General features: G+C 58.5%; 56 protein-coding genes, 1 tRNA gene and 2 pseudogenes (1 of these 59 only partly in view). 39 read left to right on the top strand and 20 right to left on the bottom strand.

Annotation, left to right across the window (positions count from 1 at the left end; all coding sequences use genetic code 11):
* The 3 genes and pseudogenes from M7439_RS03890 to M7439_RS03880 form a co-directional block, all read left to right on the top strand.
* Positions 1–317: pseudogene (locus M7439_RS03890) on the top strand (branched-chain amino acid ABC transporter permease) (its annotated part extends 583 nt beyond the left edge of the window); the annotation flags it as partial.
* 204 nt (positions 318–521) lie between these two features.
* Positions 522–1,289: an ABC transporter ATP-binding protein gene (locus tag M7439_RS03885; protein WP_298347103.1), complete on the top strand. Its 768-nt coding sequence runs from the start codon at positions 522–524 to the stop codon at positions 1,287–1,289.
* Positions 1,286–1,987, top strand: coding sequence for an ABC transporter ATP-binding protein (locus tag M7439_RS03880; protein WP_298347086.1), 702 nt, complete (start codon positions 1,286–1,288; stop codon positions 1,985–1,987). The genes M7439_RS03885 and M7439_RS03880 overlap by 4 nt, the downstream gene beginning before the upstream one ends.
* Positions 1,988–2,099: 112 nt before the next feature.
* On the opposite strand, the gene M7439_RS03875 is transcribed toward M7439_RS03880, so the two are convergent.
* From M7439_RS03875 to M7439_RS03865, 3 genes are read right to left on the bottom strand one after another with little or no spacing between them, the layout of a single operon-like run.
* On the bottom strand, positions 2,100–2,933 hold the full coding sequence (locus tag M7439_RS03875; protein ID WP_298347085.1) for a class I SAM-dependent methyltransferase: 834 nt from the start codon (positions 2,931–2,933) through the stop codon (positions 2,100–2,102).
* A 41-nt stretch (positions 2,934–2,974) separates the two neighbouring features.
* Positions 2,975–3,844, bottom strand: a complete 870-nt coding sequence (locus M7439_RS03870; protein ID WP_298347083.1) for a 3-hydroxyacyl-CoA dehydrogenase — start codon at positions 3,842–3,844, stop codon at positions 2,975–2,977.
* Positions 3,845–3,856: 12 nt separating this feature from the next.
* Entirely contained in the window at positions 3,857–5,593 is a 1,737-nt protein-coding gene (locus M7439_RS03865) for a G1 family glutamic endopeptidase (protein ID WP_308464384.1), read from the bottom strand.
* A gap of 252 nt (positions 5,594–5,845) precedes the next feature.
* On the opposite strand from M7439_RS03865, the gene M7439_RS03860 reads away from it, so the two are divergent.
* Positions 5,846–6,400 (top strand): uridine kinase, encoded by a 555-nt coding sequence (locus tag M7439_RS03860; protein WP_298347079.1) that lies wholly within the window; start codon positions 5,846–5,848, stop codon positions 6,398–6,400.
* 66 nt (positions 6,401–6,466) lie between these two features.
* On the opposite strand, the gene M7439_RS03855 is transcribed toward M7439_RS03860, so the two are convergent.
* The 4 genes from M7439_RS03855 to M7439_RS13025 all read right to left on the bottom strand — a co-directional run bounded on the left by M7439_RS03855 (position 6,467) and on the right by M7439_RS13025 (position 8,111).
* Positions 6,467–6,877: a hypothetical protein gene (locus tag M7439_RS03855; protein WP_298347078.1), complete on the bottom strand. Its 411-nt coding sequence runs from the start codon at positions 6,875–6,877 to the stop codon at positions 6,467–6,469.
* Between the two features lie 125 nt (positions 6,878–7,002).
* Positions 7,003–7,413: a hypothetical protein gene (locus M7439_RS03850; protein WP_298347076.1), complete on the bottom strand. Its 411-nt coding sequence runs from the start codon at positions 7,411–7,413 to the stop codon at positions 7,003–7,005.
* Entirely contained in the window at positions 7,410–7,766 is a 357-nt protein-coding gene (locus M7439_RS03845) for a hypothetical protein (protein WP_298347074.1), read from the bottom strand. Before M7439_RS03845 ends, M7439_RS03850 begins: the two co-directional genes overlap by 4 nt.
* 105 nt (positions 7,767–7,871) lie before the next feature.
* The gene (locus tag M7439_RS13025; protein WP_366525191.1) at positions 7,872–8,111 is read right to left on the bottom strand and encodes a nucleotidyl transferase AbiEii/AbiGii toxin family protein; all 240 of its coding nucleotides are present in this window, start codon (positions 8,109–8,111) and stop codon (positions 7,872–7,874) included.
* 677 nt (positions 8,112–8,788) lie between these two features.
* Here M7439_RS13025 and M7439_RS03840 point away from each other — a divergent pair.
* Positions 8,789–9,967 (top strand): NAD-dependent epimerase/dehydratase family protein, encoded by a 1,179-nt coding sequence (locus M7439_RS03840; protein WP_298347072.1) that lies wholly within the window; start codon positions 8,789–8,791, stop codon positions 9,965–9,967.
* A gap of 61 nt (positions 9,968–10,028) precedes the next feature.
* Here M7439_RS03840 and M7439_RS03835 read toward each other — a convergent pair whose 3' ends face one another.
* Positions 10,029–10,811: an ArdC-like ssDNA-binding domain-containing protein gene (locus M7439_RS03835; protein WP_298347071.1), complete on the bottom strand. Its 783-nt coding sequence runs from the start codon at positions 10,809–10,811 to the stop codon at positions 10,029–10,031.
* A gap of 214 nt (positions 10,812–11,025) precedes the next feature.
* Between M7439_RS03835 and M7439_RS03830 the strand changes: the two genes are divergently transcribed.
* The 3 genes from M7439_RS03830 (at position 11,026) to M7439_RS03820 (ending at position 13,691) form a co-directional block, all read left to right on the top strand.
* Positions 11,026–12,183, top strand: coding sequence for a hypothetical protein (locus M7439_RS03830; RefSeq protein ID WP_298347069.1), 1,158 nt, complete (start codon positions 11,026–11,028; stop codon positions 12,181–12,183).
* Between the two features lie 16 nt (positions 12,184–12,199).
* Positions 12,200–12,272, top strand: a tRNA-Glu gene (locus tag M7439_RS03825).
* A gap of 297 nt (positions 12,273–12,569) precedes the next feature.
* A complete protein-coding gene (locus M7439_RS03820; RefSeq protein WP_298347068.1) occupies positions 12,570–13,691 on the top strand; it encodes a TIGR04053 family radical SAM/SPASM domain-containing protein in 1,122 nt (373 codons plus the stop codon).
* Positions 13,692–13,722: 31 nt separating this feature from the next.
* Here the strand turns inward: M7439_RS03820 and M7439_RS03815 are convergent, their stop codons facing one another.
* Positions 13,723–15,579, bottom strand: a complete 1,857-nt coding sequence (locus M7439_RS03815) for a hypothetical protein (protein WP_308464383.1) — start codon at positions 15,577–15,579, stop codon at positions 13,723–13,725.
* A 530-nt stretch (positions 15,580–16,109) separates the two neighbouring features.
* Entirely contained in the window at positions 16,110–18,242 is a 2,133-nt protein-coding gene (locus tag M7439_RS03810; RefSeq protein ID WP_298347065.1) for an MMPL family transporter, read from the bottom strand.
* 41 nt (positions 18,243–18,283) lie between these two features.
* Between M7439_RS03810 and M7439_RS03805 the strand changes: the two genes are divergently transcribed.
* The 3 genes from M7439_RS03805 to M7439_RS03795 all read left to right on the top strand — a co-directional run bounded on the left by M7439_RS03805 (position 18,284) and on the right by M7439_RS03795 (position 22,625).
* Positions 18,284–18,739: a MarR family transcriptional regulator gene (locus M7439_RS03805; RefSeq protein WP_308464382.1), complete on the top strand. Its 456-nt coding sequence runs from the start codon at positions 18,284–18,286 to the stop codon at positions 18,737–18,739.
* A 127-nt stretch (positions 18,740–18,866) separates the two neighbouring features.
* Positions 18,867–19,967, top strand: coding sequence for a DNA repair exonuclease (locus M7439_RS03800; protein ID WP_298347063.1), 1,101 nt, complete (start codon positions 18,867–18,869; stop codon positions 19,965–19,967).
* The gene (locus tag M7439_RS03795) at positions 19,968–22,625 is read left to right on the top strand and encodes an AAA family ATPase (protein WP_298347061.1); all 2,658 of its coding nucleotides are present in this window, start codon (positions 19,968–19,970) and stop codon (positions 22,623–22,625) included. It abuts the gene before it with no gap.
* On the opposite strand, the gene M7439_RS03790 is transcribed toward M7439_RS03795, so the two are convergent.
* From M7439_RS03790 to serS, 4 genes are all read right to left on the bottom strand, one after another.
* Positions 22,609–23,097 (bottom strand): GNAT family N-acetyltransferase, encoded by a 489-nt coding sequence (locus M7439_RS03790; protein ID WP_298347059.1) that lies wholly within the window; start codon positions 23,095–23,097, stop codon positions 22,609–22,611. The genes M7439_RS03795 and M7439_RS03790 overlap by 17 nt on opposite strands.
* 19 nt (positions 23,098–23,116) lie before the next feature.
* Positions 23,117–23,503 (bottom strand): succinate dehydrogenase, hydrophobic membrane anchor protein, encoded by a 387-nt coding sequence (gene sdhD, locus M7439_RS03785; protein ID WP_298347058.1) that lies wholly within the window; start codon positions 23,501–23,503, stop codon positions 23,117–23,119.
* On the bottom strand, positions 23,503–23,877 hold the full coding sequence (gene sdhC / locus M7439_RS03780) for a succinate dehydrogenase, cytochrome b556 subunit (RefSeq protein ID WP_298212195.1): 375 nt from the start codon (positions 23,875–23,877) through the stop codon (positions 23,503–23,505). Before sdhC ends, sdhD begins: the two co-directional genes overlap by 1 nt.
* 143 nt (positions 23,878–24,020) lie before the next feature.
* Positions 24,021–25,364, bottom strand: a complete 1,344-nt coding sequence (serS, locus tag M7439_RS03775) for a serine--tRNA ligase (RefSeq protein WP_298347055.1) — start codon at positions 25,362–25,364, stop codon at positions 24,021–24,023.
* A 23-nt stretch (positions 25,365–25,387) separates the two neighbouring features.
* Between serS and M7439_RS03770 the strand changes: the two genes are divergently transcribed.
* The 5 genes from M7439_RS03770 to M7439_RS03750 all read left to right on the top strand — a co-directional run bounded on the left by M7439_RS03770 (position 25,388) and on the right by M7439_RS03750 (position 28,936).
* Positions 25,388–26,416, top strand: a complete 1,029-nt coding sequence (locus M7439_RS03770; RefSeq protein ID WP_298347054.1) for an ABC transporter ATP-binding protein — start codon at positions 25,388–25,390, stop codon at positions 26,414–26,416.
* A complete protein-coding gene (locus M7439_RS03765) occupies positions 26,409–27,140 on the top strand; it encodes an ABC transporter permease (protein ID WP_298347053.1) in 732 nt (243 codons plus the stop codon). The genes M7439_RS03770 and M7439_RS03765 overlap by 8 nt, the downstream gene beginning before the upstream one ends.
* A 61-nt stretch (positions 27,141–27,201) precedes the next feature.
* Positions 27,202–28,173: a heme A synthase gene (locus M7439_RS03760; protein ID WP_298347051.1), complete on the top strand. Its 972-nt coding sequence runs from the start codon at positions 27,202–27,204 to the stop codon at positions 28,171–28,173.
* Positions 28,174–28,211: 38 nt separating this feature from the next.
* Positions 28,212–28,499: an ATP-dependent Clp protease adapter ClpS gene (clpS, locus tag M7439_RS03755; RefSeq protein ID WP_298347049.1), complete on the top strand. Its 288-nt coding sequence runs from the start codon at positions 28,212–28,214 to the stop codon at positions 28,497–28,499.
* Entirely contained in the window at positions 28,496–28,936 is a 441-nt protein-coding gene (locus M7439_RS03750; protein ID WP_298347047.1) for a hypothetical protein, read from the top strand. Before clpS ends, M7439_RS03750 begins: the two co-directional genes overlap by 4 nt.
* A 128-nt stretch (positions 28,937–29,064) precedes the next feature.
* Here the strand turns inward: M7439_RS03750 and M7439_RS03745 are convergent, their stop codons facing one another.
* Entirely contained in the window at positions 29,065–30,021 is a 957-nt protein-coding gene (locus M7439_RS03745) for a quinone oxidoreductase (RefSeq protein WP_298347046.1), read from the bottom strand.
* Between the two features lie 106 nt (positions 30,022–30,127).
* Here M7439_RS03745 and M7439_RS03740 point away from each other — a divergent pair, with 106 nt between their 5' ends.
* Positions 30,128–31,423 (top strand): FAD-binding oxidoreductase, encoded by a 1,296-nt coding sequence (locus M7439_RS03740; protein WP_298347045.1) that lies wholly within the window; start codon positions 30,128–30,130, stop codon positions 31,421–31,423.
* 47 nt (positions 31,424–31,470) lie between these two features.
* On the opposite strand, the pseudogene M7439_RS13020 reads toward M7439_RS03740, so the two are convergent.
* From M7439_RS13020 to M7439_RS03730, 3 genes and pseudogenes are all read right to left on the bottom strand, one after another.
* Positions 31,471–31,689 (bottom strand): annotated as a pseudogene (locus tag M7439_RS13020) (transcriptional repressor); the annotation flags it as partial.
* 88 nt (positions 31,690–31,777) lie between these two features.
* The gene (locus M7439_RS03735; protein ID WP_298347043.1) at positions 31,778–32,488 is read right to left on the bottom strand and encodes a response regulator transcription factor; all 711 of its coding nucleotides are present in this window, start codon (positions 32,486–32,488) and stop codon (positions 31,778–31,780) included.
* Positions 32,485–33,507 (bottom strand): cell wall metabolism sensor histidine kinase WalK, encoded by a 1,023-nt coding sequence (locus tag M7439_RS03730; protein WP_298347042.1) that lies wholly within the window; start codon positions 33,505–33,507, stop codon positions 32,485–32,487. The genes M7439_RS03735 and M7439_RS03730 overlap by 4 nt, the downstream gene beginning before the upstream one ends.
* A 157-nt stretch (positions 33,508–33,664) precedes the next feature.
* Here M7439_RS03730 and M7439_RS03725 point away from each other — a divergent pair, with 157 nt between their 5' ends.
* From M7439_RS03725 to M7439_RS03685, 9 genes are all read left to right on the top strand, one after another.
* The gene (locus M7439_RS03725) at positions 33,665–33,952 is read left to right on the top strand and encodes a DUF6112 family protein (RefSeq protein ID WP_298347040.1); all 288 of its coding nucleotides are present in this window, start codon (positions 33,665–33,667) and stop codon (positions 33,950–33,952) included.
* 2 nt (positions 33,953–33,954) lie between these two features.
* Positions 33,955–35,031 (top strand): hypothetical protein, encoded by a 1,077-nt coding sequence (locus tag M7439_RS03720; RefSeq protein WP_298347039.1) that lies wholly within the window; start codon positions 33,955–33,957, stop codon positions 35,029–35,031.
* Positions 35,028–36,275, top strand: coding sequence for an SCO6880 family protein (locus M7439_RS03715; protein ID WP_298347037.1), 1,248 nt, complete (start codon positions 35,028–35,030; stop codon positions 36,273–36,275). The genes M7439_RS03720 and M7439_RS03715 overlap by 4 nt, the downstream gene beginning before the upstream one ends.
* Positions 36,266–37,420: a helicase HerA domain-containing protein gene (locus M7439_RS03710; RefSeq protein ID WP_298347036.1), complete on the top strand. Its 1,155-nt coding sequence runs from the start codon at positions 36,266–36,268 to the stop codon at positions 37,418–37,420. The genes M7439_RS03715 and M7439_RS03710 overlap by 10 nt, the downstream gene beginning before the upstream one ends.
* 1 nt (position 37,421) lies before the next feature.
* Positions 37,422–38,669, top strand: a complete 1,248-nt coding sequence (locus tag M7439_RS03705; RefSeq protein ID WP_298347034.1) for a type IV secretory system conjugative DNA transfer family protein — start codon at positions 37,422–37,424, stop codon at positions 38,667–38,669.
* Positions 38,670–38,699: 30 nt separating this feature from the next.
* The gene (locus M7439_RS03700) at positions 38,700–39,068 is read left to right on the top strand and encodes a hypothetical protein (protein WP_298347033.1); all 369 of its coding nucleotides are present in this window, start codon (positions 38,700–38,702) and stop codon (positions 39,066–39,068) included.
* Positions 39,065–40,462, top strand: coding sequence for a flagellar hook-associated protein FlgK (flgK, locus tag M7439_RS03695; RefSeq protein ID WP_298347031.1), 1,398 nt, complete (start codon positions 39,065–39,067; stop codon positions 40,460–40,462). Before M7439_RS03700 ends, flgK begins: the two co-directional genes overlap by 4 nt.
* 21 nt (positions 40,463–40,483) lie before the next feature.
* The gene (locus M7439_RS03690; RefSeq protein WP_298347029.1) at positions 40,484–41,386 is read left to right on the top strand and encodes a hypothetical protein; all 903 of its coding nucleotides are present in this window, start codon (positions 40,484–40,486) and stop codon (positions 41,384–41,386) included.
* A 122-nt stretch (positions 41,387–41,508) separates the two neighbouring features.
* Positions 41,509–41,982 (top strand): flagellar assembly protein FliW, encoded by a 474-nt coding sequence (locus M7439_RS03685; RefSeq protein WP_298347028.1) that lies wholly within the window; start codon positions 41,509–41,511, stop codon positions 41,980–41,982.
* Positions 41,983–42,033: 51 nt separating this feature from the next.
* Here M7439_RS03685 and csrA read toward each other — a convergent pair whose 3' ends face one another.
* Complete coding sequence (gene csrA / locus M7439_RS03680) at positions 42,034–42,252, bottom strand: carbon storage regulator CsrA (RefSeq protein ID WP_298347026.1); 219 nt, start codon at positions 42,250–42,252, stop codon at positions 42,034–42,036.
* 274 nt (positions 42,253–42,526) lie between these two features.
* Here csrA and M7439_RS03675 point away from each other — a divergent pair, with 274 nt between their 5' ends.
* From M7439_RS03675 to M7439_RS03635, 10 genes are all read left to right on the top strand, one after another.
* On the top strand, positions 42,527–44,683 hold the full coding sequence (locus tag M7439_RS03675; protein WP_298347025.1) for a chemotaxis protein CheA: 2,157 nt from the start codon (positions 42,527–42,529) through the stop codon (positions 44,681–44,683).
* Positions 44,676–45,113 (top strand): chemotaxis protein CheW, encoded by a 438-nt coding sequence (locus tag M7439_RS03670; RefSeq protein ID WP_298347023.1) that lies wholly within the window; start codon positions 44,676–44,678, stop codon positions 45,111–45,113. The genes M7439_RS03675 and M7439_RS03670 overlap by 8 nt, the downstream gene beginning before the upstream one ends.
* Complete coding sequence (cheB, locus tag M7439_RS03665) at positions 45,113–46,162, top strand: chemotaxis-specific protein-glutamate methyltransferase CheB (protein WP_298347021.1); 1,050 nt, start codon at positions 45,113–45,115, stop codon at positions 46,160–46,162. Before M7439_RS03670 ends, cheB begins: the two co-directional genes overlap by 1 nt.
* Positions 46,162–46,977 carry a protein-glutamate O-methyltransferase CheR gene (locus M7439_RS03660; protein ID WP_298347019.1) on the top strand — a complete coding sequence of 272 codons (816 nt, stop codon included), beginning with the start codon at positions 46,162–46,164 and terminating at the stop codon, positions 46,975–46,977. Before cheB ends, M7439_RS03660 begins: the two co-directional genes overlap by 1 nt.
* A gap of 9 nt (positions 46,978–46,986) precedes the next feature.
* Entirely contained in the window at positions 46,987–47,391 is a 405-nt protein-coding gene (locus M7439_RS13015) for an RNA-guided endonuclease InsQ/TnpB family protein (RefSeq protein ID WP_374045745.1), read from the top strand.
* Positions 47,392–47,483: 92 nt separating this feature from the next.
* On the top strand, positions 47,484–48,239 hold the full coding sequence (locus M7439_RS03655) for a GntR family transcriptional regulator (protein ID WP_298347016.1): 756 nt from the start codon (positions 47,484–47,486) through the stop codon (positions 48,237–48,239).
* Between the two features lie 69 nt (positions 48,240–48,308).
* Complete coding sequence (locus tag M7439_RS03650; protein WP_298347014.1) at positions 48,309–48,662, top strand: response regulator; 354 nt, start codon at positions 48,309–48,311, stop codon at positions 48,660–48,662.
* A gap of 8 nt (positions 48,663–48,670) precedes the next feature.
* The gene (locus M7439_RS03645) at positions 48,671–49,129 is read left to right on the top strand and encodes a chemotaxis protein CheX (protein WP_298347011.1); all 459 of its coding nucleotides are present in this window, start codon (positions 48,671–48,673) and stop codon (positions 49,127–49,129) included.
* Positions 49,126–49,656: a hypothetical protein gene (locus tag M7439_RS03640; protein WP_298347009.1), complete on the top strand. Its 531-nt coding sequence runs from the start codon at positions 49,126–49,128 to the stop codon at positions 49,654–49,656. The genes M7439_RS03645 and M7439_RS03640 overlap by 4 nt, the downstream gene beginning before the upstream one ends.
* A gap of 126 nt (positions 49,657–49,782) precedes the next feature.
* Positions 49,783–51,816, top strand: a complete 2,034-nt coding sequence (locus tag M7439_RS03635) for a glycosyltransferase family 2 protein (protein WP_298347006.1) — start codon at positions 49,783–49,785, stop codon at positions 51,814–51,816.
* Here the strand turns inward: M7439_RS03635 and M7439_RS03630 are convergent.
* A complete protein-coding gene (locus M7439_RS03630; RefSeq protein WP_298347003.1) occupies positions 51,787–52,494 on the bottom strand; it encodes a Type 1 glutamine amidotransferase-like domain-containing protein in 708 nt (235 codons plus the stop codon). The genes M7439_RS03635 and M7439_RS03630 overlap by 30 nt on opposite strands.
* Before the next feature lie 79 nt (positions 52,495–52,573).
* Here M7439_RS03630 and M7439_RS03625 point away from each other — a divergent pair, with 79 nt between their 5' ends.
* The 3 genes from M7439_RS03625 to M7439_RS03615 are packed head-to-tail and all read left to right on the top strand — an operon-like array spanning position 52,574 to position 56,262.
* Positions 52,574–53,434 carry a 3-hydroxyacyl-CoA dehydrogenase family protein gene (locus tag M7439_RS03625; protein ID WP_298347000.1) on the top strand — a complete coding sequence of 287 codons (861 nt, stop codon included), beginning with the start codon at positions 52,574–52,576 and terminating at the stop codon, positions 53,432–53,434.
* Between the two features lie 11 nt (positions 53,435–53,445).
* Positions 53,446–55,431: a protein meaA gene (locus tag M7439_RS03620; RefSeq protein ID WP_298346998.1), complete on the top strand. Its 1,986-nt coding sequence runs from the start codon at positions 53,446–53,448 to the stop codon at positions 55,429–55,431.
* A 42-nt stretch (positions 55,432–55,473) separates the two neighbouring features.
* On the top strand, positions 55,474–56,262 hold the full coding sequence (locus M7439_RS03615) for a diguanylate cyclase (RefSeq protein WP_298346996.1): 789 nt from the start codon (positions 55,474–55,476) through the stop codon (positions 56,260–56,262).
* Positions 56,263–57,024 lie beyond the last annotated feature (762 nt).

Raw genomic sequence — 57,024 nt, 5'->3', positions numbered from 1 at the left:
GGGTGACGTTGAAGTCGATTCGCGAGAACCGGCGAAGAGCGGCTGCGGTGGGGGTCAATGTGTACAAACACCAGCTGATCGGTTTTGTGATCTCCGGTGCTGGCGCGGGGATCGCCGGGGCTCTGTTGGTTGTCCAAAACTCCTCGGCGTATCCACACCTGTTCAACTGGCTCGAGGCGGGCAACCCCTTACTGGCAGCCTTAGTTGGCGGCATTGGGAGTTTTATGGGTCCCGTCATCGGGGCCGTCATCTTCGAGGTCGGCAAGCTTGAGATCAGCCAATACACCTCGCAGTGGGAGTTGGTGCTCGGAATCGTGCTCGTCGGTGTCGTCCTACTTGCCCCAGACGGGCTCATTGGACTAGGGAGCCCGATCAAACGGTTTGTGTTGACCAGGCTTGGACGCAGGACTCCTGTTCCGGAAGATGCCGAGGGGTTAGCCGCGCATGACGTCTTCGATGAGAAGATCTTTGACGATAACGCCGTTGATGACAGACCCGTTGACGAGAATGGGGGGACTGAGATGGTGGAGCCGATCCTCGCTGTGGACTCCCTGGTTAAAGAGTTTGACGGTTTTCGAGCAGTTGATGGCGTTTCGTTCGCAGTCATGCCTGGTGAGATTCGTGCCGTCATCGGCCCAAATGGGGCAGGGAAGTCGACGCTATTTTCCCTGATCATCGGTGAGTTACGTCCAACATCCGGAAAGGTCACCCTCGATGGACGCGACATCACGGGTCTGTCGACCCACAAGCTGATGATGCGTGGGCTCGGTTGTGCCTTTCAAGCCACCAATGTCTTTTGGCGATTGAGTGTGCGTGAGTGCCTTGAGGTGGCGGTCACGTCGCGACGGCGACATTCCGAGAAGCTCTTTGGCAAGTTTGCTCGTGACGTCGACGAGGAAGTGGCCTCCCTCCTTGATCAGGTGGGACTGTCGGGGCTCGCGCAGGCAACTTCACGTGATCTCTCCCATGGTGACCAGCGTGCCTTGGAGGTCGCTCTGGCGTTGGCGATGAAACCCAAGGTGTTGCTGCTCGACGAGCCAACGGCAGGGATGTCTCCGTCGGAGACTTCGCGAGCGGTGAACTTGGTCAGGGAACTTGTGGAGACGAACGGCATTACGGTGCTCATTGTGGAACATGATGTCAGCGTTGTCTTCTCGCTCGCCGATGTCGTGACGGTCATGCACCAGGGACAGACGATTGCTGAGGGGTCGCCGGATGAGATCCGCAAGAACCCAACCGTAGTTGAGGTGTATCTGGGTACGTCTGAGTTTAGTAAGGGGCTTTCGTGATCTTAGAACTGAACTCCATCAACACCTACTATGACCGCAGCCATGTCCTGCAAGGCGTCTCTCTCGCGATCGAGGCGGGTGAAGTGGTTGGACTCTTGGGTCGTAATGGGGCAGGAAAGACGACGACTCTTCGCAGCGTGACGGGTCTGACCCCACCTCGCTCGGGAACGGTGAGTTTTGAAGGTACCCAGATCCAGGGAAAGCCGGCGTATCGGATCGCGAATATGGGAGTGGGACTGGTCCCGAGTGGGAGGCGGGTCTTTGGAGATCTCACGGTGCGACAGAACTTGGTCTTGGCCGCTAAGGCTGCGCGCAAGAGCGAGACCGCCTGGGATATCGACCGTGTCGTCGCGGCCTTTCCAAAGCTTGCAATGCTGATGGATCGTCGGGCTGGCGTACTCTCGGGTGGAGAGGCGCAGATGGTCAAGCTGGGGAGGGCCCTGCTCGGCAATCCTCAGCTCCTGCTCCTCGACGAGCCCTCTGAAGGCCTTGCCCCCACCATTGTGGAAGAGGTCGGGCGACAGCTCCATGAACTCAAGGACCTTGGTATGTCGATGCTGATCAGTGAGCAGAACATGGGTTTTGCCCTCTCCATCATCGACCGAGGCTATGTCCTTGAGAAGGGAAGGATCCGTCTTGAGGCGACGGCTGTTGACCTTCGCTCGAGTGATGAGGCGCGTCATCTGCTCGGTGTCTAGTATTCGGCCACGGCCCGGAGCTGGTCCTTCTCTTGGTGGGTTGTGATCGACAGCGAATGAGTTCGTTGTGAAGATCGGCGTGGAGCGAATCGTAGCGGTCCCATCAATTTTGCTAGTTGGAGGCGATGGACGTGCGCTTTGTGGCCGCGGTCACGAGAATGACCTCGGTGGTGAGCCGATACTCGCCCTCGCGCACGATGTGTTCGCGGATCCGTTCACCGAAGGCTGGTAAGAGGTCGTAGCCAAGTTCATTGGTCGCCATCGCCGCCGTTGTTGAGGCGGCATAACTGACGAGCGCTGCTGGCTCGGATAGGGTGATGGAACCGGCGAGTAGGCGATAGTCGACGTCGATAAAACTCTCCTGCACCTCTGCCAGGAGGCGGTCGGTGGGTAACTCGAGATTCATCAGTGACAGATCCGAATTGGTCGTGTCAAGTCCGCGGTCGTCGAGGAGCTCGCCCCAGAGCAGCCGTGCTTCGATCAGATGTGATTCGGTGTTGGAGGTGACGATGAGTCGCCCCGCCGAGTTGAGCACCCGTGCAAACTCCGCGATCGCGTTTCGAGGGCGGGGAAGATGATAGAGCATATGGGCGGCGAGCACTCGGTCAACGGAGCCAGTCGCGATGGGTAGCGCCTCTGCATCCGACTGGGCTCTGGCCCAGACGCCATCCACGCCTCCTAGCATTCCCTTCGAGAGATCGGTGGCAAGGACATGAGCACCGGCTCGGGTCAGGGCCCGCCCGTGGCGTCCATTGCCACTTCCTACGTCGAGGATGCGAAGGTTCTCTACGGGAGCACATGCGTTGAGCACCTCGTATTCGAGGTCGATTTTTGGGCTCTGGTAGTCATAGATGGCGATCCGGGCCCCAAGTCGACTCGAATCCACATAGGCATGGTCGTTCAAGTAGTGATGATCGACTCGACGGGGACGGCGCGGTTCAGACATAGCGCGGTTCAGACACGGCACTCTTGCGTCGGCGCATTCGGTTAGTCTTCGGCCTTTGGAGGGTAGTGGTAGAAGCCCTCACCAGATTCCTTCCCAAGTTTTCCCTGATCGAGAAGGTGTTCCTTCAGATAGGTAGCAAACTCTTGTTGCGTCTGATCACCGGCGATCGAGACCGCATAGGCGGTTCGGATGCCGATCACATCAAAGATCTGGAAGGGTCCGCTTGGCGCACCGGTCGCGGTTCGCCAGGTCATATCGATCATCTCGGGTTCGGCGATGCCCCGCATAAAGAGACTGCTGGCAGCCTGTAGCCAGGGGACGAGCAACGAATTGAGGAGATAGCCAGCCTGCTCCTTCTTGATCTCGATGGGGACCATCCCGATCTCGGTGGCAAACTGGACGACTCGTTGATAGATGGTCAGATCGGTCGCCGATGTCCCCATGACCTCGGCCGTGTTGTGAATCCAGACCTCGTTGGCAAAATGCAACGCGAGAAACTTATCAGGCCGCCCCGTCGATTCGGCAAGGTCACTTGGCAACAGCGTCGAGGTGTTGGTCGCAATGACGGTCGTAGGCGAGAGGAGCGGGGCAAGTTGCCGGTAGAAGCTGCACTTGAGTTCTAGACTCTCAGGCACCGCCTCGATCACGAGTTCAGCGCCGGTCGCAGCCTCCTTGAGCTCGCTGGTGAGCTTGATCCGATCGAAGGCAACTCCAGCAGCATCTGCACCATGCGTACCAGGGTTGCGAGCATAGCGGTCTCGTAGCTGTTCGAGACGTTGGCGACCAGCAGCCAAGGCCTTGGCATTGATGTCATAGCCGGTGACGCTTGCTCCTGAATAGGCGACCTGGTAGGCGATCTGTGCACCCAATACCCCAAGACCAGCGACCATCACGTGTGTAAAAGACTTCATAGGCCAAGCGTACTACTCATGAAGAACAGCGGTGGAGTTCACGAGTGCTCCGTTGGAACAGGGGCCACTCTGGGGAGTACCAGCGAGTTGGGTGACTTGGAAACTATCACCGGCGAGCGTCCCCGGCTGAACAGGGAGTACTTGGCAGAGATAGGTCTGTACCTCATCCGAGATTGAGCCGGTGGTGCCTATGCCAAGGTTGGTGAAGTTGACTGGAGAGTTCAGCGTAGGGACATTAAGGATTGTGTCGCTAGTGGTTGAGGGGGCCTCAGTGATCCACTCGGCTGATGCACCCGGACCGTTGTAGGGTTGCGTGGTGGTGAAGCTCGCACCGGTGGTGTCATTGATGATCTGAATCTCCCAGTTGTTCGCGTTCATGGTCTTAAAGATATTCACCGTGACTTGGTTGCCAGCGGCGACAGAGAGAGAGTTGACATTGGTCTGGACGTTGGGCAGAATCTCCCACCATGGGTAGATCTGGTAGGTAGTACCATCACCTTGTGGTGTCAGCTCAACGCCAGCTTGAATCAGTGAACTGTTGGTCGCTCCATCGATTCCCACCCACTCCGAGAGTGAGCAACCAGGGGTCGGTTGTCCGCTGTCGCAGTATGCTGGCTGATTCGCCGCGAGCGAAGGCACGGTAAAGGTGCCGGTGATGGCGTCGAAGCTACCAGGCTCGACGTAGTAGCCAGCCCAGTTGGAGGATGCCTGTGGGGTGGCGCTTGACAACTGGCCCTGGAGGGGATTGGTGACGGAGAGTTCAATCGATTGGGTGGTGGTAGTGCCATGGGAATCGGTGGCGGTAATAGTAACAGATGCCAGCCCGGCGACGTCCGGTGTCCCCTCAAGGGTGCCATTCGGGGTGATCGAGAGTCCCGCCGGTAGGCCAGTTGCTGCAACCGTCACGGTGCCATCCCCGCCGCTCACGTCGATCGAACTCGTGTAAGGTTGACCGACGATCGCACCTGGCAATGCTGTGGTGGAGACCGTGGGACTGGATTGCCCGGCGACGGCAACGGCAACAATGGGGGCAGAGATTTTCTGCCCTCCGAGGCTGCCATAGAAGTTTGCATCGCCAAAGTCAAAGACCCCACCATCGGCCGCCACGAGCCAATACCCGCCACCATTCGGGACTGCCGCCATCCCCACGATCGGAGCAGCGAGTGGATGTGCTCCACCAAGACCAGTGATTCCATAGGTGTAGGTGGAGCCATAGAAGTTTGCATCGCCAAAGTCAAAGACCCCACCATCGGCCGCCACGAGCCAATACCCTCGACCATCCTTGGTGGCGACACCGCCCACGATCGGAGCAGCGAGTGGATGTGCTCCACCAAGACCAGTGAGTCCATAGGTGTAGGTGGAGCCATAGAAGTTTGCATCGCCAAAGTCAAAGACCCCACCGTCTTTGGCGATCAGCCAATAGCCCTTGCCGTTTGGAGTCGGGATGATTGCCACGATCGGAGCAGCGAGTGGATGTGCTCCACCAAGACCAGTGAGTCCATAGGTGTAAGTGGAGCCATAGGACGGTGCCCCGAAGGCGTAAGTCGCCCCACCACTACCGGCAAGGTAGTAGCCCGGTCCTGCGGTGGTGGTACTGGCGCTGAGTTTCGTCCCCCTGGGCATCGTCCCCCTGGGCATCGTCGATGTAGAGGAATTCGAGAGACTCAGCAGTGCAAACAGTGCGATAAGAAGAACCATAGCCAGGAAGGTACGACGCATTTTCTCGCTCTGTCTCGGTTGACCCGCCATGGACCTGTTTCCCTTTTGTTGAAATTGGCTACCCGAGCCCCCGCTGCTGTGGGCCATTCTAGTGCTCATGTTCGCATCTGTTCGGCTGACATTCTCTCCTTGTCGCTCGGAGCTCTCAGATTGACCGTCGTGTTGAGAGGTCGTCCCACGCGACTATCGCATGCTTCTTGGACCGACGGGACCTTCTGTGCCGAAGCTAGCGAGTTACACTTGGATGCGCAGGCAAGCTGATGCAAGGATGGAAGAGGTAGGATGTCACAGTTAGAGCGGCTGATCGAATTGATTGAGCATTCCAACTCACCGGCCACGTTCGAGACCCGTATTATTGCCATCGATGGTCTCGGTGGAGCAGGTAAGACGACATTGGCGGCCGTTATCTCGGCGGTCCTTGATGACTGTGCAGTGATTCACACGGATGATTTCGCCTCGTGGGAAAACAGCCTCGATTGGTGGCAGCGTCTACGGGAACAGGTACTAGAACCTCTGATGCTGGACATGCCGGCGTGCTACCAGCGATACGACTGGTTGGCACGGGAGCTCGCTGAGTGGATAACGGTCCCTCCTGCTGAGTACGTGATTCTTGAAGGGGTAGCGTCTTCACGCCATCAGTTTCGCGATGCTCTTGCCGTGACGATTTGGGTGGAGACTCCTCGTGCGGAGCGGCTGAGGCGCGGTCTTGCTCGCGATGGGGAAGATGCGCGTGATTACTGGGTGCAATGGATGCGTGACGAGGACCGCTATTTTGATGCGGAACGCCCCGATGTGCGTGCAGACATCGTGGTCGACGGCTCAGTTGACTGGTCGTAACGACCAACGTTGCTACTGGTCGTAACGACCAACGTTGATACTGGTCGTAACGACCAACGAAGAGCCCTAAGAAAGCGATCGGCTTAAGGTGTAGTGCTTACCTTCGAATGTATAGCTGAGGGTGACATGGTGGAAGATTCTTGCGTCACCGTCGACGGTGATGGGGTCCGAAAGGGTGACGTCGGTGTGCGGATAGAAGTCCATCGAAGCCACTTTGCAGACTGGAGTACAGGGCACGACACCAAGTCTGCCAACTCCTGTGGCGGTGCGAGCGCCCCAACTCGTCCAAGTGGTGTCGGCCATGAGAAGAGACGAGGTTGCGCAGTCAAGGATGAAGAAGGAAGGCTCGCTGAGTCTCTGCTTCGAGCAGGAGAGAACCCAGCCGTGGTTCGCTGGGAGCTCGTGGCTGGCGACGCTGACTGAGCCACAGGCGCTCAGCAAGAGGGACGCGGCTACCACAAGGAGAATTCGTCTCATTGCTTGGCTAGCCTAACGCAGAACACGAGATTTGTCGAAGTATGATACCCAGTTGCATCTGTGGATCGGCGCAACGGTTCTCTAGACAATTGAGTTCGGCTCACCGTATTGGATGCAGCATGAGGTCAGAGGTCATTAACCTTGGCATTCGATGTGGGCATTGAGATGATCGACTCGGCGTTGTTGTCGGCACACGCTGTGAGGGCATTCTCAGCCTCCTCCAACCAGGTAGCTACCTGCGGATTGGGGACGCGCACGCCGTTTCCGCCTGCCCAGCGATCTCGCTTGCGTGGTGTAGCAAGTAGCATGCGAGTCCAGAACGTCTCCATCTCGGGACTGAGAGAGCGGGAGTTTTGGGAGTCGGCAACCCAGTCTCGAATCTGTTGCCAGCCGTAGCAGGCAAACAACCATCGCCAATCATCGAGCGACCCATCGTTGAGGACCGTCATCACGATGAGGTTGAAGTGTCTCTTGGTATCGATATTGTCGGTTCGATAGCGATAAAAAGGGTAACCGAGTGCTTTGGGAAGTCTCATTGCGTATCGTCCGAATTCGATGGGGCGGTTTCGCCAAGTTCGGCGTTTAACCAGTCGCGAATGAGCGATTGCAAGTCGTCCATGATGGCCCTGAAAGGGTACGGTGAGATCAGCAGAGGGATCGCGTCATCAACGTCGATAAGATCACTCTCGTCAGTCAGTTGTCGTAGAAATAGTCGCGAAGAAAAGCTTCCGCCGTAGACAATCTGTGCAGCCTGTAAGAGGTCGCCAAGCGATATAGTCTGCGCCATGCAGAGTAGCGCGTGTAGGTCGACATAGTCCCGAGCTACGGCCCGACGCCCGGTGGTATAGGCTTTTTGAATGGCGATATCACGTGGGTCTGCAACCCACAATCCACGCCAACTACAGAAACCATCGCGATGCTGGAACGGATAAGCCAACAAGGTGGTGGCTATTCCGTCAACTCGGAACTCTTGCTGTTCAGGGGTTCGAAGGATCTATTCGAACGAATAATTTGTCCTTATACTACGTTCGAGATCTGCCAGCTGGGGAAGTCGCTGAAGTGGAGCCCTGGTGAAGAAGTCTAAGTCTCTCGACTGCCGGTGGCCTAGTTGCAGGGCGAGCGCAGTGCCTTCCGAGAGATAAAACGCTTCCGAAGGAGACCACCGAGACAGAGTAGAGGCGACATCAGCAACACCCTCTGGCAAAACCGACTCATCTATGGTGCACGGCCGCATCGCTTCCCTTCACGCCATGGTAGACACTGGCTCGTGTGATGACACTAATACCTGGTTCCCCACTACGTATTCTAGCGCCCAAGATGGATAGGGAAGTGGCTGTCCCAGGAGATGGACCGTAACGGGTGTCGATTGATGCCTGCCGGAACCCATCTGTGCTGACTGGTTCACTATGGTATTGGTTAGGCGAGGCGATTCGTATGCGAGGTGCGAGCTACAACTCTTCCATTGGAACACGTTACTGGCACTGTTTGCCAAATCTGACCTTAGGTGTATGGGGCGAGCCGATTTGCTCACTTAGCGAGTATTGCTCAAAAAGTTTTCGCCTTGATTGACGCTGTTGGTAGCAGCAGAGTCGGATGGGACCCGATCGCTCTTCTGCCCCATTGGTGTCCAGGCTGCAGTTGACGACCCGGTCCTCGGCGTCTGCCGTCTGTGCAACCACAAACTCCTAACATGTTCATCGACTCAACGCTCGATGACAAGTGATAGTATTCGTCCGATGGCGATCTAAGGCGACAAGAAACCTATGTTTGCGGGTTATCGAGTCAAGATGGACACTATCCTTGCTAGGAGACGGTGGCGCATTGCCGAATCGAGCTTTCGTACTTGAAGGCACGAAAGACCGAACTGCTTTGGGGCTGGTAATGCCCATCGAGTAATGGAAGTGAGCAGACATGAAAATAGTGGTATTTGGTGGCGATGGCTTCTGCGGTTGGCCGACTGCACTTCACCTCTCTTCTCGTGATCACGAGGTGATTATCGTCGACAACCTCTCCCGTCGCAAGATCGATGTCGAGATGGAGACCGAGTCACTCACCCCGATCTCTCCGTTGAGCGTGCGAACCAGTGCATGGGAAGAGATCTCCGGCAAGGTTATTCGCACCCATTTTATGGACCTCGCCACGGAGTTTGATCGTCTGCGTGCCTTCCTTCTCGAGGAGCGACCGGATGCGGTCGTCCACTTCGCTGAGCAGCGCTCCGCGCCCTACTCGATGCGCTCGATCGACGCCAAGCGTTACACCGTTGACAACAATATTCGCGCGACCCATAACCTCTTAGCGGCGATCGCCGATACTGAGCTGCCCGTGCATCTCGTCCATCTCGGCACCATGGGGGTCTATGGGTACGGTTGGTCAGATGATTCTCTCATCCCGGAGGGCTACCTTGAGGTGATGCTTGAGACGCCGAGTGGAGTCGTCAAGCGTGATATCCTCCATCCCGCGAGCCCCGGGTCGGTGTATCACATGACCAAGACCCTCGATCAGCTGATGTTTGCCTTCTACGCGAAGAATGATCGTCTTCGTGTCACGGATTTACACCAAGGGATCGTGTGGGGGACGCAGACACCACAGACGACTGTGGATGAGCGCCTGATCAATCGCTTTGACTACGACGGTGACTACGGAACGGTCTTGAATCGCTTCTTGATGCAAGCGGCGATCGGGCATCCGCTGACTGTGCACGGTACCGGTGGTCAGACACGGGCCTTTATTCACATCACCGACACCGTTCGCTGCATCGAGTTGGCGATCGACAATCCGCCGGAGGCGGGCGAGCGACCCCGTATTCTCAACCAAGTCACCGAGACCCACCGGGTTCGCGATCTCGCGGCCTTGGTGGCTGAGCGCACCGGGGTTGAGATCGAGTACCTTGCGAATCCGAGGCTTGAGGCTGACGAGAATACCCTTCGTGTGGATAACCATACCTTCCTTGAACTGGGTCTGAATCCGACGACACTCTCGGATGGGCTGATGGCAGAGGTGCGCGAAGTGGCTGGCAAGTATGCCTTCCGAGTGGATGACTCGAAAATCCTTGCTCGTTCACTCTGGCGTAAGGATATGGGAAGGCGATAGTAACCGTCCATCGGTATCTATGGGAGTAGTGCAAAGGGTGATCATCGCAGAGTCGAGTCGGCTAGGCGACCTGTTGTGAGATCGAGCGATCGAGGTGATGCTGGGCTGCGTCGACGATGACCTCGGCGGCGGTGCGGATGCGCTCACCTGAGGTGAGGATTGCCTCGAGTGCTTGGGTGGGTCCACCAGCCCACTGCATGATGTAGCCAAAGGTATAACTCGCACTCTCGATGCCAAAGGCATGACAGACTAGATAGGCGACGGATTCGGCCTCGAATTCTGCGATTGCCCGGGTTACCCCCACTTCTCCGTGTAAGAGAGCATGCCCGAGTTCATGAGCGAGCGTTTTGGCCTGGTGGCGCGCCGGGAGGGTCGCTGAGATCGTAATCGTTCGGGCGAGATGGGAGCAGAGCCCATTGATGCCATCAGGTAGGTCCCCTCGTGACGCTACGAAACCCTGACTCTTGGCCACAGCCACCAGGGCGTCGAAGATCCCAGCCTGGTCCTCACCGACGAGGAGCTGAGGGGTTGCGGGCAAGGCGGCTCCCGCTGTCTGGCTGAGGTCAAAGACTGAGACGGTGCGAAAACCCACGTTGCCATCCTCGTGTTTGATGGGTGCGACGATCTTGATGGCTCGAGAACCCTTCATCACCTGGCGGCCGAGAGATTGCCAGGTGCGGTAACCGGCGACGTGCGTGGCACCGGGGCACTGTCGTGCAATGAGGAGTGCATTACGAGCACTGTAGGTACGAAAGCGTGCCTGTATCTTGAGGTATCTTTCCCATTCGCCTTCGATGGCCAGTGCGCGTAGCGCATCTTCGAGTAGTGTGACGGTGATCGGCATTCCTCTTCCCTTTTGTATCCTTGGAAGTTGTGTGCTTCGAGAGGCCACCAAGGGCGAAGACGTAACCGACGTCGATCATTACACCTAGTCGTTGGCTCTGACAACATCGGAATCAGAGCGCGGATCCCAGGGCGTGGTGCCCATGACGGAATGAGGCAGGGCTCAAATTCGTTAGGGTAGAGGCAAAGCCACCGTAAAGAAAGAGTAGGAAACATTGTCAGCCCGCATTGCACTGATGGGATCTGGAGAGACCGCTCCTTCGATGGTCAAGGTTCACCGCGCCCTTCTTGACTCGCTCGAGACGCCGGCACGCGCGGTCCTGATTGATACCACCTATGGGTTCCAGGAGAACGCCGATGAGTTAACCGAGAAGGCACAGAGCTTCTTTGCTGAGAGTCTTCTCACGGACCTTGGAGTCGCTTCGTTGCGACGTGCGAAGGATGCAGATGCGTTGGAGGTAACGCGTTTTCGCCGGGAGTTAGAGTCGGCGAACTACATCTTTGCTGGACCTGGTAGCCCTAGCTATGCGCTCGGGAACTTGCACCAGGTCGGTGCGGCAAAGATTTTGCAGGAGCAGTTAGCTCGCGATGTGACCCTCTGTTTTGCTAGTGCGGCGGCGGTGACCACCGGGCGTTACTCCATCCCGGTCTATGAGATCTACAAGGCAGGGAGCGATCCCTTTTGGCAGGATGGACTCGATCTTTTGAGCGTCTTTGGGATCGAGGCAGCCGTTGTGCCCCACTTTGATAACCATGAAGGGGCGACCCACGACACGCGCTTTTGTTATATCGGCGATCGTCGCCTGCGGATGCTTGAAGCAGAGTTGCCCGATGGAGTACCGGTCATCGGTATCGATGAGCATACCTGTGTCACGATCGACGCGACGGGCCGCGTGGAGGTGCTCGGAAAGGGACTCTTAACGCTTCGCCGTGATGGCCAGGTCCAGGAGTATCCATCCGGTTCGGTGCTTGATGTCGACTCCCTCGGACTCGCTCACCGCCAAGATACACCGTTATCCCAGCGGACAGTGGTGCAAGAGACAAACTCGGCACAGCAGCGCTTTCGAGAGGCCCTGGGCGCCTATCGTGTCGACCAAGCCATGACTGAGTTGGCGGCCACGATCGCAGCGGGGCAGACCGAGGAGGCGATGTCGATGGTTGGGGAACTCGATGCCGCACTGGTGGACGGGTTCGTTGATCGCAAAGCGTTGCTCGATCCGCTCCTTCAACTCGTCATCGAGCTTCGGGCCAGCGCACGCGCGGCCAAGGATTTCGCGGCCTCTGACAAGATTCGTGACGGGGTGGCGGCGTGTGGCATTCTCCTTGAGGATAGTGCCGAGGGTACAACCTGGAGATTCGCGACCTCCGACTAGAGTAGTTGGGTCCCGAGCCCCCATCGTCTAGCGGCCTAGGACACCGCCCTTTCACGGCGGCGACACGGGTTCAAATCCCGTTGGGGGTACTTCGCTCGCGTACAGCAATCACCGAACGACCGAGGTGTGGCCGTAGGCTGGTCGGTCCTCCTGGCCCTTTTCGGCCATCGAGGATAGGCGAAGGCATGTCCAAGCGGCTTCGTCATCACCGCCTGGCCTGTGGCAAAGGATGAGAGCTCGTAGGGCCAAAGGTCCATTTTCTGCACTGATCCTCTTGAAGCGCTGGAGACCAGGTTTACCATAACCTATGGGGTTCGATCACCAACTGGGGTGATCCAATCCGCTAGATCACCGCTACGGGATGGAGGTGGATGGTGCTATCCACGATGAAAACTGCACGAGATGCTCGTTACGATCAGACGCCACAACTGGTCTTTTGGGAGACCACGAAGGCGTGCCCGCTGGCTTGTCGACACTGTCGAGCGGATGCGATCTCTTGTGGCCTGCCCGATCAGCTCACCACCGAGGAGGGTATCGACCTTATCGATCAGATCGCTAGTTTTGGCCAGCCGAGTCCTATCTTGATCATGACCGGTGGCGATGTCTTGATGCGGACAGATCTCGATGAACTGATCGTCGCTGCCAAGACTCGTGGCGTGCGTGTTGCCCTCGCCCCTGCGGTGAGCCACCTGCTCTCAGAGGAACGGGCCGAAGAGTTGCGAGGGTTGGGTGTCCGATCGGTCTCCATCTCGCTCGATGGGGTTGGTGCGGTTCATGATTCGATTCGAGGGGTCGATGGCCACTTCGCGCAGACGGCGGAGGCAATCGACCGTCTCACTCGGTGGGGATTTACGGTACAGATCAACTCGACCGTCATGGTGGATACCGTTCATGAGCTGCCGCAGATCGTTGCGTTTCTTGTCTCGAAGGGTATCAAGATCTGGGAAGTCTTTTTTGTGATCGAGGTGGGTCGTGGTGTCTCGATGCTCTCGTTGTCTCCCCAGGAGAATGAGGATGTCGCCAACTTTCTCTATGACATGAGCGGCTATGGACTGGTGGTTCGTACCGTTGAGGCCCCCTTCTTTCGGAGGGTGGTTCGCGAACGTCAAGAGGGGAACGCAACGACCGGTCCTCTCTATAGAGAACTCATCACAGAGGCGCGACGCCTCCTCGGCGCTCCTGTGCACGCCAACCGTGTCGCCTTGGCCAGTACTCGCGACGGTAAAGGTATTATCTTTGTCGCTCACAACGGTGATGTGTATCCGTCCGGCTTCCTCCCGGTTACCCTTGGTTCGGTGCGTGAGCAGTCGCTCGTGTCGATCTATCGCGATAACCCGCTGTTAGGGGACATACGGGGAGCCCGGTTCCATGGGAGCTGTGGTAGTTGTGACTATCGCGACCTCTGCGGTGGCTCACGGTCGCGGGCCTTTGCCACGTTTGGAGATCCTCTTTCCTCCGATCCAGCCTGTTTGATGGTCGACGAAAACGACCAAAGGGCCGTCGTCTAACAAGACAACGGCCCTTGTGGAGTCGCATGGTTTAGGTTTGGGGGTTGGCGCCCGCGGCTACTGCCTGTGCCCAGGTGTAGCTGTAGGAGACGGTGTTGATCTGGGAGTTTGCAACCTCTGTGAGGATGGTTGCATCCGACTCGAAACCAGCCCAGCCGCCGAGTGATGACTCGTTTACGGAGGCAGCTCCCATGACCGGAGTGTAGCCAGTGCTGTTGGGGACGAGAATGTTACTCCGGTGTCCCCAACAACCAGACGATGTCGGACTGGTGCACGCCAAGTTGCTCGTGTTGCCGGCGCCACCCCATCCGTCGTTATACATCCAGTCATACATACTGCCGGCGGTGGAGAAGTCCTCTGCCCAGTTGGCGTAGAGCCCGAGTGCCCATGGACCGGTGGAGAAGGTCGCTTGCGAGATCGGGGGGTCGGTGTTGGCGGTAGAACCCTGTGCCGCTAGCGCGTTCAGTGAGTTGACGAGCCCGTAGACCGGCGTCAGACCTCGTGAGACCCGCTCCTCATTGACCAGCACAAAGAGTTGATCGATGGCGGGAAGTTGGTAGAAGTTGTTGGGCAGAGTCATGGCGGGGAGCCCCTGATCGGCACGACCGTTGTCAAGGGCTGCTACGGCGCTCTGTTCACAGGCGACGCTATTGGCGACCTGTCCCGCGTTGGCAGCGCTGGTGCAGCTGGCGTAGTAGTTCGGGCTTGGCGCGATGTTAGCGGCAGGATTCACCAGTGCGCTGGTAGGAGGTGAATTCTGGTGTGAAGTATTGACATTGGGAGTATTCGCATTTGGAGCCTGCGTCGTTGTTGTGGCCTGGCCACCTCCGCTGCCTGACGAAGTGTTACCCGGTGTTGGCAGGCTTGGCACGTCACCCTCGTTGGGTGCACTACCAAAGTTATAGACCGCACCGTCGCTGCCGGCAAGCCAGTAGCCAGTACCAGCTGGATCGGCCGCGATCGAGACGACCGGGGCGGGGAGTGGGTGATTTCCGCTGAGGCCGGTGTAGCCCTTCGTCATGGTGTCACCCTCGTTGGGTGCACTACCAAAGTTATAGACCGTTCCGGTTGAGGAGACGAGCCAGTAGCCAGTGCCGTTCGGCGCGGCAGCACCACCGACGATTCGACCGCTGATCGGGTGATTGCCGTTTAATCCGGTGTAGCCCTGCGTGTAGGTCGATCCGAAAAACTTAGCGTTACCAAAGTCAAAGACCCCACCATCGGCCGCCACGAGCCAGTAGCCACCGCCATCTGGCGTCGGTATGATCGCGACGATCGGCGCGGAGAGCGGATGCGCTCCAGAGAGGCCGGTGATGCCATAGGTGTAGGTGGAACCCTTAAAGGGCGCGCCTCCAAAGTCAAAGACCCCACCATCGGCCGCCACGAGCCAGTAACCAGCCCCGGTGGGATTCGCGGCCATCCCGACGATCGGCGCAGCAAGTGCATGCGCTCCCGAGAGGCCGGTGATGCCATAGGTGTAGGTGGAACCAGAGAACTTTGCGCCTCCAAAGTTGAAGACGCCCCCATCCTTGGCAACGAGCCAGTAACCGGTGCCGGTGGGATTCGCGGCCATCCCGACGATCGGCGCAGCGAGCGGGTGTGCGCCGGAGAGCCCGGTGAGACCATCCGTGTAGGTGTTGCCGTCGAAGGCTGCGTCGCCGAAGTTGAAGATGCCCCCATCTTGTGCAGCGACGAGGTAGCCCTTTCCGCTTGCGCTGGCGGCGATGGCCGTGATGGGCCAAGCCGCGGTGACGCGAGTCTTCACCGTTTTGACTGCTGCGGGATGTGTGGCCCGTGCAGCTGTTGTGATCATCGTGCTGGTTGCCCCCACTCCGACGAGACTCAAGCCTCCAGATATCGCGAGAGTTCCGAGCAACCGTACTGCCATCTTTGGCGCCATTTCGATCCATCCTCCTTGTAAGCGTCTTAATGCGACTCCGAATTGGGAGAAAACGCCTACAGTGAGAATTATCGGAGAAAAATACCTTATAACTTAATGGGGTAGAGTGATAATTATTGGGAAATGTACCGAAGAGGCGGGGAGCTGCATGCTGGGGTGGGAAGGCAATGAGAAACAACACGCAAAGTGGTTTATGACCAACCGCTCTCGGCTGAAATCATTCGTACCAGGGCACAGTGCTGCTGGCCGAGGGGTTTGCGTGACCACATCGAGTCGAGCTACTCGATGAGGGGGTCAAAAGGGGCGCGAGGCGTTGCATCACTCGCTTGTACCCGTTGTTCGAGGTGCAGGGTTGACCTCCTCGGCCCCAGGACGAGTGTATCGGTGCTCTCTGTCCAGGGGTGATACGTACGTGTATCTCGGTGAAACGGGAGAACTCGCTGCTGGCACGCTAACCGTTGGGACGACTCAGGCGTCGCTCTTTGTACGCGAACGCGAGAAGCGTGGCGTGATTGCGTTTAGTGGGTTGCGGACACGTCAACCAGGGGCGACGAGGTAGTACTGGCTTCGCGGTGTGGCCACCAAGACGGTATCCACCAGTTGAGGCGCCCAAAGAGCTGAATCAATGCGGGGACAGCGATCCCTCTGATGATGGTGGCATCGACGAGGATGCCGATCCCAAGACCAGTGGCCAGCACGCGGATATCGGTGATGGGTGCGGAGGCCAGGGAGGCGAAGGCGAGGAACAGGATGAGTGCAGCGCTCGTCACCAGTTTGCCTGTCCTTGAGAGACCGTTGATGATCGCTGTTCGTGTTGATTTGGTCACATCGTACTCTTCTCGGATGCGCGTGAGAATGAAGACCTCGTAGTCCATCGAAAGGCCGAAGAGGAAGGCAAAGGTCGAGATCGGGATCCAAAAGGTGATGGCACCGGTGGCGGGAATACCAAAGATGAGTTTGGAGAGATGACCGGATTGCCAGAACCAGGTGAGAATGCCGAAGGTGGCCGCAAGCGAGAAGAGGTTGACGATCACTGCCTTGATGGCAAGGATGACACTCTTGAGCGCTGTCGAAAGTAAGACGAACGTCAAAATGGCGATGATGCCGAGCATCAGTGGTGTTTGCCCATAGATGGCGTTGGTGGAGTCGAGGTCGTTGGGCCCGAGCCCGGCCACTCCGATAATGGAGGGGTGGTGCTGGGCGAGTGAGTCCAGTGCATTGACGGGAGCGAAGTTGGCGGAGTTGACGGTTTCGACGTTCGGAATGGCAATGACATCGGCGAGTCCGCTCCGGGTGCCTGATAGGCCAGTTGGATGCGCGGCTCCAACGATCCCGGGGGTCGATCGCACCATGGAGGTCACATGCGCGGCCTGACTCGGTCCTTCGATGACCTCCATCGGCGACAGGATGCCCGGCGTATACCCTGCACGCAGGAGTGCATGATAGGTACGAGCGGCAGGAGTTGAGCTCGATTGGCTCCCCGCCTGATCCTGTCCCAGTCGAATGCTAAAGATTGGCAGTGCAAAGACGATGATGAGCACACCGGCGAAGATTAACGAGGGCCAGGCATGGCCAGTGATGAAGGTGCCGATTCGATGCCACGCAGGAGAGCCTCCTTTGGCGATCTTTCGATGGGGCCAGTCGAGGCGTTCACCGACAAGCGAGAGGAGTACCGGTAACAGGGTAAGCACCACGGCGATCGAGATGATCGGGATCAACACTCCACCGATCCCTGTGGACCGCAACAGTGGCACTGGCAGCACGATCAGCGCAAGGAGGCCCACCGCGACGGTGATGCCAGAGAGTGCGACGGACCGTCCAGCAGTCGCCATCGACATCAAGATCGCGTCTCGATTGGCAAGACCATTGCCTCGTTCTTCGCGCCAGCGCGTGACGATGAGCAGCGAGTAGTCGATGGCGATACCGAGACCGATGAGCGAGACGAGAAACTCGACCACAAACGCCACCGAAGTGAGGTAGCTAAGGCCGAGGAGGATGAGAAAAGTGGCCAAGATGGAGACCGCAGCGATCACCAAGGGAATAATCGCCAGCACCGAGGCAAAGACGAAGGCGAGGATAGCCAGTGCCCCGATCCCCGCGATGATCGTCTCGGCTAAGACGCCAAACCCGGAACTCTTACCCGCGGAGGCGAGTTGGGCCTCTCCGGTGAGTGCGACGTGCAGGGTGGGGAGGTCGTGGCTGAGCCCAGCGGTGATCTGATTCGGCACTGTGGAGGGGGCGAGTGAGGTGGGAGGCCCTCCGAAAAGGTAGACGACCTCATCCCCGTGCTGAAGCAGATCGAGGCGGGGCGCGTTAAAGGAGTCGACAAAACGAATGCTTGGGTACTGTTGGGCGACTGTGGTGAGGGCGTGCAAAACGGTGGCTGTGTTGGCGTTGTCCACGCCGGTGATCACGGCGATCGCTGGTGGATTCTGGCCACCGTTGCCAAAGTGGCGCAGGATCTTCTGCGAGGCCACGTAGCCAGGTTGACCGGGAGTGGCAAAGTTGTAACTCAGTCGGTTGACCACTTTGCCGGCGGCAACACCGCCAGCGAGGAAGAGCAGAACCCAGATGATGACCACCAGGCGGCGATGGGCGAGCACGCCGCGGCCCAGTTTGCTAAAGAAATTATTCGGAACTGAATTATTCATTGCAGTTCAATATAGTTGCTCACTGGGCCACTAGTGTAGCTATGGTGACCAACCGTGATCGTGACGAACTGCGCCCCTTTGGTGAGAGTGTCGCTTTTATGTTGTCGTTTCTCGGAGCCATGGAGACGCAGCGCTTTCACTCCTTGATGACCTCCCTCTCCCTGGAACCTCGCAGCTTTGGTGTCCTTCGCGTCCTCGCCGAGGTCGGGCCGCTCACCCAGCATCGCCTTGCTGAGCACGCCCACGTCCCGGCGAGTACCCTGGTCGCCCTGCTCGATGATCTCGAGGCTGACGGCCTCATCGCGCGTAGTCCTCATCCGGGTGATCGGCGTGCCCATCAGGTGCTCTTGACCACGCACGGGCGTGAGGTGATCGATCGGGCAACCGCGCTCGCCTGGCGTCACGAGGAGGCGGTCACAGCCGGCTTTTCACCCGTGGAGCGCCAAGGGTTGCTGGTGGCACTCTCCAGGATCCTTCACAACCTCAACGGGCCGTAAGGGATGACAGTGGTCGGCTTCGCTCTGGGTGCGATTGAGTACACGGGTTGTGTGGCGGTAGGATCATCAACAGAGCGTGAGGCGCGGTTAGCCTGGACACCGCCCCATGACGCTTGGGAGGACCCTCATGGTGAAGTTCTTACACACGGCTGACTGGCAGATTGGGGAGACTTTTCGCTTTTTTGGAGAGCGATCCGTCTATCTCAAGGATGCACGCCATCAAGCAGTGGAGCGCATTGCCCAGCTAGCGACCGACGAGGCGGTCGATTTTATTCTGGTTGCGGGTGATGTGTTTGAGTTTGCCCGTCCGGATCGGGTCTCCTTGCAGCGGCTTGCGCGGGCGATGCAGGCCTTCGAAGGTCCTTGGCTGCTCCTTCCTGGTAACCACGATGCGGCGGTTCCTCATGGGATCTGGGACCAGCTGGCCGATGGGTTGATCTTTGGTCCCGGTGTTGTCCTCATGACGACTCCCTCACCGATCCTGCTCGATGGGTGCGCGACGGCGGTTCTCCCGGCTCCACTACAGGCACGCTATGCTGGGCGCGACCTTACCGCCGAACTCGATCATATGGAGTCGCCTCCTGGTTACCTGCGGATCGGCGTTGCCCACGGCGCAGTAACGGGTATCCTGCCGGAGATGGCTGAGGCCAACAATCCGATCGCGTTCGATCGAGCGACCCGGGCACGCCTTGATTATCTCGCTCTGGGGGACTGGCATGGTCTGTACCGTGTCGATGAGCGGACCTATTACAGCGGTACTCCGGAGACGGATCGATTCACCCAGAACGATTCTGGTTCAGTGGTGCTCGTCGAGATTGCGAGTCCGGGGGCACCACCAGTCATCTCGGCGCATCGGACGGGTCGCTTTGATTGGCATGAGGAGACGGTGGAGCTTGGGACCCAGATGGATCTTGACCGCTTCAAACAGGAACTTGAGCAGTTTCATGACACTGATGTGGTGAAGTTGACGATTCGAGGCTATGTGGACCTGGAGGATCTCGAGACGCTCAATACGCTAGAGGAGGTGCTGCGCGCTCGCGTCCAAGCCCTTGATTGGGAGGCGGCTGCGGTCGAGATTCTGCCCACCGATGAGGAGATCGCCTCGCTCGCGCTGGGGGGTGTGAATGGCCTTGTCTTGGAGCGCCTGTTCCAACGGCGAGATGGTATCGACGCTGGTGTCTTTCGTCGTGCCGTGCTCGAACTCCTCGCTCTTGACGAGAGGCAGTAGATGCAGCTCATCTCCGTACAGCTTGAGAGAGTGAGAAAGTTTCGCGAGCCTTTTGTGCTCGACGGCCTTGTCGAGGGTATCAATCTCATTCATGGCCCCAACGAGGCGGGAAAGAGCACGATCCAGGCCGCGATCGCCGCCGTCTTCATGGAGCGTTACAGTTCGCAGGCTCCCCAGCAGGACCTCGCCCCTAACGATCAGCCTGATGCGCGTCCCTTGGTGCGGGTGACCTTTCTCCATGAGGGTACAACCTATGAGCTGACGAAGGAGTTCTTCCGACGAGGCGGAACCTGCGTGTTGCGTTCGGGTTCGACGGTGTTGAGTGGGGACGAGGCGGTGATGCGCCTCGTCGAACTCTTTCGCTTCGAGGCACCACAGGCTCGCGTGATCACGGAGAGCCAGCTTGGACTCCCCGGTGTGTTTTGGGTCCCCCAAGGCAAGTCACTCGGTGCCGAGACGGCAATGGAGAACGCACGGAGTTTTTTTGTCCGCGAGATCGGCGAGGAGATCGGATCGGCACGAGAGACTGCGGCCGATGCCTTGATCTCGCGGTTGGAACGCATCCGTAGTGAGGTGATGAGCCCCACGGGAAGAGGAGGTCCCCTTGCGGCAGCCAAGCGGGCGCTTGAAGCGAGTGAGATTGCCTATGCACAGCAAAAACAGCTCCGGGCAAACTCTGAGGGTCTACGCGGGCGACTGGAGCAGCTGCAGGCCACGCTCGACGTACTCGAGGCCCAGGGCACGGAGAGGATATTGCACGATGAGCGTACTGCACAACAGCAGCGTAAAGAGGAGCTCCGACGCGCCCTAGAGGACCGCGCGCGTGTAGAGTCAGTGTTGTTGGGCTTGGCCGATCGGATCGAAGATACTGACAATCGGTTGGCCCAACTGACCCAGGAACAAGCCCAACTCGCTGAGGCCCAACTGGCTATCACCACGGTGGAGGAGGCCATCGATGAGTGCCAAGGATCGCTGCGGTTCCATCAAGAGCGTCGAGCCATGCTCGGGGCAAAGGAGGAGGCGATGGCGACGAAGGCGAGGGTTCGTGAGCTCATCCGTGACCAACAGGAGCGCCAGGAAGAACTCGATTCCATCGATGAACAGGAGCGTCAAATACGCGCAACGTTGGATCAACTAGAGGCGCTCACTGGAGAAATCAGTGCCCTCCAGGATCAACTGGCGGGCCTCGCACTCGGGGAAGGGAGCGAGGCGCTTGGTGAGCTTGAGACGAGTGTCGCTAACCTGCGAGCACGGCTTCAGACGCTCAGCACGGTAGTCGCGATCGAGATCGAAGAGACCGAGGGCCTCGACGCCAATGGTCTTCACATCAATCGTCTCTACATCAATGGAGAGCCGGTATCGAGCTCGCAGACCGTCATGCTCGACGAGGAGATGCTGCTCACGGTGCCTGGCGTTGCGAGGGTCTCCTTAACTCCTCAGCAGAGTGCAGCGATGTTGCGACAAGAGCTTCACGATGCCGAGAAGGAACTCGAGCGAAGGCTCGGGGCACTTGCGGTCGAGAACGTCGCCGATCTTCGGGCACGCGAGCGCGAACATCGGGAGCTCACGCTCTCGCTCCAAAACCTGACGCGCGAGAGGATGCGATTGGAGGGAGAGGGTGAGAGTCTCGCCGAGCGCTTGGCGACCTTGGCGCGTCGCCGCTCGCTCCAGTGGACCCGACGTGAGGTGATTGAGGCAGAACTCGGGGAGCTGGATGGGGCAGATGGTGAGGATCTATCCATCGAGGAGGGTGATGAACTAGCTGCGACGATCTCGTTTCACGCGGCGGAGATCGATCGGCTCGAAGGCGAACTGCACCAGCTCCAGGAGGAGCGCCTTCGCCATGGCGAGGCGATACGATGGCTTGGGGCATCCGTGCTCCGTCAAGGCGATGAGCAAGGGATAGACGACCTGCGGGTGCTGCGTGCGGAACTGCTTGCCAAAAAAGTCGCGTCGGAGACAGAGCTCGGGACGCTCGAGCAAGTGATTGGGGCAGAGACCCTCGAGGAGGTTGGCGAACGTATCACTGACCTTGAGGATCGCCTCAATCAACATCGACGACAGGTACAGCAATGTCGTGAAGAGCGCCAAGGGGTACTCGGTCAAATCCGAGCGGATCCCTTCTCCGAGGAGGAGCTGGTTGCCGCAGAGGTGGAGTGCGAACGCGCACGCATGCTGGTCGCCTCGCTGGAGGAGCGCCGTGACGCTCTTGGGGTGCTGATCGACATCGCCGAAGGCATCGTCGCCGATGTCCAACAGGATCTCAATGCCCCGATGAAGGAACGGCTCGATGCGTACGCGAGACAGCTCTTCTCGGATGCCACGGTCGAACTCGGCGAAGCATTTGCACCGCAACAGTTGCTCCGTGGGCATCGATGGGAGTCGGTGGACCGGCTGTCCTGGGGAACCCGTGAGCAGATAGCCCTTCTCACCCGGCTCAGCGTCGCCGATCTGATGGCGGAACGAGGAGTACCGCTCTTCTTGATGCTCGATGATGCGATGCTCAACGCCGATGGCGTACGATTGATGCGGCTAAAGTCCATCCTCAGTCGTGCCGCCCATCGTTACCAGATTCTGCTCTTTACCTGTCGGCCTGAGCTCTTCTCTGATCTGGTCGGCGTGCGAAGTTACGACCTTGGTGCTACTCAACACTCTTGAGGTAGACAAACTCCTCCCCTGCATCTTGGATGCGTGAGAAGTTCAGATGCTCTAACACCCGCTGTGAGGCGCGGTTGGTGGGCAGCGTGGTTGCCCGCACCACCGCCACCTCTCTCGCCTCCTGTGCAATCTGGAGAAGCAGTGCAACCGCTTGGGTGGCGCATCCGCGCCCGCGTTGGGAACCGACGATACCGTAACCGATCTCGACCGTTTCATTGACGGGCGCGCCGTGGAACCCGGCTCCACCGATGAGGAGACCGCTTGCGAGGAGTACCTGGTAATGGCACCACGGAAATGGCTCCTCTGGTCGTTCGAGCGTACCAAGGGCGATGAAGCGGTCGCCGGCCGAGGGGTAATCGCCTGCCCAGTTGGACTGACGCTCTCCCGCTGCGATCGCCGTGCAGTGGGCGATACTCAGGGGAGTGAGGTGGACCAGGGTATGCTCTGCCGTCACGTGGTTGTCTGCCGTCACGTGATTGTCTGCTGAAGCGCTACTTGAAGGTCAAGACAGTGATGGTGCCGAGCAGGAACAGACCACTGCCGACCACGTAGAGCAACGCTTTCGTTAGGGTACGCTTCAGGGGCTTCTTGACATAGTCGTCGATGATCGTTCGTAGACCATTACCACCGTGGAGCAGTCCAAGGACGAGCAACCACCAGTCAAAGAGCTTCCACCATGGATTCGCCCATCGTCGGGCCACAAAGCTGACAGTGGTGTGGGTGACATCGTTCTCAATGTGCATGATGTACATGTGGATGAGTGCGAGGAAGAAGAGGATGATCCCGGAGACGCGCATGAAAAACCACGCCCATGTCTCAAAGTTCTGACGAGAACTCCGTTGCCCTCTGCCCTGTCCCCTGGTCAGTGCGGCTGCCATCAGTGCGCTCCTAGAAAGAATGGCTTGACGATGAACCAACCACCAATGATGGTCAAGACGATCGCAAGCGAAAGCATGAAGTTAAAGACGCCCTTTTCATTCTTGATGACGCCGGGCCAGAAGTCGATCATAATCACGCGTAAGCCGTTCAGTGCGTGATAGAGCAGTGCGAACAGCAGCCCGACCTCGAAGAGGCGGAGAAAGATGTTGCCGTAGAGTTGGTGGATCTGGTTATAGACATGGGGATCGTTGAGTGTTGAAACGTCGACGATATGGAGCAGCAGGAAGAGAAACACCAAGAACCCGGTGACTCGATGCAGGACAAAGGCCCATTGCCCGCTCTTGCCCTTGTAGACCGTAGCCCCTTTACTCACCGGACCCTCCTCACCCAGCGATTCCCCCACATGGTGGTGGAGAAAACATAGATTGCAAACCCAACAATACCGAGGGCAATGATGCCCAGCGCCGTAGCAAAGATAACTTGTGCAGTACTCACATGAGTTACGCTAGCAAGGAATCAGCGGTTTTTGGAAATCGGCGGGAGAGATTTCTCCGATTTTGTGATGGTGGTTCCACGGAAGTACGGAGCCAACACCTCGGCAAGGAGGACGCTTCCATCAGGCTGGCGACCAACCTCGAGCATCGCCGCGATGACTCTCCCCCAGGCCAGGGCCGATCCATTGACCGTGTAGACGTAGTTCACGGATCCGTCGCTTGAACGATAGCGGATATTAGCTCGCCGTGCTTGATAATCGGTGAAGAGGCTGACTGAACTCACCTCGAGCCACTTGTCCGTTCCTGGGGAGAAGACCTCAAGGTCAAAGGTTCGTGCTGAGGATTGGCCGAGGTCGCCGGTGCACAGGTCGAGCACGCGGTAAGTGAGCCCCAACGCCTGTAACAGGAGTTCTGCTCGTCGGAGTACTTCGAGGAAGAGGTCATGACCCTGGTCGGGGGTGCAGTAGGAGAGGAGCTCAACCTTGTCGAATTCGTGCAGGCGTAGCAGGCCTCGCGTGTCGCGACCAGCAGCACCGGCCTCACGACGGAAGCATGGAGTGTAGGCGGCGAAGCGAAGTGGGAGTTGGGCCTCGTCGAGAATCTCATTACGCCCCAGCGAGGTGAGCGGTACCTCGGCGGTGGGAATCAGATAGAGATCGTCGCGTTCGATCGCATAGGCTTCATCGACGAACTTCGGGAGATGGCCGGTTGCCTGCATGGTCTCTCGCTTGACCAGGGTGGGTGGACGAATCTCCTCGAAGGCCTCGGCGTGCATGTCGAGTGCCAAGCTGGTCAGTGAGCGCAGCAGCCGTGCCCCAGGGCCTCGATACATGGAGAACATCGATCCAGATATTTTGGTGGCGCGTTCGAAGTCGAGGATACCCAATTCAGTGCCGGTCTCCCAATGGGGGACCCGCTGATAGTCGGCGAAGGTGGGCAGCTCGAAGTCCTCTACCCCGCGATGACCATCCTCAGGGGACCAGTAGCGCACCACCCGATTATCACGCTCGTCCTCGCCGATCGGCGCCTCCTTGGCGGGTAAGTTCGGCGTAACCAGCCAGATCGCATCGCGAGCCTCAGTGAGTTCGCTGGCGCGCGTCTCTAACTCCTTGACCTGTTCACCGAGGGTGCGGGAGCGCTCTTGGGCTTGGGTCGCCGCATCGGTCTGGCCGGCACGACGGAGTTCGCCTACGCTTTTGGAGAGCTGGTTGATCGAGGCGCGAATCTCATCACGCTCAGCCAAGGTCCGTCGCAGCTCGGTATCGAGTTCGAGGAGCTTAGCAACCTCATCGGAGGGGACGTTTCGGGTACCGAGCAACCTGGCGACTCGGTCAGGGTTTTCTCGCAAAATTCGCAGATCGATCATAGACTCTCTAGGCTAGTACCCATATGAACGATGCAATCGAGGTTAAGGAACTCACCGTCACCTACGGTGCCACCGTTGCGGTCGATGCGCTCTCGTTCGGGGTGGGCTTTGGCGAAGTTCTTGGACTGCTTGGCCCCAATGGCGCGGGCAAGACCTCTACGTTGGAGACGATCGAGGGCTATCGACGTCCAACTGAGGGATCGGTTCGAGTGTTAGGGATCGAACCAGCCGCCAAGCAGGCACAACTCTCCCGCCAGATGGGGGTCATGCTGCAAGAGGGTGGGATCCCGGCGCGAATGACCGTCAAGGCCGCCTTGGAGCTGTACTCGCGTTTTTATGACCATCCTCGATCCATCGCCGACCTCGTTGCCCAACTCAGCCTCGCTTCCGTGCTGAAGACACCTTACCGTCGACTCTCGGGTGGTGAGAAGCAGCGACTTTCGCTCGCACTTGCTCTCATCGGGCAGCCGCGCGTGCTGCTGCTCGATGAGCCAACAGCTGGAGTCGATCCCGAGGGGAAAGCAGCCATCCGTGATTTGATCACTGAACTACGCGCAGCCTCGGTCGCGATTCTTATGACGGGACACGAGCTCGAGGAGATCGATCGGATGGTCGATCGAGTCCTCATCATCGATCGAGGTAAGGAACGAGCGATGGGCAGCCCTGCCGGACTCCGTGAGGCCTATGGCGGTGAAGGAGTTGAGTTTACGGCGCATGATCGTATCGATTGTGTGATGCTCGGTACTCGACTGGGTGCTCATGTCCGTCCGGTGCGGGTGGATCGTTATCGCGTCGAGGCAGAGCCAACGACCGAGTTGTTGGGGCTTCTGGTGCAGACGTTGACCGATCTGGGTGTTGAGGCCCAGGATGTCGCCACGGTCAGCCCTTCGTTGGAGGAGATCTATCTGTCGCTGATCGCAGCGACATCGCCGGGAACCGGTTCGCTGAATCCTGCTAGCCACGAATCGAGTACGACAGCTCCTCCGATACCCCCAGCACAGACGCGTACCGACCATCACATCCAAACATCGACGGAGGAGACGCGTGGCTAGGCCCATACTGGCGCAAGCCTCATCAGAGATCAAGATGACTCTTCAACAGGGTGAAGCGGCACTCTTGACGCTCGTTATTCCCGTGCTCGGGCTCCTTGTGTTTGGGTCGGTAACCTTCCTGCCGTTGCCACCTGGGGTGCCAAGCCGCGTGAACTTCATTCTTGCTGGTGCCATCGCCTTTGGCATCATGGCCTCGGGCATGGTTTCGCAGTCCATCACCGTCGCCTTTGACCGTAACTACGGAGTACTCAAGCGTCTTGGAGTCACGCCGCTTGGCCGCCGTGGCATCATCATGGCGAAGTTGGCGCAGGTGGTTGTTCTCGAGGTGATTCAGCTGGTGGTCCTCGTCGTGATCGGCGTATTGATGGGCTATCACCCGGAGGGGAATCCTCTCTACTTCATCCTCGGTTGGGTGCTCGCCACGGCCGCCTTCACTGGTCTTGGACTCCTCATCGGTGGGACGCTGAAGGCCGAACTGGTGCTCGGTCTCTCAACACTGCTCTGGCTCGTTCTGCTCGGCTTGGGATCGATGGCCGTTCCTCTGACCAGCCTGCCTGGTTTCCTGGAGGTGATCGCCAAGTTTCTGCCTGCTGCAGGAGCCTCTGAGCTCATTCTCCATGGCCTAGCGATGGCTGGACCGGTGCCAGCATGGGCGATCATCAACCTGCTGGTTTGGGGTATCGGTGCGCCATTGCTTGCCGTTCGATTCTTCCGATGGAGTTGATGAGATGCCAACGGCACTCGATTGCGCCAAATTTCGTGTCTCACGGTAGCATGGGCAAGTAATGAAGCAACGCCTACAACGCCTACAGCAGGTTTGGGATGTCTCTCCTGCCCTCTTCCGTCGTATCTCCTATGCGACGCTGGTGTTTTGCGCCGTCATCATCGTGACCGGTGGCATCGTCCGGCTCACCCAGTCAGGACTCGGCTGCCCGACCTGGCCTGATTGCACGACCGGTCACTTCACATCGTCCTTCAATTACCACCCGATGATTGAGTTTGTCAACCGCGTGGTTACCTTCTTTGCCGCGCTTGGTATGAGTGTGAACGCGGTCTTTGCCTTCTTCCGCAAGCCGTTTCGCAAGGATATCATGTGGCTGTCGTTAGGGCTTTTTGTTGAGGTGGTGGCCGAAAGCGTACTCGGAGGCATCACGGTGTTAGAGAAGCTGGCCCCTCCCTTTGTGATGGCACACTTCGTCCTCGCCATCATCGTCCTCTGGAACTCGCTCGTGCTCTACAAGCATGCGATCTCCGCCGGCGGTAAGGCAAAACCCGTTGTCGGCAAAGAGACCGTTTGGCTTGGTCGGCTGATGTTCTTGAACCTCGGAGCGGTCATTGTGGTTGGGACTGCGGTGGCGGGCACTGGCCCCTACTCAGGATCTCCGATCTCATCGCGACTCCCGTTCAACCTGCGCCAAGTGGCCTACCTTCATGCGGACTTTGCCATCATTCTTGTCGCCTTAATCCTGGCGAATCTGTTCCTCCTTCATCAAGCACGCGCACCGGAGGTGGTGCAGCGGCGGGCCCGTCTGTTGCTCTGGGTGGGTGCTATTCAGGCGATTATTGGTTACACCACGTACTTCTCTGGGCTTCCAGCGGGGCTCATCGGTATCCATATTGCCGGGGCAACGCTGACGTGGATCGCGATGACCTGGTACTATCTCTCCCTTTTCCATGTCTCTCGGGAGGCCCGCGGCGAGGTAGGTACCGTAGAGTCGAAGGTGAGTTCTCTGCCTGGTCCATCCTACGCCTCGTAGCACCCCGTTAGAATTGGGGTGAGGAGGATTGCGTTCGATTGCCTACAGCACCATTACTCTCGCCGACTGAGGAAAAACAAGAAGAGACACTCGCAGAGGAGAGCTGGGTCACGATTCTCTGGGATGACCCGGTCAACCTCATCCCCTACGTGATCTATGTACTGCAGATGCTTTTTGCCTTCTCGAAGGTGAAGGCAACGGAGCTTACCATGCAAGTCCACCGTGATGGCAAGGCCATTGTTGCGGCGGGCGCCCGTGAAGACATGGAGAACAACGTCGCGAGCCTCCATCGGTATGGCCTTTGGGCGACAGTAGGCCGAGCGTGAAGGAGCCCTTTGTCCGTCAAGGGGACGCGATTGTTGTCTCCTTGCCAGCCCAACAACGAGACGTCACCAAACAGTCGATGCTGCTCGTCGCCAAGATTGCCGCCTCAGGTGGGCAGGAGGCGTGGCGACTTTCTCCACCGATGTACGATGATCCGCTCCTTGAGGCGGAGGAGGCCGTCAAAGGTGGTGAGAGCGGCATCGGTGATATCGTCACTCGTCTCCGGATGGGCGAAGGTATGCTCGATGCCTCCCAACTCAGCTTGCAGCAATCTGACGAACTCGCTACCCTATTGAACTACTGTCGTCTTGTCCTTTCGGAGGCACAGACCTCGATTAACGAGGCCAAACTCACCCCTAAGTTTGCTGAGGATCTCTACAACTTCCTTGGCTATCTACTCAGCTCGCTGCTCGAGGCCCTCTCCGCCGATCTCGGGTAACAACCGATCGTGGGTGCTCTGCGTTACACCTTTGTCCCGTTGAGGTGTGATCTGCTGATGGCGTGACCATGCCCCAGTGGCGAGTGCGCGACCTCGGGGAGGGCACTGGGCCCACCGGCTGCTGGAAGCTAGATGGTGATAATGAGCTTGCCGGTCGTGTTCCGACTGGCGAGGTCGAGTTGGGCCTGACCGACGTGGTCGAGTGGGTAACGGCCGCCAATGTCGACGCGTAGCATTCCCGAGGCGATGTCAGCGAACAGGGTGGTCGCCCTTGTGAGCAGCTCTTGACGGGTTGCAATATAGTGAACCAGTGACGGTCGCGTGACATAGACCGAACCAGCTTGGTTCAGGCGTTGGAGATCAAAAGGTGGTACCTGCCCGCTCGCGGCTCCGTAGAGGACCAACATGCCGCGAGGTTTGAGCGAGGCCAAACTTCGATCAAAGGTCGCCTGCCCAACGCCATCGTAGACGACATCAGCGCCTCCGAGCTCATGGACGAGGTCTGCAAAGTGATCGTAGTCGATGGAGTGCGTGGCGCCATTGCGCGTCGCTTGGGCTGCCTTCTCAGGGGTGGAGGTGGTGGCGACCACGGTCGCGTGATGCTTGTGACTGGCGAGTTGAGTGAGGAGGGAACCAACTCCACCTGCTGCGGCGTGGACAACGGCAAGCTGATGCTCCTTAAGTGGGAAACAGCTGTCGGCGAGAAACTGGGCCGTCATCCCCTGGAGCATGGCGGCGGCTGCCTGGTCGAAGGAGACCTCGTTGGGGATCTTCACGGCTCGCAAGGCGGGTACAACCGCATGTTCGGCGAAGCTCCCAAGCACTCCGGTGTAGGCGACCCGATCACCCACGCTGAACTCCGTGACCTCTTCGCCAACTTCGATCACCTCTCCTGCGCCCTCGTTGCCGAGTACCGTAGGGAGTGCCAACGGATAGACACCCTCGCGGTGGTAGATGTCGATAAAATTCACCCCCGCGGCGCGAAGACGGATTTTGATCTCGTTGGCCTTTGGCTCAGGCTCTGCGATCTCTTTGACCAGAAGCTGATCGGGTCCTCCATGTGATTCGACGACGACTGCCTTCACGCTGACCTCCAATATTCGTAGCATCCCCAGAGGTTTTTCCCGTCATGGGGTTTGCCGGTTTGGTCTCTTTGGGCAGTTAGCTTAGTCTTGGAAGGGGGGTAAAAGGGTGAAACGAGCGGTAGTCATCGGTGCGGGCATCGTGGGCCTCGCGTGTGGGTGGCATCTCCAGGAGCAGGGCTACGACGTAACGATCCTAGACCGCGGCGCTGACGTGGCTGAGGGGTCGAGTTGGGGTAATGCTGGTTGGCTTTCGCCGGCGCTGGCGATTCCCTTGAATGAGCCCTCCCTGGTCACGAGTGGCCTGCTTTCCTTGCTGCGTTCAGATTCACCGCTCTATGTTCCTTTACGGTTCGATCCGGAACTCTGGAGGTTCTTGGTACTTTTTGCCAGTCAGTGCACGCGAGGTGCCTTTGCCCAGATGATGGATAAGCTAGCCATCTTGAATGCTCGTGCGCTGGAGGCCTTCGATCAGCTGAGCCTCTCTGTGGAAGAACCAACGACCGGGGCCCCCATCCTCGCAGGATTTCGAGATCGACGTGAGGCCGAGGGCTTGTTGAGTGAGTTTGCGTTGATCCGAGACGCGGGTGGGGAGTTGCACTACGATCTCCTCGAAGGCAAGGCGGCCGAGGATCGGTCACCACTCTTCTCACGGGCAATCGGTTGTGTCATCGATATCCACGATCAGCGGTATCTGAATCCCAATCGCTATACCCATGCACTTGCGGACGCGCTACGCGCAAGAGGTGCGACCTTCATGATGGAGCAGGAGGTGACCCGGATCAGAGGCACGGGGCGTGAGGTGCAGGTTCGCACGCGCTCGGGTTTAGAGCCGATCCGCTCCGATGTAGCGGTCGTTGCGACGGGAGCCTGGGTCAATCGGCTTGCTCGAGATCTCGGTGTCCACATCCCGGTGCGAGCGGGGAGAGGATATTCGATGATCTGTGATACCGAGGAGCCGGCCACGACACCGATCTATCTTCCAGCGGCACGGGTGGCCTGTACGCCGATCGACGGTGGCCTACGGGTAGCGGGGACGATGGAGTTTCGTCGCCCCGATGACCCACTTGATCCGCAACGGCTCGCAGCGATCACGCGATCGACACGGGATCTGTTGACCGGGATCGATATCGACCATCCCCACGACCGTTGGGTGGGCCCTCGACCGGTAAGCGCTGACGGGCTTCCTCTGATTGGACCCACGACGCAACCGGGGGTCTATGTCGCCGCTGGGCATGGCATGTGGGGAGTGACGCAGGGCCCGATCACGGGTCAACTGTTGGCTCAGGTGATCGACTCGGGTGAAGTGTCGCCGGAGCTGCGTCCCTTCGATCCATTGCGATCCCTACAGCGACCGCAGGTGCCGATGATTGCGAAATGGCCAAGACTTGGTGCAAAATCATAGGAACGGGCGATCGTGGTAAAGAGACTGTCCAGCTCGGACTGGGGGATCTCTTGAACCGCACCGCACTCTTGGCAATAGAGGTGATAATGGGAGCTGTCGGCGAGATGATAGATGGCACGACCATGTCCTAGATGGATGTGGATCACCACCCCTGAGTGTTCGAGTGCTTCAAGCGTGCGGTAGACGGTCGCAAGATGCACTGACGGATCCCGCGCTTGCACGGCGGTGGCGACCTCTTCCGCCGTCAGGTGTCCACCGGCTGCCACGAGTGCGGTCACTATATGGCGCCTTGGGCTGGTAATGCGATGGCCAGAGGAGGCGAGTCGTTCGAGGACGTGCGCGACCCTCGTATCCTCATTCTCGTCCGAGATCAAGCCGATATCCTACTCCCCGAATGGTGGTCAACACCGTGGGATTGTTGGGGTCGGGTTCAATCTTGGTTCTCAGGCGTTTGATGTGAACGTCGAGCGTCTTGGTGTCTCCGTAGTAATCATGACCCCAAACTCGATCAACAAGCAGATCGCGGGTCAGCACTTTGCCAGGATTACGGAGGAAGAGGATGAGGAGCTCAAACTCTTTCGGGGGAAGTTTGATCTCGTTCTCGCCCACAACCACCTGATGTCGATCGACGAAGGCGGTAAGTCCCTGGTAGCGTAGCACCTCCTCGTCGGTGCGCGGTCGCTCTGCACTCTCAGTGGTCCGACGTAAGAGCGCGCGGATACGGGCGACTAATTCGGCCATCCGAAATGGTTTGGCGACGTAATCATCGGCTCCGAGTTCGAGACCGAGAACGGTGTCGAGCTCGGTAGCACGAGCGGTGACCATGATGATCGGCACCTTGGATTCCTTGCGAATCTGACGGCAGACGTCGAGACCGGAGATTTTGGGTAGCATCACATCGAGCAGGATGCAGTCAGGGTTTGTCTCATGGAAGAGATCGAGTGCCCGCTGGCCATCGCTGGCGACGATGGGTTCGAAGCCTTCGCGGCTGAGGCCAAGGGTCATCGCGTCGATGAAACTCTCCTCATCCTCGGCGATGAGGATGCGTTCTTTATCCGGGCTCATGCGGGGACCCGCGGGAGCGAGATCGTAAACGTCGTCCCGACACCCTCGGTGGAGGTGACGTCGATCTTGCCTTGATGATTTTCTATCACATGTCTCACTATAGAGAGTCCGAGGCCGGTACCTCCCGTTGCGCGAGAGCGATCAGCATCGACTCGGTAAAAGCGCTCGAAAATACGTGAGAGGTCGCGAGCAGGAATACCGATGCCTCGGTCAGCGATGATGGCCTCGACGCTATCGGCTGAGATGGCGATCGTGACTCGCACCTCGGTTCCTGGTTCGGAATACTTGATGGCGTTGTCGATGAGGTTGGAGAGGGCGGAGCTGAGCTGCCAACGATCGCCACTCACAATCGGGGGGTCGGGTGCAAAGGTCACCTCAAGTCCGATCCCACGCGCCTCTGCTCCGAGTCGATAACGATCCACGCACTCTGAGGCGATCTCATTGAGGTTGACATCATGGATCTGGTGGAGTTCTGTCTCCTCAAGCTTTGAGAGGTCGAGGAGGTCGGTGACGAGGCGGGCGAGTCGATCCCCCTCGTCGAGGATTCGACGAGAGAGACGCAGGACGGTGGCGGGATCGGACTCCTGGCTGAGGGCATCGGCGAGGAGTACGATACCACCGACTGGGGTTTTGAGTTCATGGGAGACGTTGGCGACGAAGTCACGACGCACCTCCTCAAGCCGCTTGCGTTCGGTGATGTTCTCAACGGTGATGATAAAGGGAGGGTGAGGATCGCTGCCAAGGGGCGTGGTGACGAGTTGGAAGTAGCTCTTTGGAGGGCCAAAGACCTCAAGGGTCTGTGAACGGTAGAGCTCAAGGCGAGCATCGTGTTTCAGAGCAGAGATGGCGCGTTCGAGCAGTATACGCTCGGCGAAGCCACCCGTGGGAATTTTATCGGCGTAGTCGGAGTAGACGGTGTGGTAGTCAGCGTCGACGAGCACCACACCGATCGAGAGGCTCGCCGCTGCGCGACTCCAAAGTTCGGCGTCCTCGACGCGTGTACTTGTTCTGTCCTCCACCGTTGTGCTCTCCTTTACTCCTCCATACTAGGAGGGAATCGCCCCTCGGGTGGGTGTCATGGTGCAGCGGGCCCCTTGAGAATATTTTTTAATGGAATGATATGAAACATCATAGAAAAGGATGATATGCTTAAAATCTCCACGGAAGGAGGAACAGATGGCATGGATGCTTCTCAATGTAGCGCTCAACCCTGATCCCTCGGCGTTGCCGGGCGGAGCGGTGATTCAACAGCTCGCCAATGGGATCGGCGGTTGGGCGCTCATTTTGGCACTGATTGGCCTGATTATCGGAGCGGCGACCTGGGCATTGGGCGCGCATAGCCAGAACTACCAGCAGTCCTACTTTGGTCGCCGGGCGGTTCTGGCGGCGGGGGCAGCCGCGCTCATCATCGGTGCAGCGCCAGCGATCATCAACTTCTTCTTTCACCTGGGACTTGGTGTCTAACGGTGGTGGTGATCGGGTCGCTTATTTCAGCCCCAGTCGATGCGATCGCACATGCGATCGTTCGGTACCTGGCGACCGCGCTCGCCGGTTTTGCCGGTCACCTCCTCACTGGGGCACTGAGTTGGTTTCTCCGCGAGGTCGTCAAGCTGCTCGACGCGGCGGATCGACTCGACATTGGGGCACACGCCGTGCAGGCGGTCTATCGTCAGCAGGTCGAACTCCTAGCGATTGTGTTGGTTCCTGCGCTCCTCATCGGGGTGGTCGCGGCGCTGTGGCGTCAGAGTATCGGGTCTCTTGTCGAGTTGGTCGCTCGCGTACCCATCGCGGTGTGTGCAGTGCTGCTGGCACCGACCTTGACCGCCGATCTCGCATCCGTGGTGGATGCACTCGCAAAGGGGCCGCTTGGGGACATCGCCGCACTTCCTCGGCTCGCCCTCCTCTTCTCTTGGGGGCGTGCCGTTCCTGGGGTTGGGCCGATCGTGGCAGGGGTGCTAGCGGCGATCGCACTGCTTGGCGCCGTTGCCCTCTTTTTGGAGTTACTCATGCGTGATGCCGGGATCTACCTCGTACTCGCGCTCTTTCCGCTGGCCTGCATTGGCATTGTCCTTCCGATGGGTCGTCACTGGTTTACCACGGCGCTGCGTTCCCTGTTTGGGCTTGTGATCTCCAAACTCGTTCTCGCTATCGGGGTCGGGTTGGGTGCTGCGCTCCTTGTCGAAGGGACGGGTCCCTCTGGCATTGGCAGCCTTCTTTCGCTCGCCTTCTCGGGGGTGGCCTTGTTGCTGGTTGTCTGCTTTGCTCCGATCGCGATTCTGCGCTCGGTCGCCTTCAGTGAGGCGGTTGCGCTCGAGGCCTTTTCGAGTGCGCGATCCATGGCACTCTCTCGTGCCGGAGCCCTTGCTGATCAGGGGTACATGGCGAGCATCGTCTTGGCGGCGCCCTGGTCCAAACAGACGAAGTCGACCCTGCCCCAGTATCAGGGGCACCCGGTGCCAGCGGCGATCGCTGAAATGGCGAAGACCGACCCATGGGTCGATGAATTTCTCTACGGACACCAACGAAAAGGGAGACGAGGATGAACAGCGATGACGTCGATCAGCATGATCTCGTCTATTTTGGCACCCCCGTGTCAGGGACGCAGATGTTGGGTCTTCGCGTCACCGTGGTGGCACGGTTTGCTCTTGCGGTGGTAGTCGTCATTGGCGTCCTTGGTCTGGCGAACCCGATGATGCGCCTCGCCTTGGTCATCGGGGGAATCGTGGGAGGGGCCGCGCTCCTTGGAGCAACACTCTGGTTCAAGATCCACCCCTTTGCATCGATCAAGATGTTCGTGGGGGCAAGGCTCACGCGCCGTACCCCAGGGGTCTCTACCGACGCGCAACTGCTGATGAGTGTCGGTTCGCGCCAGCTGATCGGGGGCTTCGTGGTCACCGATGAGACCCCAGCAGCGATACTGCGTGCCAAGCGGGAGTACGGCGACGCCTGGGCACACCTCCTGACCGAGGCGTCAAACCGGTTGGTGCCACATGGCGGGCTGGTGCTCCGTAGCACGATCCTGCCACAGACCCTCTTTGAGGACCTGTCGGAGTGCTCCAAGAGTTATCGGGAGTTGGCGCTCACCACCTATGGGGTCCAGACGTCGTTGCTCGTGACCGGGCCACCCGGGTCTTTGCGTCGACACCGTACTGCCCTGATTAGAACGATGACGGGACTTGGTACGACGAACCACATCGAAGGCATCACCTTGGCATCGCCGGAGGTACCCAACGACTTGGTCGACAGGGCGTGTGGCGCCATTAGCAGCTCCTTCTCTAAGGCCGGTGCGCAAGCCAGTGAACGGGTAGAGATGCTCGTTGGCGACGGGTTCGTAGCCTCGACCTATCGTATCGAAGGTTGGCCAGGTCGGAGCGTAGACCCAGGGATGCTCCTCGGCCTCTTTGCCCCGGGCTCCCCAAGCCGTGTGGTCTCCCTCATTGTGCACCCAGTCGAGGCGCGACGGGCTCAACGGGAGGTGGCGCGTCACCGGACTGAGATGGCCGCCGATCGTCGACTTCGTCGAGAGCGAGGTTATCTGGATCGAGCCCGAGATGACTACCGTGAGGCTACCTCGCTCACGCAAGAGGAGGAGCTCCTGGCTGGGTACCGGCTCTGTCGTTACCAGGTGCTGGTGGTACTCTTGGCTCCGAGCGCGCAACGATTGGTGGCGAGCCGCGCTGGGCTGGAGGAGTTAGCGGCGAGCGCGCAGCTTCGGCTAAAGCTTGTCCTTGGGGAGCAGCGCACCCTCTTCGAGCGGGCGCTTCTGGGGGTGACTGGATGGAGTTGAGCTTCCAGGACAGCACGCGAACCCTGGGGCGACTGCCGCTCCTGGCCTCAAGTCCGTTGCCTCCCACTCGCCTTCGTCCCGTCGGGGTTTCCCGTCTCGGTGGTGTCTTTTGCTTTGACCCATTCGAGCTTTACCAAGCAGGCTATTTGACGAGTCCCAACATGCTTGTGCTTGGAGAGATCGGTCGTGGTAAGAGTGCCTTTGTCAAGACCCTGTTGGTTCGGGAGGCTACGCCGACAACTTCAATCTTGATTCTCGATCCAAAAGGGGAGTATGCGCCTGCAGCGACAAGTTTGGGCGCGAAGCAATTGGGTCTAGCCGACGGTGCCGGGTTGGACCCCTTTGCAGGAGTCGGTACTTCGCAGCGGGTCCTCGCCGGGGTATTGGTGGGTATCTTTGTCGTACTCTATGGCCGATCACCCTTACCGCTGGAGTACCAGTTGCTCCAGGAGATCACCGCGCAGCTCATGGTCGATCCCGGTACGATCACCCTGGCTCACCTCGTCGATCTTGTTGACCGAGGGTCCGTTGGGGCGCACGCTGATCGAGAGGAGGGGCGACTTCGTCGCGAATTGCGTGCTCAGTTCACCCGCCTCATCGATGGCGATCTCGCCGGTGTCTTTGCGGTGGATGGCCAAAGTGTCGCCCTTCGGGAACGCGTTGTGGTGGACCTTCGCTCGCTCGTGGATCCTCGGTTGACGGCCTTCGCTATCAGCTGTCTGCTCCGGGCACGTATCGCACAGTTCGCCAAGTCAGAACTCTCCCCAGGTTTTGTCGTCATCGATGAGGCCTGGTCGGTGCTTCAACATGCGGATGCAGTACGGGAGATGCGGGGTCTGTTCAAGCTCGCTCGTAGCTATGGAGCGTCGGTGATCGCCGTTACGCACCGGATCTCGGATTTGGACGCTGGGGCCGCTGAATTGGTCAAAGATGTCGAGACCCGCGTTATCTTTCGCCAAGCCCGCGAGGAGGTGACTCAGCTCACGGCGACCCTTGGGCTTAGCCCCATGGTGGGCGAGACACTCGCTACCCTCGCCAGGGGCGAGGCGCTCTGGAGTATCGGTACCCATCAGTTTCTCGTGAGCCACCGACTTCTTGCGGAAGAATTCGGACTTGTCGACACTGATAAGGCTATGCGAGGTTAGCGTGAAGACGGTCCTTGTGCTTGCGGTGGCCATCGCGCTTTGGCTCTTTGGTTCTCAGCGGGGAGAGCGGACCCCACCCTCATCGGGTCAGCTGCGTGGTGGGTATCGGCGGCTACAACGGCCAGAATCCGGCCTTAGGCTACGCGTCGGCAGTCCTGTTGGGATACCGGCGAATCGCCTTCGGATCCAGCTCTCTCGGCATCGGCGGGTTTCGATCGTCGACGACCACTCCTTGCTCGTGGTCGGTCCAACGAGGAGCGGGAAGACGACTGGCGTCGTGGTCCCCAATCTCTTGTCATTTCCCGGATCACTGGTCGCGACGTCGGTGAAGGCGGATCTGCTTACCCCGGGCGTACTCGCCAGTCGAGCAGCGAAGGGACGGCTGATCATTATCGGTGATCCCGAGCGTGCGACCCATCGTTGGGATCTGGTCGGTGAGACACCCGGTAGGCGTGAAGCCGCTTCGATGGCGCATGCGCTCGTGCTCGCTCAACCCTCGTACGCCTTGACAAGCGGGGATACACACTTTTGGTATCAGCTGGCAGAGCCCGTGGTGGCTGGTGTGCTGCGCGCCTCACATGACACCGGAGCGCCAATGCTCGGTTGGCTTGACGATCCAGGGGAGCTCTATCGGAGTCTCTGTGCCCAAGGGGAGCGTGGATTGGCTGAGCAGGTGTTGGCGACGTGTGCCTTGGAGGATCGCCAACGTGACTCGGTCCTCCTCACCGCACGAGGACTGCTTGGACCGCTGGCCCGTGAGGACACAACCTTACCTGGCTTTCGGGTCCTCGATCTCTTCGATGGAGTGCCCAGCTCAATGTTCCTAGTGGCCAGTGCGGGAGAACAGGAGTTCCATTCTCTGCTCTTTGCATTGATGCTCTCGCGTATCGTCGTGACAGCGCTTGAGGGAGGACACGCACAGCCGATGCTGTTGTGCTTGGACGAACTCGCCAACCTCGCACCGATTCCGAACTTAGATCGCCTGGCGGCAATCGGTATTGGGCAAGGAGTGCGCTTGATCTCGATCGTGCAGGACCTTGCCCAGCTTGAACACCGTTATGGACGCTCGGCGAACTCGATCATCAACAACCATGCGAGCAAGCTCTTTATGAGCTCGACCTCGGATCCCATTACGCGCAGCTATCTGCGCGATTTGTCCCCGGCAGCGTTGGCGTCTCGTTACCCGATCCTCATGGAGGGGTCACACCGGATGACACGGCTCTTCACACGCTCGAAAACGAGAACTTAGGTTGTGAGTATCAGTGCCGATGGTCCCACCATGGATGATCACGTAGTGAATGTGAACCGTATCGAAGAGCTTCTTGCGCAGCTCGATCATGAGTTGAGCGCGATGAGCGACTTGATGACCCAGAACGCCGATGAGGAGCTCGCCCTGCGAGCAGTGAGCCTCAATGAGCTGATTGGCTGCCTGGTGGAAGAGGTGCAATCAGGAGAGCTGGAACCTGGCGCCTTTAGGAGTCGGTACCAACAGTTGGCAACCAAAGCGAATGTCGTGATGGTCGGGTGTTTCTGGCGTTCGATGGTCGTAGCCAACCTAATGCGTGACTTGGGACTTGACATCGGTCTTTACCGTGGCGACGGAGACATCGAGCTCTTAAAGCCTGAGTCGATGAGTCACCGCGCATGAGTGGCGGTTCGCTCTCCATTGCGCTCTCTGGCCTCGATGCCGCACAGACCGGCCTCGACACCGTCAGTGAGAATATCTCCAACGCCAACACCCCTGGCTATCTCAAAGAAACAGCATCGTTTGCGAACCAGCAGACCCCTGGGGATCCCATTGGTAACGGCGTAACGGTCACCGGTATCCTCCAATCCTCCAATAGCTTCAACCGGCAACTCGAGCTCTCGGCTAATGGTTCCCAGAGTTATGCGAATCAGATGCAGTCACTGTTGACGAGCGCCCAAGCCTCCTTCAACGAGCCGAGTTCGAACGGGATCGCTGAACAGATGAATACGATGTTCAATGATTTCTCCAATGTTGCTGATACACCGTCGCAGCCTGCCGCCTATCTGCAGCTGCAAGCTTCTGCACAGAACGTGGCCACCGCCATCCACCAGGCAGCGGCAAATCTCACCGCTACCTACAATCAGGCTTCAACTGCGGCAACGACGTTAGTTGGCACGATCAACTCCCAGCTCCAGCAGGTTGCCTCCATCAACACCCAACTCGCTAGTACCTCGCTGACACCCGGTGCCTCTAACACTCTTGTTGATCAACAAAACCAGGTGATCGACAAACTTGCCAGTGAGCTTGGCGTCACCTCGATCCCTGGGCATGCAGGCCAGACCACTCTTCTTATCGGTGGAGTGGCGTTGGTGCAGGGTGGACAGGCATCTCAAATCACTTTTACGCCAGGCTCGGGTCTCGCAACTGGATCTACTACTGGTGATGCAACCGTCACCTTGGCCTCCTCTGGCACGTCGGTGCCGGTCAGTAGTGGCACACTTGGTGCAACGCTTGCTGCCCTTAATTCCAATCTACCAAAGTACATGAATTCCTTGAACCAATTAGCAAGCAGCCTGGTAGTGAGGGTCAATAACTCCACCAGCAACGGAGGATCCTCAACTACTGGTCTCACGACACCGCTCTTTGGATACGGTCAAGGGGCCTCTTTCTCGGCACCAACGACTCCGACTACCTCAGCTCAGGTCAATGCATCGACCTTTATGGTTAATCCTCAGTTTGCGTCGAGCTACCTAGCCTCTGGCACGAGCTCACTGGCAGGTGATGGTACCACGTTTCAGCAGATCGCCAATCTTCAGACCGCCACAACTGGTCCTACTGGAGAGTGGGCAACGTCGGTTGCACAGGCGGGGCTGGACGTCCAAAACGCTACCGCGAACGCGACCAATGCGACCAACGTCTATAACCAAGCCTACAGTGCGGAACAATCGGTCTCTGGGGTGTCGGTCAACTCCCAACTCGTCAACCTCGTCAACTACCAACAGCAGTACCAGGCAGCGGCCAAGGTGATCTCAACGGTAGCTGCGACCCTGCAATCACTCATACAAGATGTTTAGCCAAGGAAGGAGAACATAACGATGTCGATGATCCCAACGCAGATGAGCCTTAGCGCGCTGATGACGACCTCGCTTGATCAGTATCAGACCCAGCTCAGTTCACTGGAACAGACCCTCACCACTGGCCAGAATATCTCGCAGCCCTCTGATAGCCCAACGGGTGTAGCCAACCTGATCAACGTGAACGCATCGCTCTCGGCCTACAACCAGTACCAGACCAATATCAAGGAGGGACAGACGGTCGCCTCGTTGGCCAATGCATCTATGACCCAAGCCGTGAGTATCGTTCAACAGATCTCGAGTGTGTTGGTGCAGGCGGGTGGTCCTGGAGTCACAACTGCAAACGCGCAGGGGTTGGCTAGTCAGATCAGTGGGCTCGAACAGTCCTTACTCGGTGTAGCCAACACAACGTATCTCGGTCAGGCGATCTTCGCCGGAACCTCGGGTGGCACGACAGCCTACTCGCAACCGGGAGGGGTAGGAACCACTGTGACCTATCAAGGGAATTCAACAGCGCCACAGGTGGCCGCAGCTCCAGGTGTGGCGCTTCCAACCAGCCTGACGGACCCGTTTGGCGCTGCTGCGTCGGGCGGTGGCATCTTCGCGGCGATCAACCAGGCAATCAGTGATCTTAACAGTGGAAACATCTCAGCGGCAGCCGGCAGCGATCTCGGTGGTGTTCAGGGCCAGCTTACCAATCTGGAGAATAAGGCAGCCCAAGCTGGTGTGAACTACGACCAGTTCCAGGTGATGAGCCAACAGGTCACTGGTGCCGTCACCCAGGCGACGAACGAAGTCGGTGCGATTCAGAATATCGACACAGCAAAGTTGACGACCCAGTACCAGCAGGAACTCAATAACTACCAGGTCGCCCTCTATGCGACCTCGCAGTTGAACCAGCCAACCCTTGCCCATTATCTCTAGTGATCTCTAGTGCAGCACCATCCGCCAATGTTTACCCGTCCAGATCCTGACACCAGGATTTGGTTGCCCGCTAGTAGAGCAGTTTTTCACCAAACAATCAGTCCCAACATCGAGGAGGATCAATGAGTCAAGTCACCGAAGAGACAACCCGTACTGAGCGGGTGCTGAGTTTGCCGCTGAGTTTTCCAATAGGACTACCTGGCTTTGAAGGGCACCATAGCTTTGTGCTGGGCGCTCTCGGACCAGAGTATGGCCCGTATCTTGGCCTGCGCTCAACGCAGGAGGACGGACCAAGTTTCGTGATCGCACAACCGAGTGAGTTGGGGATCGAGATGGCCGTCGATATTGATGACTTTCATCAGTCGCTGCTGGGGATCAAGGACGCCGGCGAGGTACTTGTCATGTTGATCGCGACTCTTGATGCCGAAGGTGGGCTCCCAACGGTGAATACCCAGGCACCCTTAGTCATCAACGTGACGAACTGGCGTAGTGCGCAGATTCTCCAGAACAACCAGGCGTATAGCATGCACGAAGCGGTGGAGGTACCTTTGCGAGACCGATCACGGATCGTCAACGGGAATGACCCTCATGAATGACACTGCTGCGCAGATCAGTTCTGTTGAGAAAGTCGACCTAGAGTAGGTCGGCTACTCCTTCTCTTGGGAGGGTTGAATCTTCTCAGCTGACTGGGCTGCATCACGATTTGATGCCTGAAGCGCATCGAATATCTCTTGGCGGTGGACATCAACATCACGAGGCGCCTCGATGCCGACACGCACCTGGTCGCGATGGACATCCAGGATCGTGATGACGATGTCGTTTCCGATCACGATACTCTGACTGGCCTTTCTGGTCAATACCAGCACTGCGCCTCCTTGCGCCCGAAGGCGTTTGCCTGGGACCTGCCCTCTGGGGGAAAGATGCCCAACTCCGTCACTGCTATCGCCATCTTATCACGGTGCTGAACGTTACCATTAAGAACTAGTCAAAAAGACTTAGCAAATGTTGAACCGATTGAGTGGTCGTGCAAATCCTCTCAGTGGGGACTTCCTGGGTGAACTCTCAACCGCTCCAACGAACGTTGCTATCAAGCAGCGCCAGTTGTGCGCCGAAGGTAGAGCGAGAAGAAAGGATGATCTGATGGCTCGCGATGACCTAGGCGATGAACTTCGCGAGTTTCTGATCGAGTCCTACGAAAACCTCGACCGTACGGAGCAGGACCTTGTTGGGCTGGATCTACGCGCTGATCATACTGAAGTAGTCGCGGCGACCTTTCGGACGCTTCATTCGATCAAGGGAGCCTGTGGCTTCTTCGCTTTTGATCATCTTGCGCAACTTGCACACGAGGGTGAGAGTCTTCTTGGCGTTCTGCGTGATGCCGGCCACCCTATGAATGATGCCATCATCCAGCTGTTGCTCGATCTTCTCGATGGACTTCGTCGTTACTTTGCCATCATTGAGGCCCAGGGCGATGACGGTGACAATGTTGAGACCGACCTCTGTGACGCGTTGCTGGTCATGCGTCAAGCGCTGGAGGCAGGTGATGGCGTCCCATTAACCCCCCGACACTCCCCGGTAGCAGAGGTACGGCTTGCCCCCAATATTGTGGTCTTTACCGCGACAGGAGAGGCGACGCCTCCCGAGAAGGAACCATTGCCAGCGCATGTGAACCTGTTAGATCAGGCCATCCGCGTCGACGTCGAACTGCTGGATCAACTGGTCAATCTTGTTGGGGAGCTCGTACTTGTGCGCAACCGAACCCTGCAAATCGATGGGGTGATCCAGGACCCAAGCCTCGGTGCCCTGGCACAACGTCTAAACCTCATCACGACGGAACTCCAAGAACGGGTCATGCAGACCCGGATGCAACCGCTAGAGTCGCTCTTTGCCAAACTTCCACGTCTGGTGCGCGATCTGGCTCGGTCCCTTGGTAAGCAGGTCGTGCTTGGAACCGCTGGGGGTGACACCGAACTCGATCGTGGCATTCTTGAGGCGCTCCGGGACCCGTTGGTCCACTTGCTCCGCAATGCCGTCGACCACGGGATCGAGTCTGCCGAGGATCGCCAGAAGGCAGGCAAGGAACCAGTGGGCCACATCGAGATCCTTGCCCGACATGAAGGTGGATCGGTGATGATCACAATCGCCGATGATGGCGCAGGAATCGATCCCTCCGTCATCGCCGATCGGGCGCTGCGCCTTGGGCTTGTCACCGCCGAGTCGCTTGGCTCCATGTCAGCCCGCGAGCGTTCGGATCTTATCTTTCTGCCGGGTTTTTCCACCTCTGAGGAGGTGACGAGCGTCTCGGGCCGCGGTGTTGGGATGGACGTCGTACGTACCAATATCGAGCAGGTGAGCGGCACGATTGAGATCAACTCCCAGAAGGGTGCGGGCACCACCGTCGTCTTGCGCATTCCTTTGACACTGGCGATCATCCCTTCACTGATGTTGCTGGTCGCCGGCCAACGTTTTGCCCTGCCACAGCTCAATGTCGTCGAACTGCTCCGGCTCGAGCGCGAATCGATGGCAGACGAACTCGCTTTTATCGGTGAGAGCCTTTTTCTGCGACGCGACTCTCAGCTGGTACCCGTGGTTGATCTTGGTGCATTGCTGGCGTTGAGAGCGACCAGGGTGCTCTCGCAGCTCCAATTGCTTACCATCGTCGTAGTGCAGCTCGGTGGACGACAGTTTGGCTTGATTGTTGATCGGGTAGTGGACACCCAGGAGATCGTTGTCAAGCCACTCGATAGCTTCATTGGGGCGATCGGTCTCTACGCAGGCGCGACCATTCTTGGCGATGGCGAGGTCGCCATGATCCTCGACGTGGCCGGCATTGCATCGCGCGCTGCGCTCGTCCTCGATGAGATCTCGATGCCCGAGCGTGAGGAGACCAAGGAGGAGGTCGCCGAGGAAGAGATCGTGTTGCTCATCGATGGGGGATCAGTTGGTCTCGTGGCGGTGCCGATCTTTGAGATTGAGCGTATCGAGGAGGTCGATGCGAGCACCATTGAACACCTAGGCGTGGTGCCGGTCATTCAGTATCGGGAGTCGGTGGCGGAGATTCTCACGATCGGATCGTTGCTTGGAGAGGTCAATGACCTCCCGGCGGTAGGACCAGTACGGGTACTCATTCCTAGCTTTGGGGCGGCAGACCGGGTCATAGCGATCCGCGAAATCGTTGACATCACCACGCTAGGAGCCCGGGCCACTGGTTCAACGATCATCGGTGACAAGATCGTTCGAGTCGTCTCGCTCGCCGAGTTGCTGGTGGCGACCAGGTCCGGAGCTGTTCATGGGTGAGTCTGAGCAGTTCTGTAGTTTTCTGATCGGCGAGTACCGTTGTGCGGTGCCGATGGACCACATCACCGAGGTCCTTGCCCCGCAGCACCTTACCCCTGTCCCCATCGCCCCGTCGACCGTCGCTGGCCTTCTCAATCTGCGCGGACAGATTCTGACCGTTCTGGATCTGCGTGCCTCACTGCTCGGTCTTGGAGCACCGTCGAGCAGTGAGCCTATGGTGCTGGTACTTGAACGAGCCAATCAGCTGTTCGCTCTTCTTGTCGATGCGATAGGAGACGTTCTACGGGCAGCGAGTGGGGACCTCTTGGGGACTCCAGAGACGATACCCGTGCCTTTTCGCAGGTTGACCACGGCGGTGATCCGACAGGGAGACGTCATCACCCTCGTCCTCGACGCAGAGCGCATCGCGCAGGCAGGAGTCCCGACGTAGTGGTGAGGATCCTGATCGCCGATGATTCGAGGGTGATCCGCACCCGGGTTGCAGCATGGATCGCGGCAGAAGACGATCTCGAGCTCGTTGGGCAGGCCGAGGATGGGCTACAGGCGTTGGAGCTCTTTGAGAGGCTGCGCCCCGATGTGGTGGTTCTCGATATCGAGATGCCTAGGCTCGATGGTGTGGCGACCCTCGGCCAGATTCGCGCTACCGACCCACATGTGCCGATCATCATGTTCTCGGCACTGACGGACTCAGGAAGTCGGATGACCGTCGCCTCCATGTTGGCTGGCGCGAGCGACTATGTACCAAAACCGATCTCTTTTCAGGTTGAGGATGAGATTCGCCAGACGTTACTTGCGCGCATCCGGGCACTGGTACGACCAAGTCCTGCTGGCGCCGAGCGTGCACCCAGGGTGACCGTGACGCCATCACCGCAACGCCCGGGGTCACCATCCCCGGAGCTGATCGTGGTGGCGGCCTCAACGGGAGGACCAGCGGCTCTGGGTGCCTTTCTCGCTGCATTGGGTCGTGTTGATCTGCCGATTGTCGTGGTTCAACATATCGCTCCTCATTTTTTGAGGCTTCTGGTCGATCAGCTCGGCGAACTGCTTGGTACCGATGTTGCGATCGCCAATGATGGCGAGATACTACGGGCTGGGACTATTCGCTTCGCCCCAAGTCGTGTCCATCTGGAGCTACAGCGGCGGGATGGACGGTTGGTGCTCGCCTATTCAGATGCGGCACCGGTGAACTCCTGTAAACCATCGGCCGATGTGCTCTTCGGCTCCGCTGCGGTACGCAGCCGTCGAACGATTGGTGTGGTGTTAAGCGGTATGGGCACCGATGGCGTTACCGGAGCGAGTGCCATCGTCGCCCATGGAGGTCTCGTCTTTGCCCAGGATCAGGCGAGCTCCGCTGTGTGGGGGATGCCGGGTGCGGTGGTGAGCCAAGGACTTGCGCGCGCTGTCGGCTCACCCTCGAGCATTGGTGCCCGGTTGCGAACCCTGGCAGCAGGGCGACCAACGAGAGTGGAGGCAACTTAGTGCCCATCGCTCTTGCGACCTATGACCGACTGGCGGACTTTCTCCAGGCAGAGATTGCACTCCAACTTGGGGAGGCGCGTGGTTATCTCGTGGAACACCGGCTCAGCCCGTTGCTCGTGAGGTTTGGCTTTGACAATCTCGATGGTCTCATCAACTCGCTCATCCGGGAACGCGAATCGACCCTGGTTCAGGCGGTGATCGACGCGATGGTGACGAATGAGACGTCCTTCTTTCGCGAGCCCGGAACCTTCGATCTCCTGCGGACGCGGGTCATCGGCCATCTCTTTGAGGAACGTCAGGGCCGGGCGCTTCGCATCTGGTCGGGTGCGGCCGCCTCAGGCCAGGAGGCATATTCGATCGCGATGCTCCTGATCGACCGATTTCCGGCACTGGCGAGAACGGCGAATATTCTCGCTACCGATGTCTCGATGCGAATGGTGCAGCGGACTCGCGTGGGTTGGTACTCGCAACTTGAGATCGAACGTGGACTTCCTCATTCGCTTGCACGACGCTTTCTTATTCCTGAGCGTAACGGTTACAAAGTCCGACCAGAGGTTGCAGCGTTGGTCAGTGCTCGCCAGATGAACCTGGCTCGACCCTGGCAGATGCTCGGAACCTTTGATATCATCTTTCTGCGTAACATCCTCATTTACTTTTCACCCACCGTGAAGGCCGATATCGCGGCCCAACTCATCGCCCATCTTGCCCCTGGGAGCGTCCTCGTGATGGCGGCAGCTGAGTCGTTACCTGACCCTGACGGGCGCTTTGAAAAGGTGACAGCGAGTGAGCCGCACGTTGTGCGCTTTCGTGGCTAATGGTGCTCTATTGCTCCGTGTTGGCCCTCTTGTAACGAGTTTTTCAAGTTTAGGCGCCAGCTCTCATACAAGTGCGGCAAGTTCGGTAGTCAGCTCGTGGTCATTGACCGCTGGTATCCGAGCTCGAAGACCTGTTCTGCGTGCGGACAAGTAGCTGCGTCCATGCCGTTGAGCGTCCGTGAATGGACGTGCGACGGTTGTGGAACAACCCATGACCGAGACACCAACGCTGCGATCAACATTGAGAGAGTAGGACTGGCAACCCTACGTTGCCCCACGGCGAGCTCCGCCATCAGTAACGCCTGTGGAGAAGAGAGCTCTGGCCTGACACCAAACCTTGGTTTGCTAGACGGTGCAACTAGCTTCGATGAAGCAGTAAGTGAACTGCGAAACTACGTGAGTAGCTTTGCGTAAGATTTACGGAACGGAGAACTCTTGGGCTACCATTGGTAATTTTCGACAAACTTAGTCATACTGTTGGTGGGAGGTATGAGTTAGCAGTCGTGGTGAAGTCGAATACCGTGCCGTTGTCACACAGCGCCTATCTCAGTATCCGCTCGGCGATCGTCTCGCTGGCGATCGAGCCGGGGAGCTTTCTGCTGGACCGCGATATCGCCGATCTTGTCGGGGCCTCAAGGACCCCGGTGCGAGAGGCGTTGGCGCGACTTGAGGTTGAGGGATGGCTCGAGTCGGTACCGCGTAAAGGTTATCGGGTGCGCCTGATCGACTTTGGGGAGTTGCCTGAGATATCTGAGATGATCGCCAGCCTTGAGGCAGCGGCGGCCACCCGGCTGGCCAAGGCGCCGAACGCTGTTGTGTTTTCGGTCTTGAGGGAACTTAACGAACAGCTGGTTTCATCATTAGTCGACCGCGGCGAACCGGATGAGTTTATCCTTCTCGATGATCAATTCCACCGGGTGCTCCTCGGTGAGGCGGCCCAATATCCGTTGAGCGGTGGGGTCTACTCGCTCTTGGTCGATCAACTGCACCGCGCCCGACTGATGCTACCGCCAACGGCAGCTGAACAGGACCACCATATCAACGAGCATCGCCTCCTGATCCTCTCGATGGAGCTCGGGGACAGTCAGGCGGCTTCACTCCTATCGAGGAGCCACCGGATGCGCATCGTTGAGCGCTTGAGCCAGCTCATGGTGCAGGGTCGGGAGGCGGAGAACGCGACGACCTCTGGCCACCTGGTGGTGCCTCGCCCCAAGTCGCGCATGAGTTTGCGCCGGCTGCGCGAAACGCGCCAAGAACCTTAAGGCTCCTTGCGTAGCTGCCGATATGGCCGAATGGGGGCCGATCGTGGAGGTAGTGGAATGAGGATCTTGGTGGTTGACGATTCGCGTGCGATGCGCATGATCGTGATTCGCCAGCTACGACAGGCTGGCTTTGATGACGCAGAGTTTATCGAGGCACAAGATGGTCTAGAGGCACTCCAGCGATTACGAGAAAACGAGGTCGATCTGGTGCTCTCTGATTGGAATATGCCTGAGATGAATGGGCTCGAGTTCCTGCGTGAACTCCGAGCTCAAGACGAGGGGATACCTTTTGGCTTTGTGACCTCGGAGGGAACCCCGGATATGGTGCGACTCGCTCGAGAGTCCGGGGCGTCATTTCTTATCTCAAAGCCCTTTACGCCTGGCAACTTCCGAGATGCACTTGATGCAGTGGGGGTGCAGTGACGATGCAGATGACCCAGTGGTCCAGTGCGCTGCTCGATGGTGTGCGAGCACTTGAGGGTGGGATCTTACCCCCGCTCGTTGCCACACCCCAACTGCAGACACAGGGCATTCCGGCCAACCTTCCGGGCGCCTGGGTGGGCCTCGTGGGCGAGAGACTGTCGTTGCAGTTAGGTCTTGTCGCTGAGTTTGTGACCTTAGAGCTTCTGACGGCCAACATGATAGGACGTCATGAGGAGTTGAGTGACGTTGAGATCACTGACGCAGTGGCCGAGGTAGTGAATGTCATCGGCGGGGTAGCAAAGCGATTGGTGATCGAGGCCGATCCTAGCCTGCGTTCTGGCCTCCCAATGTTCCTCTTTGGACGCCTGCGGGTGCCGACGGGGACCACCAGCGAGGTGTTTCGTCTCTCCACCGAGTTGGGCGAGATGCATCTCGTCTCGATTAGCGACAGTGGCGATGAAGGATGATCGCCGAGATATCCTCGCGTCTCTTACTGCCGAGCCTTGACGAGATGGAGTCGGTGCTCTCGAACCTCATGAATGCCGGAGTTCGCGCTGACCGCTATCCCCAACGGAGTCTGCTGCCGACGTTCTACCTTGCGGGTCTCTACCACGATCAAGATGATGTGCTTCGATCGATCATTGCAGTAGATTTCTCTTTCGCGCTTACCTTTGGTGCTGGCCTCTCGATGATTCCCAAGGGCATGATAGATGAGGCGAGGGCTGCGGGGACACTCACCGACACCATGATGGCCAATGTCCACGAGATCCTGAATATCTTTGGCCTGCTCTTTAACGAACAGCGCCCGCACGCACCCCGAGCGCGTCTCACGCAGTTGGTCGAGGTGTCAGCGTTAGCCGCCGAGGCAATGGCGTTTTTAGGTCACCCTCATCTGCAAGGAATCGATGCGACTATCTCTTGGCGTGATCGACGACCGGTGGGTGTCATCTCCATCCGATTGTTGTCCAAGCTACTCACTGAGACACCACCATAAGTGACTCCGCCGTGAGTGGCGATGCTCGCAGAGGTGGTACGGATCGATCATCAGAGAACTTGGCGGTCGGTCGGACCTGTGCGGATGCAAATCTCTGGGGGATGGATTGACGAGAAAGGATGAAAAGTGACCAAGACACGAGTGGTGGTGCTGGTATTGCTCGCCGATGAGCGTTCCCTCCGCAACGCACGACGCTATCTATCGACGATTGTACCGGCTAGCTTTCCCGTCATTCTTTTGGTGGAGGGACGCCACCTTGCCCCTCGCGATCTTGACCGTCTTGCGCAAGCGCATCGAGTGTTGGTGGTGTCTTCGGCTGCTTCACTCACACCAGGCTGGCTTGATGAGCTTCTCGTCGCTTCGGAAGACTATCCTGAGGCGGTCATCGTCCCAGGTTCTCCGAACGTCGATGGTCCCCAGCGTCAGGTTCTTGAGGAGGGCCAACTCATCGTCAACCTTGTGCAACAGACCCAGTACGCATCCCATATGCGTCGGACCTTTGCGGGGACGATGCAACCCATTGCCTTTGGTAGTGATCTTGTCGCCTGCGCACCAGGTGCCTGGGTGCACGAGAGTCTTGCGGCTGGGCCAACGACGAGCTTTGCACTGTTTTCCTCACTCTACCGAGACCGTTCGCTTGTGCTTGCCCAGGGTTCGATCGCCTTCTCCTCTGAGGTCAAGTCCAAACTCATCCCCGGAGCCCCGGTGAGTACACCGCTCCTCTCCCTTTGTATGATCGTCAAGGATGAAGAGAGCTGCTTGGCCGAGGCCCTTCTGTCCGCTCGAGGTCTTGCCGATGAGGTGATCGTCTTCGATACTGGGTCCACGGATGCTACCGTAGCCATCGCCAAGGAGCATGGTGCCCACGTCATCGAGGGGAGCTGGCGCGAGGATTTTGCCTGGGCCCGAAATCAAACCCTCAAGTATGCGACTGGTGCATGGATTCTTTGGATCGACGCGGATGAGCGTGTTGTCGGTGACCGTTCGGCGCTTCGGCTCCGGCTCGAGGATCCATTTGCCCCGTATGAGTCGTACTCGGTGCGGATAGAGAACGAAACGGGTGGAGGACTCTCGCTTACCAATCACTTCGCTAATCGACTCTTCCGTCGTAAGGACTGTCATTGGCGTGGTGCGATTCACGAGACGGTCTGGTACCGAGATGACCTTCGTAGTGCCTATTCGGTCCTTCAGCCAGATATCCATCTCCGCCATATCGGTTATCTCGACACGGAGATGACGCGCAAGTCCAAAGCCGAACGGAACCTTCGCATCTCCGAAACCAATGGATCGGCCGCCTCCGAGGCCGAGGCTGCGCTCCATGAGGCGAGATCGATGACGATGAGTGGGCGCCTTGAGGAGGCGGTGACGTTGGTCGAAGAACGGGTCCTCGGTTCGGGGGTACCCTCCATGGAGCGGGTTGGCATGTTGGCGCTCTCATCCTGGTATCGGACGCTCGGCCGATTCGAACAAGCCCAGTGGGCGATTGAGCAACTCGACGAGCAGGGTTTTCACGAATACTTTGGATTTCATGATCGTGCACACCTTGCGTATGCGCAGGGAAATTTTGAGAAGACCCTGGAGTGGATCGATGCTATCGGCGGCTTTGTCGTTGACCGCGACGGACTCACGGTCAACCCGACCACGCTGTTGGGGTTGAAGGCCCGCACGCTAAGTGCACTTGGTCGGGATGCCGAGGCTGCACGTGTGATCATCGCTGGCCTTGCCCAAGGTGTCATGGATGTCCATCTTGTAGAACTAGCGGGTTTTATGGAACGCGGCCACGTTGATGTTGCTGAGCTTTTGGCGGCGCTTCCTGATGACAAAGAGCAGTTAGTGGCGGCCCAGCTCCTTCAAGTGGATCCGCGACTAGCCGATCGTCTGCTCATCGAGTTGATCGCATTACGTCCAGATGATCGCACACTTCTCGCGGCAGCCTCCTTGGTCGGTCGACACCTAGAACTTGAGCGTGCCTCCCATTGGTCGCAGGTGTTGATCGAACACGGGCTAGGTCAGCAAGCACCCTTGGTTTGGCTGGCGACCAACGCCGAAGTCACGCTGGAGGTTCGCTTGGCTGCGGCCAAGGAGGCGGTCGCGCTTGGGCTAAAGGGGATGGGCGTGGTCCTCGACGAACTAGCTGACCTGGAGCGTACGCTGGTCTAGCAGATCTTTCACGAGCGAGAGTTCCGTTTGCCGGCCGTCCTGATACGCGGTAGCGCTGCCAGGTCCTCGCACTTGGATGCCGCCTGTTCGGTGGTAGATCAGCGCTGTTTGGGCATCGATCTCGACCATGAGGGTGGGAGCATGAACGAGATGGATCGTGCGATCGCGAATCGAGAGTGACCGCTGATCGGCATGTGGCAGGATCGCAAGATGCGGGATCAAGCCGAGACCAATGGTGAGCGCCCCACCGCGTGGGTCGATCATCGGATCGCCGAGCACCATCGCTGAGGCTGATGATGCGATCAGCGTGGTTCCGCGTGACCATGCATTCCCAAGTGCCTCCAGGGCCGGAGTTCCGACGAGCACCGATCGAAGGTGGAGTGGCGAACCGCCGATACAGTACAGCACCTCAGCACGACCGATCTGGGCCACGAGTTCTTCGTCCTCGGCATCGGAGCGGTTGTAGATCTCGATCACGTCGACCTCGACGCCGAGGTTTTCGAGGTAGCGGGTGCCGTTCGCAACGGCTCGGTCTGGCCGCTCGTAGGCCGCCGCCGTGGGGAGGATGCTGACACGCTGAGCTCCGGTTTGCGTAAGGATCTCCTCATCAAAGGTGCAGAGCGGCCCGAACTCGTCCCCGCCGACGAGCGCAATGGTGCCATAGAGTGGAGTCTTCATCGTGAGCCAAGCCTAGTAACTGTCCGAAGCCTGCTTGGTCGCCGTCATCGATGCGGAGCAAAACCGGTACGCTGGGTGTGTGCAGCTTTCACGGATTGGCGTGGTTGGTGGAGGGACGATGGCCTCCGGGATTGTCGAGGCATGCATTCTGGCTGACTATGACGTAGTGGTCCGCACGCGGTCTGAGGCGGCATCGCATTCGGTCAAGGTGGCACTTGAACGACATCTGCGACGACGAATAGCGCGCAGCGAGATCGACGATGAGCGTTACGAGGTGGCGATGTCCATGGTTCGCTACACGACCGAGATTGACGATCTCTACGATCGGCATCTCGTGATCGAATCGGTGGTCGAGGATATTGAGGTGAAGAAGCATCTTTTTGCGCAGTTAGATCGTGTGCTCATCGAGGGGTCGATGATCGCTTCCAATACCTCGACGCTCCCAATCATGGCCTTGGCTGCTACGACAACGCGGCCCGAACGTGTCCTCGGTCTCCACTTCTTTAATCCAGTCGGCAGTCTCCGCCTCGTGGAGGTCGTTCGATCACTCGTGGTCGCACCCGAAGTTCTTGAGGCGGGGCGACACTTTGTGCAGACGCTTGGCAAGGAGCCAGTGATCGTCAACGATGAGGCTGGCTTTGTCGTCAATGCGCTCCTGTTTCCGTACTTGAACACCGCAGTGCGACTGCTCGAGCGAGGGGTCGCAGCAAAAGAGGATATCGACCGTGCGATGATGCTGGGATGTAACTATCCGATGGGGCCGCTCGCCTTGCTCGACCTCGTTGGGCTTGATGTGGCGGTCGCGATCCTTGAACGGCTGTACGAAGAGACTGGGGATCCGGCGATGTTGGCGGCACCCACTCTGCGTAGGATGCGAGAGGCCGGTCACTTGGGCCGTAAGACCGGTCGAGGCTTCTACGACTATCAATCGAAGGCCTGAGGGGATTACCGATGGAGCCACACCTGCAGCGACCTGATGCACCGTGGGTGATGCGTACCTATGCGGGGCACTCCTCGGCTGCTGCCTCGAATCGACTCTTTCGTGCGAATCTTGCTAACGGACAGACTGGCCTGTCGGTGGCCTTCGATCTTCCAACTCAGCTGGGACTTGACCCTGATGATCCTCGTAGTGCGGGTGAGGTAGGCAAGGTGGGGGTGCCCATCGCCCATCTCGCCCATCTCCGCCAGCTCTTTGACGGCATCGAGCTTGACAAGATGAATACGTCGATGACCATCAACGCAACGGCGATGTGGCTCTTTAGCCTCTATCTTGCCCTTGCGGATGAGCATGACATTCCCTACCACCTGCTCTCTGGCACCACCCAGAACGACATCATCAAAGAGTACCTCTCGCGCGGTACGTTTATCTTTACACCGGAGGCCTCCAAGAGGCTGACGGTAGACCTTATTGAGTTCTCTGTAGCCCATGTCCCCAGGTGGAACCCGATCAATATCTGCAGTTATCACCTGCAGGAGGCGGGGGCGACTCCGGTCCAAGAGGTGGCATATGCGCTCGCGACCGCTGTTGGCATTCTCGATGCCGTTCGTGATCGGGGTCGTCTGGGTGCGGATGGTATCGCCAAAGTGGTGGGCAGGATGTCGTTCTTTGTGAACTCGGGGATTCGGCTGATCGAGGAGATCGCGAAGATGCGAGCCTTTGTCGCTCTTTGGGACGAGCTCACCCGTACCCGCTATGGAGTAGAGGATCCAAAGCTTCGCCGATTTCGTTATGGCGTGCAGGTGAACTCACTTGGACTCACGGAGTCCCAACCCGAGAACAACGTCTACCGCATCATGTTGGAGGCGTTAGGGGTCACGCTTTCGCGGGATGCACGAGCCAGGGCACTCCAGCTCCCGGCGTGGAATGAGGCGATTGGCCTTCCACGGCCGGTCGATCAGCAGTGGTCGCTGCGAGCGCAACAGATCCTTGCCTACGAGACTGACCTGCTCGAGTATCCAGACATCTTTGAGGGGTCGAAGGTGATGGAGGGGTTGACCGCCGAGATCGTCGAGGCTGCTCGCGATGAACTCAATCGCATTATCGATGGCGGCGGTGTCTTTGTCCAGATCGATGAGATGAAGGCGGCACTAGTTCGCGCGCAGACCGAACGCGCTCTTGCGATCGAGACCGGCGCCCAGCGAGTTGTTGGCGTCAATCTCTACCAGGACAGGGCTGAGGGGGCGCAGGAGTCGATTCTCGCTGGTGTCGACACGAGGATGCATTTGAGCGCCGATGGGGCGGAGGTCGCGCGGCTCATCGAGGAGTTTGTGGCCTTCAAACGCCTCCGAGACGAGCGCTCCGTGCAGGCTGCAAGGGATCATCTCTTGAGGGTGGCGAGAACGGACGAGAACTTGATTGAGGCGACGTTAGCCCTTGCCAAAGCCGGTGGCACTACTCAGGATTGGGCCGATACCATGCGCGAGGCCTTCGGAGAGTTTCGGGCACCCACTGGGATTCAAGGCGGTGCTGGGGTGCGCAGAGGCCAGATGGATGCGCTGGTCGATCGCTTGCGGCATCTACCTGGAGGCCCCGCGCGACTCCTGGTGGCAAAGCCCGGGCTTGACGGGCACTCCAACGGAGCTGAACAGATTGCGGTTGCGGCACGCGATGCAGGATTTGAGGTGATCTATCAGGGGATTCGCCAGACCCCTGCCGAGATTGCGAGTGTCGCTCGTGATGAGGACGTGGACCTTATCGGCCTTTCGATCCTGTCGGGTTCGCATCTTGAACTCGTCGGCGCACTCTTTGCGGAGTTGAGATCGCGTGGGGTAAGTGTGCCCGTGATTGTGGGTGGCATTATTCCTGACGACGACATCGGTCAACTGATGGCGCTTGGAGTCCGCCAAGTCTTCACCCCAAAGCACTATCAGATCACCCAGATCATGGCCAAGTTGGTCGACATCGTGGCGACGCGACGGGAAGCGATTCATTCCTGAAAGTTTGTACAGCTTGTGTCGTTTTACGCCGAAGCATCTCGCATGAGACTGCGTGGGTTTTTGGCAATCATCCTGGGTTTGGGAGGCGTGGCGGTGAGTGCCGTCGGTATGCGCTTTGGTCGCGCTGAGGATGGTGTGATCGGTGCTGGTATCGCTTTCGTTGCGGTGATCATCGGGCTGGGATCCAGATCCCTGCGTGACACCCCTGTTGAAGGTTCCGAAGAGACGAGCCTAGAGGTGGTCTCGCAGCCCGAGCTTGTAATGGCAGGCGATCACGCAGCTACGGGTCAGGCACCGGACGTAGAGGCAACGGCGGCGAGTCCGGCGATGGGCACGACTGACCCGATAACCGATCCACTCACTGGCCTCATGAACGAGATCTTCTTCTCCGGTCTCCTCAGCACCAAAGTAGCGACCGCTCGTCGACGTCTCTGGCCGCTCAGTATTGTGCTCTTGCAGTTGGTCATGCAGCCTGACGTCACGGAGGAGGCTACCGATGCTGGTATCCTCGCCTTCTCGGAGGTGGTCGCGGCGACCATTCGGACCGCCGATGTAGCCTGTCGCGTGGGTAGCCGCAGTTTTGCCCTTCTCCTGGATGACACCGATGAGGATGGCGCCGCCTGGGTCGCAGAACGGATTCAAATCGCTCACGCCCGCGAGGGAGCTTCTCCGATCGCGAAGGTCTGTGCCGGAGTTGCAAGCTACCCGAGTCATGGGATCGAGCCAGCCGAGATCCTCATCACTGCCAAGAGTGCCTTGAAGCAGGCTGCGGATAACCTTGAACTACCGGGCCTGGGTCGCGTAATCGTCGCGCCACAGCGACCGCTTTGAATAAGTAGGTAGCGGTCCCTCCCCCATTGTGACGAGTGCACCTACCCGGTCGCCTTCGGACTCAGGTTGTGAAGGGTTGGCTCGTCGTGGTCCAGTGTATTTTGACCGCCCGTCGAGGATGCTTGGTATATCGCTTGAGCGCTGGCGAGACGTGTCTGACTCGTCCAAATAGACCCTCCAGACACAAGGAATCGTTCACCGCTACGAGTTTTTCCATGCTGCAAAGTACACCCTAAAGACACTTGACACCTCCCCATTCCTCGGCTACACTCATGTAGCGGCCGGGGGTTTGTGTATGGGTCTCGCGTGGGGGGTCTCGCTTTCCACTCAGTGCATTGGGCTCTTGACGAAGTTCTCGCCGAACGAAGAGTGGGCAATGCTTCCGTACCTGGAGACGGTCACTCTTCCTGTGAGGTACCAGATAACCGGTATCGCCTAGGCGGTACCCCTGAGAACAATGAGACCAAGACAGCAGCACCAAGACTGAACGAGACCAAACAGATTCACAACACAATAGCTACGAGACAAAGCAACAACGAGACTAAACAATAACGAGACTAAACAATAACGAGACAGCATGCACGGCGATCAGAACTATGGGGGCCGGTCAGCCGATTCCCCTAGAACGACACCCCGAGCGATCTCGCTGAGATTGAGAACCGTCCAATGAGAACCGTGTGCCAATGAGAACCGTGTGCCAATGAGAACCGTGTGCCAATGAGAGGAGTACAACCGTGCCTACCTATACCGCTCCTGGGGTCT

The sequence above is a fragment of the Ferrimicrobium sp. genome (assembly GCF_027319265.1).
GTDB lineage: Bacteria > Actinomycetota > Acidimicrobiia > Acidimicrobiales > Acidimicrobiaceae > Ferrimicrobium.
The sequence above is the reverse complement of the archived record's forward strand: the minus strand, read 5'-3'. Positions and strand labels throughout refer to the sequence as shown.

Bases quoted from the DNA above. Each gene is read 5' to 3' on its own strand.
- M7439_RS03870 (WP_298347083.1), bottom strand. From the start codon at position 3,844: ATGAAGTCTTTTACACACGTGATGGTCGCTGGTCTTGGGGTATTGGGT.
- M7439_RS03690 (WP_298347029.1), top strand. From the start codon at position 40,484: ATGTCGATGATCCCAACGCAGATGAGCCTTAGCGCGCTGATGACGACC.
- M7439_RS03630 (WP_298347003.1), bottom strand. From the start codon at position 52,494: ATGAAGACTCCACTCTATGGCACCATTGCGCTCGTCGGCGGGGACGAG.
- M7439_RS03620 (WP_298346998.1), top strand. From the start codon at position 53,446: ATGGAGCCACACCTGCAGCGACCTGATGCACCGTGGGTGATGCGTACC.
- serS (WP_298347055.1), bottom strand. From the start codon at position 25,364: ATGATCGATCTGCGAATTTTGCGAGAAAACCCTGACCGAGTCGCCAGG.
- M7439_RS03810 (WP_298347065.1), bottom strand. From the start codon at position 18,242: ATGAATAATTCAGTTCCGAATAATTTCTTTAGCAAACTGGGCCGCGGC.
- M7439_RS03850 (WP_298347076.1), bottom strand. From the start codon at position 7,413: ATGAGACTTCCCAAAGCACTCGGTTACCCTTTTTATCGCTATCGAACC.
- M7439_RS03615 (WP_298346996.1), top strand. From the start codon at position 55,474: ATGAGACTGCGTGGGTTTTTGGCAATCATCCTGGGTTTGGGAGGCGTG.
- M7439_RS03885 (WP_298347103.1), top strand. From the start codon at position 522: ATGGTGGAGCCGATCCTCGCTGTGGACTCCCTGGTTAAAGAGTTTGAC.
- M7439_RS03840 (WP_298347072.1), top strand. From the start codon at position 8,789: ATGAAAATAGTGGTATTTGGTGGCGATGGCTTCTGCGGTTGGCCGACT.
- M7439_RS13025 (WP_366525191.1), bottom strand. From the start codon at position 8,111: ATGCGGCCGTGCACCATAGATGAGTCGGTTTTGCCAGAGGGTGTTGCT.
- M7439_RS03670 (WP_298347023.1), top strand. From the start codon at position 44,676: ATGGGTGAGTCTGAGCAGTTCTGTAGTTTTCTGATCGGCGAGTACCGT.
- M7439_RS03795 (WP_298347061.1), top strand. From the start codon at position 19,968: ATGCAGCTCATCTCCGTACAGCTTGAGAGAGTGAGAAAGTTTCGCGAG.
- M7439_RS03735 (WP_298347043.1), bottom strand. From the start codon at position 32,488: ATGAGCCCGGATAAAGAACGCATCCTCATCGCCGAGGATGAGGAGAGT.
- M7439_RS03820 (WP_298347068.1), top strand. From the start codon at position 12,570: ATGAAAACTGCACGAGATGCTCGTTACGATCAGACGCCACAACTGGTC.
- M7439_RS03715 (WP_298347037.1), top strand. From the start codon at position 35,028: ATGAACAGCGATGACGTCGATCAGCATGATCTCGTCTATTTTGGCACC.
- M7439_RS03860 (WP_298347079.1), top strand. From the start codon at position 5,846: ATGTCACAGTTAGAGCGGCTGATCGAATTGATTGAGCATTCCAACTCA.
- M7439_RS03865 (WP_308464384.1), bottom strand. From the start codon at position 5,593: ATGGCGGGTCAACCGAGACAGAGCGAGAAAATGCGTCGTACCTTCCTG.
- M7439_RS03875 (WP_298347085.1), bottom strand. From the start codon at position 2,933: ATGTCTGAACCGCGCCGTCCCCGTCGAGTCGATCATCACTACTTGAAC.
- M7439_RS03640 (WP_298347009.1), top strand. From the start codon at position 49,126: ATGATCGCCGAGATATCCTCGCGTCTCTTACTGCCGAGCCTTGACGAG.
- M7439_RS03675 (WP_298347025.1), top strand. From the start codon at position 42,527: ATGGCTCGCGATGACCTAGGCGATGAACTTCGCGAGTTTCTGATCGAG.
- sdhD (WP_298347058.1), bottom strand. From the start codon at position 23,503: ATGGCAGCCGCACTGACCAGGGGACAGGGCAGAGGGCAACGGAGTTCT.
- M7439_RS03855 (WP_298347078.1), bottom strand. From the start codon at position 6,877: ATGAGACGAATTCTCCTTGTGGTAGCCGCGTCCCTCTTGCTGAGCGCC.
- M7439_RS03835 (WP_298347071.1), bottom strand. From the start codon at position 10,811: ATGCCGATCACCGTCACACTACTCGAAGATGCGCTACGCGCACTGGCC.
- flgK (WP_298347031.1), top strand. From the start codon at position 39,065: ATGAGTGGCGGTTCGCTCTCCATTGCGCTCTCTGGCCTCGATGCCGCA.
- M7439_RS03725 (WP_298347040.1), top strand. From the start codon at position 33,665: ATGGCATGGATGCTTCTCAATGTAGCGCTCAACCCTGATCCCTCGGCG.
- M7439_RS03815 (WP_308464383.1), bottom strand. From the start codon at position 15,579: ATGGCAGTACGGTTGCTCGGAACTCTCGCGATATCTGGAGGCTTGAGT.
- M7439_RS03710 (WP_298347036.1), top strand. From the start codon at position 36,266: ATGGAGTTGAGCTTCCAGGACAGCACGCGAACCCTGGGGCGACTGCCG.
- M7439_RS03645 (WP_298347011.1), top strand. From the start codon at position 48,671: ATGACCCAGTGGTCCAGTGCGCTGCTCGATGGTGTGCGAGCACTTGAG.
- M7439_RS03805 (WP_308464382.1), top strand. From the start codon at position 18,284: ATGGTGACCAACCGTGATCGTGACGAACTGCGCCCCTTTGGTGAGAGT.
- M7439_RS03685 (WP_298347028.1), top strand. From the start codon at position 41,509: ATGAGTCAAGTCACCGAAGAGACAACCCGTACTGAGCGGGTGCTGAGT.
- M7439_RS03770 (WP_298347054.1), top strand. From the start codon at position 25,388: ATGAACGATGCAATCGAGGTTAAGGAACTCACCGTCACCTACGGTGCC.
- M7439_RS03760 (WP_298347051.1), top strand. From the start codon at position 27,202: ATGAAGCAACGCCTACAACGCCTACAGCAGGTTTGGGATGTCTCTCCT.
- M7439_RS03800 (WP_298347063.1), top strand. From the start codon at position 18,867: ATGGTGAAGTTCTTACACACGGCTGACTGGCAGATTGGGGAGACTTTT.
- M7439_RS03700 (WP_298347033.1), top strand. From the start codon at position 38,700: ATGGATGATCACGTAGTGAATGTGAACCGTATCGAAGAGCTTCTTGCG.